Below are 57,671 nucleotides of genomic sequence, written 5' to 3'. Positions count from 1 at the left end.
CATCGGCGTCGGCCGCGATCAACCGTGGATCGTCATGCATCCTGGCGCCACCGCGCCATCCCGGCGTTATCCGCCGGCGCACTGGAAGGCGGCGGCGCTCGATCTGTCGGAGCGGCTCGGCTGTCCGCTGCTGTTCACCGGCAGCCGCGAAGAAGCCGCGCTGATCGATGAGATCCGCAATGGCTTGCCGCAAGCTTTCTCGCTGGCAGGCAAGCTCAGCCTGGGCGAACTTGCGGGCGTGATTTCCCTTGCGCCCCTGCTGATTTCCAACAATACCGGTCCGGCACACCTCGCGGCGGCGCTCGGCACGCCGGTGGTCGATCTGTATGCATTGACCAATCCCCAGCACACGCCGTGGCAGGTGGCAAGCCGGGTGCTCTACCATGACGTGCCCTGCCGCAACTGCTACAAGAGCATCTGCCCGCAAGGACATCATCACTGCCTGACCAAGGTGCAACCGCGTCAGGTAGTGGAAGCCGCGCTGGAATTGCTGCATGCCGCCCCGCCGCATTGCACCCGCATCGAGCCGGCGCGGGTCCTGCATGTCGCATAGGAAATTCCTCCCTGTACGTTTTACCAGCGATTGCAAAATTGGAGCCGCGTTTTCCCCGCCGAGCGGCACCTCCCGCCGGGCGGCTGCGGCCCCGGATCTTGGCATGGAGCTTGCGATAACGACAGCACGTAGCCAATCACAGGAGATCAACATGCCACGCAACGCAACTTCGAAAAGCACCTCCAAATCTTCGAAATCGGCCCAGCATGCCGCATCGAAATCGGCAAGCCTGGATGCCATCAAGCTGCTCATCGCCGATCACCGCATGGTGACCGAACTGTTCGACGAATTCGAGAAAATGAAGGACAAGGGCGACGAGGATGAGGAAGCCAAGCAACTGCTGGTGGAAACCGCCTGCGCCGCGCTGACCATCCATGCGCAGATCGAGGAGGAAATCTTCTATCCCGCGGCGCGCGATGCCATCGATGACATGGACCTGCTGGATGAGGCCGAGGTCGAGCATGCATCGGCCAAGCAGCTCATCAGCGAACTCTCCGCGATGCAGCCCGGCGATGACCTGTATGACGCGAAATTCACGGTGCTCGGCGAATACGTGAAGCATCACATCGAAGAGGAAGAAAAGGAACTGTTCGCCAAGGTCAAGAAGTCGGACCTCGATCTCGATGACCTGGGCGACGAACTGATGCAGCGCAAGCTGGCCTTGCACGAAGAGCTCGGTATTCCGCTCGAGGGAGAGGAAATCGAGGAGGAGGAAGCGGCCACGCGTGGCAAGTCGGCTTCCCGCAAGAACGTGCATTGAAGCGAAGCTGGCGCAGTTGTCGATGATGGAAAAACGCCGGAGCCGGCTCCGGCGTTGAAATACATGATGGGGGACGCCAAGCCTGCGCATGCAGGCGGTGCTGTCCCGACAGGCAAGGAAGATCAGGCAGCCGCCTTGTTTTCGATGCTGATGACATCCCGGAAGGAATATTGTGATTCTGCCTGACACGGAACGACAAAGCACATACGCAAGACCGACACATGCCGTCGACATCCTGGCATTCGTCGAAGCTCAGGAAATCCCCTTCGATTATTTTGAAAAACCGTATTACCTGCAGCCGGCGCCTGGCGGTGAACGGGCCTATGCACTGCTGCGCGAAACACTGCAGCAAAGCGGCAAGATCGGCATCGCCTATGTCGTGATCCAGGCGCGCCAGCATCTGGCGGCGTTGGTGCCGGAGGGCCAGTCGCTGGTCCTCAACACGCTGCGCTGGAGCAGCGAGAGCGGATCGCGGCCGCACTTCGGCGTGCCGGAGGAAGACCTGCTGGAAGCGCAGGAGCTGGCCATGATGGCGGCGCCGGTTTCCGTCGGCAGCGAGCTCAGCCGCATGCATGACGAACGCTATCTGTCGGACGATGTGATGGCGCTGGCGGAGCAGTCGCCCGGCTTTCGAAGCTCGCCTGAAATCGTGGTCGAGCAGCTGGATGATTTTTTCGACGACGCCGATGACGAACTCGTCGACGCCTACCTGGGCCAGATCCTCAGGCGCAGCATGCATCCGCGCGCAGCGGGCGTGCGCCGCGGCGGTGCCGCGCATCAGCTGAAGGGTGCGCGCCGGCGCAATGCATGGCGGCGATGAGATGCACGACATGCATGGACTCGCAGGAAGTGCGCGATGTGCGCGATGTGCGTGTCCTGCCTTGCGAGCAGCGCAAGCAATGGATTCTGATCATGATGCCGCGCGATAGCGAGAACGCAAAGCGGCGGCGCATGTCGAACAGATAGCAAGAACGCAGGATTGATGGTTTGTAGTACCGAGGCGAAGCTGTGTGATGTTCGGCTTTCAGGGCAATGCGAATTGCCCTGTTTTTTTGTCCGACGACATTCGGCGGGCAATCCGCATCCGGAATGTGCATCCAGTACGTGCACTCAGTATGTACATCCAGCGCTTTCAGCCAGTACCGGTACCCGCGCCGGGCGTCCATGCCTGGTCGCGACGCTTCGGCCGCCGCTCTTGGTTGCCGCTACTCTTCCCTCTCCGCCCCGCGATAATAATCATGGATCTGGGCGGTCCATGTCGGATCGGCCATGGAAGGCCAGTGCGCCTTGTCGAAGCCTGGGGCGCGGCGCAAACGTTCCTCGTCGATGTCCAGCACCAGGCAACGCCGCGCGGCATCGAGCGTGAAGGCATCCCACGGAATCGCGAACAGTTTGTCGCCGAGGCCCATGATGCCGCCGTGAGACAGGACGGCATAGGCAACGCGTCCGCTCGGCACGTCGATCATGACGGCTTCGATTTCGCCGAGGCGGTCGCCGCGTGGATTGACGACTTTTTCTCCCTGCAGCGATTCGGCCGAGATCACCTGCGGCCCCGGTCCCGTGAAATGCGGCTTGTCGCCGATGATGCGCACCCGGCGCGTGGAATGATGATTGGAATTGGTTTCGGAAGACGTCATGCGCTCTGTCCTGATCAGCGTCCGCTGCTTTGCATGTCGCTGCGCGGCCCGGTTCCCAAACCGCTGGACGGTGCGCCGCTGCCCGGCGCCGGCGCGCCCGATGTCAGCTTGTTGCCGCTCAACGGGCCTCGTCCCACCATGCGGGTCCAGTAGCGGTCGATTTCGCCGCTCCATGCCGGATCGGCCATATCGGGCCACCTGGCCATGTCGAAGCCTGGCGCCTGGCTGATGGTCTCGCGGTCGGCATGCAGGATGTAGTGCCGGCCATTGTCACTGGGTTCAAGCGCCTGCCAGGGGATTGCATGCAGCTTGCGCCCAACTCCGAGAACGCCGCCGAAGCTGACCACCGCATACGCGATCTCGCCGCGTTCGCGGTCGAGTACCAGGTCCTTGATGTTGCCGATCTTTTTTTCCCTGGCGTCGCGCAGCGTAGTACCGATGATCTTGCTGCTTCGATAGAGATGCGCCTGCGGCGGAGCCTTCGCCGAACGAGTGCTCGGGGCGGGGTTGGCGGCAGTAGTGGCAGGCGCTGCGGATTCGCGCCTTTGCTCCTGGGCATGGGCGGTGGCGAACGGCATCAGCATGGCCAGCAGCAGCGCGGCGGGAATGGGCTTCATGATGAGTCTCCGTGAGTCGGCCCAGGTTGGACCCTGCCTCCGGCATGCTGTTCCCGCCGGCAGCAATTGCCGGGACGGCGGCGGGATGATCCCATCGCCCCGCCTCCGTCCCGCCCTGGCATTGGCGTCGGCCGTGGCTCCAGACTTCAGTGCCGTCGCCGCATGTGCACTCCCGCAGATTCATTCGGCCGCGACGGCGCTCTTCCTCTCCACCCACTTGACCGCTTCAGCCGCCTTCTTGCCGGCGATGAATGCATGGTCGGAGTTGTAGTATTCCCATTCGCTGTAGCGGCCGGCCAGGATGATGTCATGCATCGCCAGCCAGGAGCGGATGGTATCGACGTTCCTCGCGCGCGCATGGTCGTAGATCACATAGGCATACGGCATGTCGGCCTCATTGGCGACGATGACCTTGTCATCCCCGCGGAAGATGCCGACCTTGATGCAATCCTCGATGCAGCGGTCGATCAGCGCCTGGCCGCTCAGCGGCAGCGGCTTGTAGTCAGGCGAATAGCTGATCTCGCAGGTGATGCCAAAACCGCCCGGCGCGTTGCATTCCGGGCTGGCGTTGCCCTGCACGAAAATGCGATGGAACAGCGTCGTGTCTTCCGGATAGTAGATCCAGTGCTTGTCGGTGATGTTTTCCCTTGCCACCGCCAGGTTCACGCAGCGCACCGAGATGTGCTTGAGGCCCGCGGCCGCCTGCTTCACTTCCTCCGGTGCCTCGTCGCCGATGATCCTCACCAGTTCCGGCAAGGGCATGGTGCTGATCAGGCTTTCATATTCATAGCGGCGGCCGTCGGCGAGCGTCAGCAGGTGCTGCTTCGGCGATACGGCGACGATATCGGCACTGAGTTCTATCGTGCCCTTGATATGCGGTACGAAGCCGGACACCAGCGCCTGGAAGCCGCCGCGCAGCGGGTAGCCGAAGCGGGCATTCGGCCCCATCGGCTTCGCCGCCGGTTCCAGCGCGCCGGTAATGATCTGCTCCAGGTCCGGCAGCGGCACCCTGCCGCCCAGCCAGGAGGTTTCCATCTCGGTCAGCGGCACGGCCCACAGCTTGCGGTTGTAGGGAATCGCGAAATGCCTGGCAATCCCCGCGCCCCAGACCTGGTGGATGAATTCCTCGAAATTGGCGGGTCCGCGCTTTTCCAGCGACGCGACGTTTGTGCCGGACAGCGCCACGCCGCCGTCAGCGCAGCAGTCTGCCGCCTTCGCCGTCGACGATACCGTCGCGCCCGGCTTGGCGGCGCCATAGCGGGCTTCCACCGCGCCCATGATGCATTCCTTCACCACCTCGGGCGGCAGGCCGTGCAGCGCGCCCTGGAACGGATAGCGGGTATGGACGTTCTTGCTGTAGATCCAGGCTTCCCGGTCCTGCCAATGCACGTTCGATCCTAGCAGGATGTCGTACAGCTCCAGCACATAGGGATCGTCGGAGAACATGATGTGTCCGGCGTGATCGAAGGTGAATCCCTTGTCGCGGATCGAGCGGCACCAGCCGCCCACCATGTCGTTCTTCTCGAACAGCACCGCGTCATGGCCGAGATGATAGGCCGCGGACAATCCGGTCGGCCCGGCGCCGATGATGGCCGTCTTGGCGAAGCGGCTGGCTTCGTCGCGGCGCAGCAGGTTGACGTTGGGCGCCTCGCTTTCATCGATCGCCACCGGTACGGCGGCCGGCTCGATGAGCGGAATGTCCTGGCGTCGCGGAGTGATGTCGATCAGCGCGCGCATCTGCTCGACGGTCGAGTCCCAGGAGGTGGCGGCCAGCACGCGGCGCATGCCCTCGACCTTGCGCGCATGCTCTTCGGGCGGCGCCAGCAGCGCCGCTTCGCAGGCGGCGATGAAGCTTTCGGCATCGCCGGCGATGGCAACGATGTCGCTGTAGCAGGACGCCACGTCGGTGACCGGCGTGCTGACGATGGGCAGCTCCGCCGCCATGTATTCGAGCGTTTTGGTCGGGCTGATGAAGCGCGTCGATTCATTCATCGCGAACGGCAGCAGGCAGACATCCCAGCCGGCGAGGAATTGCGGCAGCGCCTCGTAGGGCTGCTGTCCGAGGTAGTGGATGTTGGCACGCTGCGGCAGCGTGGCGGGATCGATCTTCACCACCGGACCCACCAGCACGATCTGCCACATTGGATGCGCATCGGCCAGGCTGCCGAGCAGGTCCACGTCGAAGCGCTCGTCGATCACGCCGTAGAAGCCCAGGCGCGGGCCGGGAATCTCGCGGTGCGCCGGGTGCGAGTTGGTGCGGTCCAGTGCCTGCACGAAGTGCGCGCGGTCGACGCTGCTTGGGAAGCAATGCACGTTCGGATGCCGGTCGCGCTTGGAGCGGTACAGGCTCTGTCCGCCGGTGAAGACGAGATCGGCCACCTTCAGCAAGGCGCTCTCCCTCTGGAGAAGTTGCTTGGGCGCGTTCTTGAAAGCAGCCAGCTCATCCATGCAGTCGTAGACCACCAGCCGCGGCTTGAGCTCCTGCAGCAGGGGCAGCGCCATCGGCGTGTAGAACCATGCGAGATGGTCATCGTAGTCGCGCACCAGCTCGCGCAGCAGCTTCTGCAGGTGCGGCAGCTGATCGTCATGAAAACCCGGCATGGCGACCGGCGTATGCGGCTGGCATACCAGGATGTTGGGGGCCGGCGAATAGGTCTTGAGGAAAGTCCGTTCCGTGTCATGCACCGGCTCTTCGACGATCACGATCGGATAGTGCCTGGCCAGGCGTGACAATAGATGCTGCGGACGCTGGAATACGAAATCCCAACGCAGGTGAGAGAAGACAATGATTGCAGAAGCCATGCTATCTCCTTGCCGTCAGGGCAGAAAAATGGTCAGGAAGGGATTTGCCGTGTCGGATGCGGCGTGGAAGACCATCCGCGGCGGCACCGGATGCCGCCCGCATCGCGTGAATGCGCACGCGGCTCCGGCGACGGAACCGTCATGCTGCAAGCTGTGTCGATGCGTGTAATCGGATAAGTCCATTTTCATTTCAGATGAGCCGGTGCGTAACCGTGTGTTCGTGCGTTCGTGTGTTCGTGTGTCGCTTGTGCGTTGTTCGTGCGTCGTTCGTGCATCTATCCGTTTTCGCACCTGTACCTGTATTTGCATGTACGGGCAGCGCCGGCCCAAATCGATTCGTGCCGGCGGCAGACATGCCTGCCGCAACCGACGGAAATGCGCTTGTCCGCAGCGGTCGTCTGGGGACCGCCGGAAGGCGTGCGATTGAACGTCATGCGACGTGCGTCCGCGCAATGAATACCCCGGGGTCAGTCCCGGAATATCAGGGAAAGCACAGGCAAACTCCATGCCGAAAAGTGCGACTTCGCGCCACATTGGCGGAGGCCGATGCCGCACGATGGCTGCAGCGTGGCAAGCCACGGCGCCCGATGCGCGACGCCGCCTTTCCCGGCATGCCATCGCAGACCGGCGATGGCATCGAGGCCAAGGGGAAGCGCACCGTCCGCATTTCGAATCGGTATTGTTTTTCGATATCGGCTTTGATGCGCATGAAATGCATTCGGAAAGGCATTCGAAAAAGCTCACACGTCGGCGCCCGCATGATCACGGAGCACTTGAGGGACCGTGTCGCATGCAGGGTGCAACCGGCCCTGCATACTATACGTATCGAGATAAGGTACGCGATGATCTTGCGCAAATTGCCACAGGTTGTGATTGCCTCGGCATGTTTCATGCTCTCAACGAGATAAATAATTTGCCACATCCTTCGCAGGCCTGTTCAGGCACTGAAGGATGCGGACGGGATGCGCAAAAGAAACCGGGCCGGTGCATGTAAAAAATGGTAGACGCTTGTAACGCTTACCTTCAGTCCGGGACAGCCCGGCGCCGCAATGTTCGCCTAGTCGGTGCGACGCAGTCGGACGAATCAGCGCTGGAAGCGGCGGCTGTTACCGCAGGCGCCTTCGGTATTGGCGTTGCATGCTTCGGCGGCATGATGAAGAGGCAGCGTTGGTCCATGCCTGCCGCACGAAGTCTTGCTGCGGCTCAAATGCATCGGCTAAGTGGACTGCGATTCCCCAGTGCAAGCGCAACCCCGCTTTCTAAAATGAAGACGGAAACGTCTTTACCAATATACGAATACAGCCGCGCGCTCTGAAGGAGCCGGCCCTTTTCCATGACGGGGAAGCGCCGCGCCGGGCTTGCGGACCAAGGAGCAGTTTTGATGAGGGATATGTCGAGCAATCATGTCGTACCGATTCACCGCAATGAACACTCGCCATCCTCGAGCCGCGTTGAAGGATCGCCCGGGAAGCAACCGGGCCGATCGGAACAGGATGCAATGCATGCACAAACACGCTTTCGCGACATGGTCGACCGCTGCGCGGAAAGCGTCTTCATTGTGCATCATGGCGTGATCGCGGGTTGCAATGCCGAAGCGCGGCGCGTTTTCGGCACGCCGGGCGGCGATGCGCTGGCAGGCCGCGCGCTGGGCGAAGTGCTGCATGACGCGGACGATGCCGACCTGCCGGTCTTGCCGGAGCGCTTGCAGGAGGAATCGGTGAGATGCAGGCTGCTGAGTTCCGGCGGCACGGTCATGGATGCCGAAATTTCGATCATGCCCTGCCATGACGCCGCCGGCAGCATCGAGGCCGGCATCGCCGGCGCGATGCTGGTCTGCATACGCGATGCCGGGGCGCACCAGAGTCTGTCCGCGGCCCTCTTCGAGCAGGACCAGTACCTCAAGCTGATCACCGATACCGCGCCGCTGCTGATTTCCTACGTGGGTCCCGACGAGCGCTATCGCTTCGTCAATCTCGCCTACCAGCAATGGTTCGGGCATGCGCGCGAAGACATCATCGGGCGCTCGGTGCGGGAAGTCGTGGGGGACGCCTACGACATGCTGCAGGGTCACGTGCAGCGCGCCCTGGCCGGCCACGCCGCGCGCTTCGAACTCGACCTCGCCACCCTCGCTGGCGAGCGGCATGTCATTGCCATCTATACGCCGGACCTGCGCGGCGACGGCAGCGTCGCCGGCTTTTCCGCGGTCATTACCGATATCACCGAACGCAGCAAGGGCGAAAAGGCATTGCGCGAGCGGGAACAGCAGCTGCGCCTGATCACCGATTCGCTGCCGGTCTTTATCGCCCAGTGCGATCGCGACTATTACCTGCACTTCGTCAACAAGACCTATGCCGACCGCTTCGGTTTCGATCCGGCCGACGTGATAGGCAAGCGCATACCCGACATCATCGGCGACGAAGCCTTCGCCAATCTGCGGCAGTACATGGACGCGACGCTGCGCGGCGAGCCGCAGGAGCACGAGCTCGGCATTCCGATGGCCGACGGCAGCGAACATTACATGCAGCTGATGTACGTTCCCGAGTACGACGCGGATGGCGAGGTGGTCGGCCTGGTGGCCGCCATCAGCGATATCTCGCGCCTGCGCGACACCGAGGAGAAGCTGCAGCGCCGCGAACTCGAATTCAAGACGCTGGTCGAGAATTCGCCGGACATCATTTCCAGGATCGACCGCGAGATGCGCCACCTGTATGTCAATCCGTCGATCGAAAAGCTGTTCACGCTGCCGCATCAGGCCTACATCGGCAAGACCAAGAGCGAGCTTGGCCTGCCCGAGGATATCGTGCACTGCTGGGACGATGCCGCGCGCAAGGCTTTTGACAGCGGCCAGGAGCAGCGCCTCGAATTCCAGCAGGCCGACGAGCTGCAAACCCGCTATTTCTCCGGCCGGGTGATTCCGGAAATCGATCGCTGGGGCCAGATCGAATCGGTGATCTGCATCGCCTACGACGTCACCGAACGCGCGCGCATGGAAAAGGAAAGGGATGAGCTGCTTGCGCGGGAACGCGCGGCGCGCATTCAGGCGGAAACGGCGGCGCGTGCGCGCGACGAGTTTCTCGCCATCATTTCCCACGAGCTGCGCGCGCCCCTGAACGGCATCCAGAGCTGGGCGCATGTACTCGAAAACTACGTCAAGGATGCCATCGAGATCCCGCTTGCCCAGCGCGCGCTGCAAGGCATCCGGACCGGCATCAACCAGCAGGTGCGCCTCATCGAAGACCTGCTCGACGTTACGCGGATGATGAGCGGCCGCCTGAGGCTGGTGAAGCAGCCGATGGCGCTGCTGCCCGCCCTGCGCTCCGCGGTGGAAAGCGTGGAAAGCGCGGCGGCGGCCAAGCGCATCCAGCTCAGCTGCAATTACCGGATCACCAGCGAACAGATCGAGGGTGACGAGGATCGCATCAAGCAGATCTTCTGGAACCTGCTGTCGAACGCCATCAAGTTCACGCCGGAAGGCGGGCGGGTCTGGCTGACCGCCACGCAGGCGGACAAGCAGATATGCGTGGCCGTCAGCGATAACGGCGCCGGCGTCTCGCCGGAATACCTGCCTAACCTGTTCAACCGCTTCAGCCAGAGGGATACGTCGAGCACCCGTGTTCACAATGGCCTCGGCCTGGGCCTTTTCCTTGTGCGCAACCTGGTCGAACTGCATGACGGCAGCGTCACTGCCGAGAGCGAAGGCGAAGGCAAGGGCACCACGTTCTCCGTGGTCTTCCCTGTGCGGGTGCGCAATGAAACCTACCTCACGGTCGGCCCGCACGACATGGGCGCGGGCCACCTGCCCCTGCCCTCGCTGGAAGGAAAGACCGTGCTTCTGATCGATGACCAGGAAGAAGCACGCGAATCACTGACGGTGGTGCTTGATGCCGCCGGCGCGGAAGTCTTTGCCGCGGCCACTTTCGGCCAGGCGGCGGAATGGCTGGCGTCGCGCGCGCCTGGCGAATATCCGAATGTGCTGATTTCCGATATCGCAATGCCCGGCGAGGACGGCTATGCGGTGCTCAGGCGAATCCGCGCATGGAGCGCCGCCGATGGCAGCCGTCCTTTGCAGCGCATTCCCGCGCTTGCGCTGACGGCATTCGCGCAGCGCGAGGACCGCATCCGTGCGCTGACCGCGGGCTTCCAGATGCATGTGACCAAGCCGGTCGCTCCGGAGGAACTGATCATCGTGATCGATACGCTGGCGTCGCGGGATTGACGGCTGGCTTCAGGTGAGAGCTATGCGGGACAGCGCACGGTGTGCGCTCCGCCCGCGCAAGCTGATCTGTTTCATGCCGAGGTGTTTCATGCCGAGCAGCCTGCAAGCTGCGAGGTGAAACGCCGGATGAACTATAAAGGACACTCCTCCCCTTTCAAGGGGGAGGTTGGGAGGGGGATGGGTTTCCTTGCGCCTATCGCCAGGTCTTAGTGATAAGAATCACTGCTGCCATGCATCGACGACGATTCGTCCTTCTTCTGCACGTTACCCTCGTAAGGCCCGTACTCTTCCAGCCGGTTGTACAAGGTCTTCAGGCTGATCCCGAGAATATCGGCGGCACGCTTCTTCACGCCGCCGCACAATTCCAGCGTCGCATAGATGAGCTTGCGGTCGACGTCGGCCAGTGAAGTGCCGACTGGGATCGCCAGCGTAAGTCCAACCGGCGATTGGGTGGTGATCACCGGCGCCAGCGCGGCCGCGTCGATGATGTGATCGGACAGGATGAAGGCGCGCTGCATGTAGTTGCGCAGCTCGCGCACGTTGCCCGGCCAATGGTAATTGCTCAGGCAGGCCAGTCCGTCCGGCGACAATACCTTGCTGGTGCCATGCGCGGTATTGAGCTCGTCGAGAAAGTGCTGCGCCAGCAATTCGATGTCGCCGCCGCGCTCGCGGAGCGGCGGAATCTTCAGCGGGAAGACATTGAGACGGTGGTACAGGTCCAGGCGCAGCTTGCCTTCGGCCACGGCGGCCTCTGGATCGCGGTTGCTTGCCGCGATCACCCGCACGTCGGTATCGATTTCCTGATTGCTGCCGATACGCATGAACGATCCGGTTTCCAGCACCCGCAGCAGCTTGACCTGCAGTTCGACCGGCATTTCGGTAATTTCATCGAGGAAGAGCGTGCCGCCGTTGGCGCGCTCGAAGTAACCCTTGTGCTGGCGATCGGCGCCGGTGAAGCTGCCCTTCTCATGGCCGAAGATTTCGCTTTCGATCAGCTGCGGCGAGATCGCGCCGCAGTTCACCGGCAGGAAGGGATGCTTCTGGCGCAGGCTGAGTTCATGGATGGTCTGCGCCGCCATTTCCTTGCCGGTACCGCTTTCGCCGAGCAGCAGCACGGTGGCCTCGGTCGGGGCCACGCGGCCGATATGGTTGTACAGCTTCTGCATGGAGGGCGCCGCGCCCAGCATCTGGCCGAAATGCCCGAGCCGACGCAATTCGCTGCGCAGCACGCCGATCTCTTCCTTCAGATCCACGGTGCGGGGTATGCGCGACAGCAGTCCCTTGAGGCGCTTGAAATTGATCGGCTTGGTCAGGTAGTCCGCAGCGCCAAGCCGCAAGGCTTCCACCGCCGTTTCCACGCTTGCGTGGCCGGTGATGAGGACGATCTCGGTGGTTGCGCGCGCCTCGATATCGTTGAACAGATCCATGCCGTTGCCATCCGGCAGTTTGAGATCGATCAGCACCACATCCGGGCGCTGCAGCATGATCTGGCTTTGCGCATCCCGGATGCTTCCCGCAGTCGCGGTGGTGAATCCCTCGGCGGTCGTGATGGCCGCCAGCGCTTCACGAGTGTTCAGGTCGTCATCGACGATGAGTACATGTGGCATATGTCAAATTTTCTCTCACGGTTGCACCGATGGGCACGCGCCCATACAGCAATTGACAGCAGCAGCCGCGCGAAGTGCACTCGGCTGATGTCCGTCATGGTCCGCATGCTGTCGCCCTGGGAAATCGAGGGGGTGCGGAACTGTTGAATTCTTGTTGGAAATCGTTAGAAGAAAGTCGATGGCCGGAAACGGCCGGCGCTGCTGAATACCGAGCTACCGAATCTTCAGCATACGCCGTTGAGCGGTATTGTCCAAGTACGCATATGTTTCATTATTGACCGAAAGCAGTAACCCGACGGTTTGCACGAGATGGTTTGACGAATCTCGTTCGCGCGGGAATTCGAGAACGCCCGTCGTCGGGGATTCATGACGGCATCGTTGGGATGCGACATGACCTAGTTCAATTCGTGGGAGATGGTCGATGGTCGATTGTGGAACCCGCGCGGAAGGCCGATGCGCAGGTGGCGCGAGGCCAGCCTGCGCATGCGGATGTCTTGCTGTAATGATGCGGAGTCCGGAAGGCTTACTTCGATCCTGTGCCGGAACCGGTGCCGCCTGTGCCTGTACCGCCGGCACCGCCTGCACCCGAGCCGGAGGAGCCCATGGAGCCTGCGCCGCTGGAACTGGTGCCCGATGCGCCGCTGCCGCCCGATGTGTCGCCGGCACGGCGATCGCAACCCACTGCAGCCATGCTCAGCGCAGCGACGACCAGCAGGATCTTCGATGTGGACTTGAGTGAATTCATGCTCGTTCCTTTCAAAAAAATTAACGTTGTTATGTCTCGTACTTGACCGTGCCTTTCAGGATAAGTTCGTCAAGGCTTCTTCGGTTCAGGACTTCCTGCCGAGGCATCTTTTATGCCAAAGGACAGGAATGCTTTTCATCATGCATCGAGCAAGTCTTCTCTTGGGACGTGTACCTACGATGTCGTCTGCGGTGGATATTCCCAGGCAGTCATTCGTAAAATTTTCTGGAGCGGTGTAAGCCTTACAGCAGGTGGAACCCTCAAATAATTACTTATGAGCGGCCGGGTCGATAGATAAATTTGTGAATGGTTTTTCGACGCAATGCATTAGAGTAGACAGACGGTTTTTGCATGTTCGTGTATTGTTAGCCTCCTCATGCCGCTGTGACGTCATGCCCTGTCCAGCCGGCAATAAAAAGAATCCGATTGCTTTGCGCAAAGTAACTGAATTAGCGCAAGTGTGCCTCCTAGCTTTGGTGTAAGAATCATGACGTTCAATACTCTACTCACGCTGGAACGCAGCGACCGCCCGCAGCCGCGGAGCGATACGGAAACGCAAATGGCCCTTGAAAAATCCCTCATGCACTTCGGCATCATGCACGGCACGTCTCCGGTGATGGAGCGGCTTTATCAGCAGGTGGACCGAGTCGCGACGACGGATGCAACCGTATTGCTCGTCGGCGAGAGCGGAACCGGCAAGGAAGTGATCGCCAATGCGATCCATCATGCAAGCAAACGCTCCGAACAGCCGTTCGTCGCGGTCAACTGCGGCGCGATCCCGGCGCACCTGATCGAAGCCGCATTGTTCGGCCATGAAAAAGGCAGCTTCACCGGCGCGGTCAAGCAGCATATCGGTTACTTCGAGCATGCATCGGGCGGCACCCTGTTCCTCGATGAAATCACCGAGATGCCGGTGGACATGCAGGTCAAGCTGCTGCGCGTGCTGGAGTGCGGCAAATTCCTGCGCGTAGGCGGCGACGAAGAGGTGAAGGTCGATGTGCGCCTGATCGCCGCGACCAACCGCGATCTCGATACCGCGGTGAAACAGGGCAATCTGCGCGAAGACCTGATGTACCGGCTCGCCGTCTTTCCGATCCGCATTCCGCCGCTGCGCGAGCGCGGCACCGATATCGAAGCGCTGGCCGGGCATTTCCTGAATGAACTCAACGAAAAGAGCCAGGCGCAAAAGAACTTTTCCCGCAGCTCGCTCGACGTCATCCGTTCCTACTCATGGCCCGGCAACGTGCGCGAACTGAAGAATGTCGTGCAGCGCGCCTACATCATCGGAACTGATACGCTCAACATCGAAGACTGCATTTCCGATCTGTCGACCAAGAAGCCCACGGTGCACGAAGGCTATCTCAACTTCTTCGTCGGTACGCCGCTGGCCGATGCGCAGAAGGAAATCATCCTCGCCACGCTCAAGCATTACAGCGGCAACAAGCGCCTCACCGCCGAGGCGCTCGGCATCAGCCTGAAGACGCTGTACAACCGTCTCAAGGAGTATTGACGACGCTTTCCGACACGACTTGCGGGCTTCATGCATATCCATGCAGCCCGCAGGTTCACGTCACCTACTTCAGGCGTTGACGATCTCGCCGCCGTTCGGATGCAGCACCTGACCCGTCATGTATGAAGAATCTTCGGAAGCCAGGAAGATGTAGGCCGGCGCTACCTCATCCGGCTGACCGGCCCTGCCCAGCGGTGCCTGCTGGCCGAACGATGCGACCTGCTTTTCATCGAAGCTTGCCGGTATCAGCGGCGTCCAGATCGGACCGGGCGCGACTGCATTCACGAGAATCCCCTTTTCCAGCAGCTGCTGCGACAGCGAGCGGGTGAAGGCGACGATGGCGCCCTTGGTGGATGAATAATCGAGCAGATGCGAACTGCCGCGGTAGGCGGTGACGGAGGTGGTGTTGATGATGCGCGACCCCGGCTTCAGATGCGGCATCGCCGCGCGCACGGTGTAGAACATCGAGAAAATGTTGATGCGGAAGGTTTTCAGCAATTGTTCGTCGCTGATGTCCTCGATGCTTTGCTGAGGAAACTGCTGGGCGGCATTGTTGACGACGATATCGAGACGGCCGAAGGAATTGACTGCGGTATCGACCATCTTCTTGCAAAAATCCGACTGGCCCACATCGCCGGCGATGGTCACGCATTCGCGGCCCTCGGCTTCGATGAGACGCTGCACTTCCTGCGCATCCTGGTGTTCATCGAGATAGGCGATCACGACATTGGCGCCTTCCTTGGCGAAGCCGATTGCGGCTGCGCGGCCGATGCCGCTGTCGCCGCCGGTGATCAGCGCCACCTTGCCTTTCAGCTTGCCGCTGCCCTTGTAGTTTTTCATTTCCGCTTGCGGCCGCGGCGTCATTTCCGCTTCCGATCCGGGCTGATGGTCCTGGTGCTGCGGCGGGAATGAAGCTTGATCCTGTGACATATCCGTCCTTTCGATTCTGGTCTGCTGGGTGAGATGACTGATGACTGATGACAGTGGCCGGCATGTGCCGCTGCAGGAAACGGCAAGGGCGAGGCAGCGGGGAACGATGCCGGCGAATCCGCAGGTGTTCAGCAGAATCCGTGCCATTGGCTCAACGGCACGGCGAAAGGGACAGCAACAAAAGGAGGAACAATTCGATTCTTTAGGCGACCAGTGCCCGAACCGGCTGCATGCGGGCCATGGCATCCAACAGCAATGCCGGATCGCCTTCTGCCAGGCGCCTGGAATCGGACAGGGTCTGGCGAAATGCGCGCGCACCGGGCAAGCCGGTCATCAGGCCGAGCATGTGGCGGGTAATGCTGTTGAGACGCAGACCGCCGCCATTTGCGGTCTTGCCGTGGCGCGCAAGCTGGTCGGCGATATACGGAATCATGGCTTGCAGCACCTCGGCGCGCGTCTTCGCGGGTGCTTCATCTTGGTAATACCGCGCATCGAAGGACGCCATCAGGTAAGGATTGTGATAAGCCTCGCGGCCGAGCATCACGCCATCCAGGTGCCGCAGATGCAGGTCGATTTCCTCGACGGTCTTGATGCCGCCGTTGATAATAATTTCAAGCTCTGGAAAATCTTTTTTCAGCCGGTAGGCATATTCGGGCTTGAGCGGTGGAATCTCGCGGTTTTCCTTCGGGCTCAAGCCTTTCAGAATGGCATTGCGGGCATGCACGATGAAGGTATTGCAACCGGCCTGCGCTATGGTGCCGACGAAATCGCGCACGAAATCATAGGAGTCGACATCATCGATGCCGATGCGATGCTTGACCGTGACCTCGATGGAAACCGCGTCGCGCATTGCCTTCACACAATCGGCAACGAGCGCCGGCTCGCCCATCAGGCATGCGCCGAATGCGCCCTTCTGCACCCGCTCCGACGGACAGCCGCAATTGAGATTGATTTCATCGTAACCCCATTGCTCGCCCAGCTTCGCGCTTTTCGCGAGGTCGTCGGGTTCGCTGCCGCCCAGCTGCAGCGCGACCGGATGCTCTTCGTCGTTGAAGTCGAGATGACGCTGCACGTCGCCGTGCAGCAAGGCGCCGGTGGTCACCATCTCGGTATACAGCCAGGCATGGCGGGTGATCTGCCGGTGAAACATGCGGCAGTGGCGGTCGGTCCAGTCCATCATCGGGGCCACCGAAATGGTGCGCTTGCGGGTCGTTGCTTGGGTCATGCGGGATTGAAAGTGGGTTGCTGATGCGGCGCCAAGGTCATGCGGCCAATGGCTTGGTGACATGCCGCCGGACTTACGCCGCGGCTTGCGGCCGTAAGTCTAGCATTTCTGAAGTATTTTCCCGCGTGAATCTGGCCTAACCTGCGTCGTTAGTCTCAAAAGCAGATGACCCACCCCGACCTGCAAGCGCAGGTTACTTGTATTGAAAGAGCCCAGCCGTCGTTTCGGGGAGTGGCACGGAAAAATCTCGCTTCGCCTTTTCCCCGGCCGCGAGCACGCTTTCCATCAATGTTAATTCGCGTGCGGTTTCGCCTGCAGCAGGTACAGGCACTTCGGCTGCTGGTCGGGATCCGGCAGCTATTGGCGCTTCAGCTTTACCTTTTCCTTTTTTGGAGCGGGCGTGCGGAGCGGTCGAAGCCTCGGCTGCGTTTTCTGATCCGCTTGTCACGGAGGGCTGAAGATTACCCTTGAGTGCGGCGATTTCCTTCTCCAAGCTGCGAAGCAACAAGTTTGTCTGAGAAACCGCCTTTATGATCTTAAGCCACACTTTTGGCGATAGCGCAAGATTGGGCTGCGTGCTAGTGGAGCCTTGCTCTTGCCCCGAATCACCATAAATGGCCGGGGATCCCAAGTCGTAAAATCGAATGGGACTAAGCTGATTTTCGGGATCTTGCTGTATAGGTCTGTAATAGATATCGTTGGCCCGTGCGGCTATCCGCTCAATGTTTTCGAGTGATAGCCCGGCTGTATCGATATTAATCAATTTAATCTGGTCAGCTATGCGTGCCATGCCTGACAGACCGGTCGCCATACGACGTAGCTGGCTGACGTTTTCGCTCAACAGACCTCTTTTCTCTTCGAAGTCCTTCATCCCATACGGTATGTTTTCGAACGTCGTCAACCCGGCCCGAATACCGTTAAGGTTTGCTTCCAACATCGTTACTAAATGTTCCAGCCCGATCCTTCTGAATGAAGTGGAGACAGCAACGTGAGAAGTCGACTGAACCGCAATGGATATAGTAGTTGGTTGACCTTGTTTACGAATGCTTGGCAAGAAAGCGGCGAAGAAATTCCGACGCCTGTTCCCTCGCCGGTCGATGTGCCCGGACTGTTCGGGAGTTTCTGCCGTAAGCTTAGGCTTCCTGCTTACTATTCCGCGTACCGGGTTGAACGAGAAATGTTTTGTGTCCGGGGAAGGCGCGGTTGTTTCGACTTCCCCTTCGCGGACCTGTGCGCTTCTTACATTCGATTCGCTTGGGACATGGGCTTTCGAGAAGGGTTTTTCTGGAAAGTATTTCCCTTTCATGCTCTGCACGTTGTGCTGTGCTATCGACATGCGCTTTTGAGCGGTCGTTTCCAGACTTGACACGACGGTGCCTGAAGTGCGTTTCGCATCGTTTAAAATTCTTTTCAGAAAGTTCGCGCGGCTACTTTCCACATTTGCTGAATGATGATGATGCGGCGCTTCCGTTTGCGGACGCGCAGGCGGCACTTGAGACGGTGTCGTGGGATTATCGGGAGGAACCTCAGGCCGAATTCCAGAAAGGCTTGTTCCTGGTGTTTGAAATGTCACGTGCTTCGACATAAGTTCTCCAATCAAGTGAGACATTGCAAGATGTGCATCATTGTCTGGATGAGTGTCATGTCGTGCGCAAGGGTTCCAGCCATGTCTTGGTCCCAATACTTTTTGAGAAACACCGGCCTGCAACTTGCCTTTTCCGTGAGCAGGCTCATAATGGCTTACCGCGCATTGACACCGAGCCGCAGTCCTGGACTTATCATTGATTATCATTGCGTATAGCAGCCGGCTCATCCCGTAAGAGGAAACCGGTCAGTTCCCGACAACTCCATCCGAAGAGACAACCGCTATGGCCCAACCCCTGGATACCTCGCATTTCTGGATGCCCTTCACCGCGAACCGGCAGTTCAAGACCAAGCCGCGGCTGCTTGCCGCCGCCTCCGGCATGCATTACACCAGCGACGACGGACGCAAGATCCTCGACGGCACCGCCGGACTGTGGTGCGTGAATGCCGGCCACTGCCATCCTAAAATCACGGCTGCCATCCAGCAGCAGGCGGCCGAGATGGATTTCGCGCCGACCTTCCAGATGGGCCATCCGAAAGTGTTCGAAGCCGCCACCGCGCTGGCATCGATCGCTCCCGAAGGCTTGAACCGAGTGTTCTTCTGCAACGACGGTTCCGAGTCGGTCGACACGGCCTTGAAGATTGCACTGGCTTATCACCGCATGCGCGGCGACGGCCTGCGTACCCGGCTGATCGGGCGCGAACGCGGCTATCACGGCGTGGGATTCGGCGGCATCGCGGTGGGCGGCATTGCCGGCAACCGCAAGCATTTCGGGCCGACGCTGCCCGGCATCGACCATTTGCGTCATCCGCTCGACATCTCCAGGAACGCCTTCTCGCGCGGCCTGCCGGAGCATGGCGCGGAAATGGCCGATGAACTCGAACAACGCATGCTCGCCCTCCACGATCCGGCGACGATTGCCGCCGTCATCGTGGAACCGGTGCAAGGCTCCACCGGCGTGATCCTGCCACCCAAGGGCTACCTGCAGAAGCTGCGTGCGATCTGCGACAAGTACGGCATCCTGCTGATTTTCGATGAAGTGATCACTGGCTTCGGACGGCTGGGCAGCGCCTTCGCCGCCGATTTCTTCGGCGTCGTGCCCGACATGATCACCTGCGCCAAGGGCTTGACCAATGCCGCCGTGCCGATGGGCGCGGTCATCGTGCGCCAGGACATCCACGATGCGTTCATGGATGCGGCGCCGGAGAACACCATCGAGTTCTTCCACGGCTACACCTACAGCGGACATCCGCTCGCAGCGGCCGCATGCGTTGCCGCCATTGACGTGTACAGGGAAGAAGGCCTGTTCGACCGGGCCGCGGCCATGGCACCCTATTTCGAACAGGCGGCGCACAGCCTGAAGGGCCTGCCGTACGTGAAGGATGTGCGCAACCTGGGACTGGTCTGCGGCATCGAACTGGAAGGCGTGCCCGGCAAGCCAACCGCGCGCGCCTTCGATGTATTCCAGAAATGTTTCTGGGACAAGAATGTGCTGATACGGACCACCGGCGACATCATCGCGCTGTCGCCGCCGCTGATCATCGACAGGCAGCAGGTCGACCAGCTGTTTGGCGCCATCGCCGACGTGCTCAAGACACAGCAGGCGGTGCCGCAGACGGATACCGTTGCCGCCTGAGCAGCCGGCAACGGTCGAAAGTTCGGGAAATCATCCAGCCGGGTCCGGGAGTGACCCGGTTTTTCTTTACTGGGCGCCCGCAGTCTGCGACCGAGTCTTCCTATCGAGTGACCGCAGGGCAGCGATTTCGTTGAGCACCAGCGCGGCCATCACGATGCTGCCGCCGTACAGGGTCTCGCGCGCTGGCACCTCGCCGGCGCCGAGCCAGGCCCACAATGGACCAAGCAGCACTTCCAGCAGCGAAAGCAGCGCCACCTCGGGCGCCGACAGGCTCTTGGCCGCCTTGACCAGCAGCAGGCAGGGAATGCCCAGCTGGAAGAAGCCGAGCACCGCCAGCAAGCCGATATCGTGCAGCGATGCCTGCAGCGGCCATGCGAAGGGCAGCATCAGCAGTACCGAAAAAACGCTGCCGAGCAGCACCGCCGGCATCAGGTCCAGGCCCTGGCCGCTGCGCTTTAGAATGATGAGATTGACGGCGGAGGCGACCGGCACGGCACCGGCGATCAGCATGCCGACCAGATGTCCGCCGCTGACATCGCTCATGCCGTGCACGAACATCCACAGGATGCCGGCGACCGCAGCGATGATCGCCAGCCAGGTCCTGCGCGGAATTTGCTGCTTCAGCACCAGCCAGGCAAGGAATGCGGTAAGCAGCGGCGCAATGCTCAAGACGATCAGCGTATTGGCCACCGTGGTCCGGGTCAGCGCGATCATGAAGGCGGTGAACATGGTGCACCACATCATGCCGCTCAGGACGCCCGTCATGCCGGCGGAGCGGATCGTAGCGGCAGCCTTGCGCGGGCCCAGCTGGATGGCGAGCACCAGCGCCACCGCGAGAGCGGAAAAGATGCTGCGCCAGAGCGTGACTTCGAAGCCTCGCGCAGCATCGAGATGGCGCGTTATGACGCCGGCGATGCTCCACATCGTCGGCGCGATAATCATGAGCACCAGGGCTCGTTGATGATTCGTCAAAAGCGGCATAAACAGTTGACAAGGAGGGGGTTGCAAAAAAATCAGCCCGGCTCCCCTGTCGGGGGCCGGGCGTTTCACATCTGACTGTCATTGTTGCACGATTCTTCCCGGACCGTGCAACGGCAGGTTCAATGCCTCATCAGTGGATCATGCGGCTTCGCGCGAGGCCTTCTTGCGCTCGTGTTCCTTCAGGAAGCGCTTGCGCAGGCGGATGCTCTTCGGCGTGATCTCGACCAGCTCATCGTCCTCGATGAATTCCACCGCGTATTCCAGCGTCAGCTGGATCGGCGGCACCAGGCGCACTGCTTCATCGGTGCCGGAAGCACGCACGTTGGTCAGCTGCTTGCCCTTGATCGGATTGACGATGAGATCGTTGTCGCGCGAATGGATTCCGATGATCATGCCTTCATAAACGGCATCGTTATGGCTGACGAACATGCGGCCGCGATCCTGCAGTTTCCACAGCGCATAGGCCACGGCGGCGCCGTCATCCTGGGAAATCAGCACGCCGTTGCGGCGACCGGCCAGTTCCGGCTTGTTGACATCGACAGGCGCGTAGTCGTCGAAGATATGGCTCATCAGGCCGGTGCCGCGGGTAAGCGTCATGAATTCGGACTGGAAGCCGATCAGGCCGCGCGCCGGAATGCGGTATTCGAGACGCACTCGGCCCTTGCCGTCCGGTTCCATGTTCTGCAGGTCGCCACGGCGGCGGCCGAGCTCTTCCATCACGCCGCCCTGGTGGGAATCCTCGACGTCGACGGTAAGCAATTCATACGGTTCGCACTTGACGCCGTCGATGTCCTTGAACACCACGCGCGGACGGGAAACCGCCAGTTCGTAGCCTTCGCGGCGCATGTTTTCGAGGAGAATGGTCAGGTGCAGTTCGCCGCGGCCCGAGACTTCGAAGGTGGTGTCGTCGCCGGTGTCGGTGACGCGCAGCGCCACGTTGGCCTTGAGTTCGCGATCGAGACGGTCGCGGATCTGGCGGCTTGTGACGAACTTGCCTTCGCGGCCGGCCAGCGGCGAGTTGTTGACCAGGAAATTCATGGTCAGCGTGGGCTCGTCGACCTTGAGCATCGGCAGCGCGTCCGGTGTGTCGGGCGCGCAGACGGTGGTGCCGATACCGAGTTCTTCGATGCCGTTGATCAGGACGATGTCGCCGGCCTGGGCTTCATCGACCAGCACGCGCTCCAGGCCCTTGAACTTGAGCACCTGGTTGATGCGCGCCTTCATCGGCGTGGAATCGGGGCCGTTCATGACGATCACGTCCTGCAGCGCTTTCACGCGGCCGCGCTTGATGCGGCCGATGCCGATCTTGCCGACGTAGGAAGAATAATCGAGCGAGGAAATCTGCAGCTGCAGCGGACCGTCCGGGTCATCGTCGCGCACCGGAACGTTTTCCAGCACGGAGTCGAACAGCGGCTTCATCGTGCCTTCGCGGACCTGCGGGTCGAGGCTGGCATAGCCGTTCAGCGCGGAAGCGTACACCACCGGGAAATCGAGCTGTTCTTCGGTCGCGCCCAGCTTGTCGAAAAGTTCGAAAGTCGCATTGATGACCCACTCGGGACGTGCGCCCGGACGGTCGATCTTGTTCACCACCACGATCGGCTTGAGCCCGAGAGCGAGCGCCTTGCGCGTCACGAAACGCGTCTGCGGCATCGGGCCTTCGACCGCATCCACCAGCAGCAGCACGGAATCGACCATCGACAGCACGCGCTCGACTTCACCGCCGAAGTCGGCGTGGCCGGGGGTATCGACGATGTTGATATGGGTGCCTTCGTACTCGACCGCGCAGTTCTTGGCCAGGATGGTAATGCCGCGCTCTTTTTCGAGGTCGTTGGAATCCATCACGCGGTTATCGATTTGCTGATTTTCGCGGAAGGTGCCCGACTGACGAAGCAGCTGATCGACCAGGGTGGTTTTGCCGTGGTCGACGTGAGCGATGATGGCGATGTTGCGCAGTGCGCGTTTTGTGTTTGACATGGTGGTTTAATGCGGACTCGAAGAACCAAAAATTATAGCATGCTGCGACGCATTAAATTACAAAAATACTTGTTTTTCAATGGCTTGCATCGCATCGGGAGCTGTATGGACAGGTGCGGACCGAAAAGATTCGCTTCATTCTGGCTTTTTTCAGGCTTGCGGCTGAGAAGCAATCAGCCGCTCGGGAGCGAGCACGCCATAAGGCATGAGCAGCGCCGTTCCCAATAAGCGGCCATTGTCCTTCTGATACACGCGAACCCTGCCTTCGGCATCGGGCAGGCGAACCTGTTCCTGGTCCTCCTTGCCCAGCGGCAGGCGCTGGCCATGCATAAACCGCAACGCCAGCGCGGGGGCCAGGCGCACTTCGGGAAATGTGGACAACAAGGCATCGACCGGCGCCAGCATGCCCGGCCTTTCGCTTTCCGCCGCAGCCTCCAGGTGCTGCAGCGTCGCCGCGTCGTCAAGGCTCAGCGCGCCCACGCCCGTGCGACGCAACTCCCGCAGATGGGCTCCGCATCCCAGGGCTTTGCCTATATCCTCGCCCAGCACCCGGATATAGGTTCCCTTGCTGCATGTGACACGCAGGCGAAGGAAAGGCGCCTCGTAGCCGAGCAATTCCAGCCGGTGAATCGTGACGCTGCGTGCGGCGCGCTCGAGCGTGATACCAGCGCGCGCGTATTCGTAGAGAGGCTTGCCGTCGCGCTTGAGCGCCGAATGCATGGGCGGCACCTGTTCGATGGAGCCTCGGAATCTGGCCAGCACCGTCTCGATCTGCGGCAACGTGACACTGACCTCGCCAGTCGCCAGGACCACGCCTTCGGTATCCCCCGTATCGGTCGTGATGCCGAGGTGCACCAGGGTTTCATAGGTTTTGTCGGCTTCCAGCAAATCCTGGGAAAACTTGGTAGCTTCGCCGAAGCAGAGCGGCAGCAGGCCGGTTGCAAAGGGATCGAGCGTGCCGGTATGGCCTGCCTTCTTGGCACTCAGCAGCCACTTAGCCTTCATCAAGGCGTCGTTGCTGGACATGCCGGCCGACTTGTCCAGCAGCAGCACGCCGTCGACAGGCACGCGAATTTTCTTGGGGCGTTGTTGCGCCATATCGGATTGCATTCATGCTGCGGCGCTTGGGCGCCGGATTGATAACTTTTACTCGGGATCGAAATCCGAGGCGCGCTGAGCATTGGCCTCGTCGATCAGTTTCGAGAGTGCCATTCCCCTGGCTGTGGAGCGGTCATGCACGAAATGCACTTCGGGAGTGGTATGAATGGTGAGCCTGCGTCCAAGCTGGCCACGAATGAAACCGGCCGCCTTTTGCAGGCCGGACAAGGTATTTTGAATCGCCTCGTCGTTGTCGATGAGCGTTGTGAAGAACACCTTTGCATGTGCATAGTCGGGCGTCACCTGCACCTCGGTAATCGTAATCATGCCGACACGCGGATCCTTCAGTTCGTATGCAATGATTTCCGCAAGATCGCGCTGAATCTGGTCAGCGACGCGAACACCGCGGCCTGGAATGGATTTGCTATGTTTGGCCATGCTTGACTTCCTTGCTTCTTGGCTATTGTTGTATGTGCCCGGAGTGGCTGCCGGATGCGGCAGTGACAGCGGCGGCGCTTCGCATTCGCCGATAGGCAATGGATTCGATTGATATTCCACGTTTGCGTTTCAGCTTCGGACTCCATGTCTACATCGTAGTGAGTCCGCGGTGGACCGCAATTGCAATTGCAATTGCAATCGCTTACATGCGATACCGGCAGCGGCAGAATCGCAGCGAGCCGGAAGGCTTCGACAAGCAGGCCTCGGCCTACAAACATCATGCGCCGCCGTATTTTCGATACGGCGGCGCATGTTTATTGAAGCATTTCATCGCTTGCCCGCCGAACCTGCGGCTTGCGGCTGCGACTGCGGCTTACAGCGTCCGCGCGACTTCCTGAACCTCGAACACTTCGAGCTGATCGCCTTCCTTGATGTCATTGAAGTTCTTCAGCGACAAGCCGCATTCAAAGCCGGCTTTCACTTCTTTCACATCGTCCTTGAAGCGCTTGAGCGAATCCAGTTCTCCGGTCCAGACCACGACGTTGTCGCGGAGCAGGCGTACGGAAGAGCCCCGCTTGACCAAACCGTCCAGCACATAGCAACCGGCGATCGAGCCGACCTTGCTGACGTGGAAGACCTGGCGAATCTCGACCAGTCCCAGGGACTGCTCACGCTTTTCGGGCGCCAGCATGCCGGACATCGCAGCCTTGATCTCGTCCACCGCATCGTAAATGATGTTGTAGTAGCGGATGTCGATGCCGCTCGTCTCGGCCAGCTTGCGCGCCGATGTATCGGCACGCGTGTTGAAGCCGATGATGACCGCTTTCGAGGCGACCGCAAGGTTGACGTCCGACTCGCTGATGCCGCCGACCGCGGCATGCACGACCTGCACGCGCACCTCGTTGGTCGACAGCTTCTGCATTGCATGCACGATGGCTTCCTGCGAGCCCTGAACGTCTGCCTTGATGATCAGGGGCAGGTTCTTCACTTCGCCTTCGGCCATCTGCTCGAACATGTTTTCCAGCTTCGCCGCCTGCTGCTTTGCCAGCTTGACATCACGGAACTTGCCTTGACGGAACAATGCGATCTCACGTGCCTTGCGTTCGTCAGCCATCACCATGACTTCTTCACCGGCCGCCGGAACTTCGGTCAGGCCCTGAATTTCGACCGGGATCGACGGTCCCGCTTCCGCAACGTTCTTGCCGTTCTCGTCGACCATGGCGCGTACGCGGCCGTATGACGAACCTGCCAGCACGATGTCGCCGCGCTTGAGCGTGCCGGACTGAACCAGCACCGTCGCCACGGGACCACGGCCCTTGTCGAGCTTGGCTTCGATGACCAGCCCCTTGGCATGCGCATCGATCGGAGCCTTGAGTTCCAGCACTTCCGCCTGCAGCAGCACGTTTTCCAGCAGGTCGTCGATACCCTGACCGGTCTTTGCCGACACCGAGATGAACGGTGCGTCGCCGCCGTAGGCTTCGGGCACCACTTGCTCGGCGACCAGCTCCTGCGTCACGCGCTCGGGGTTTGCCCCCTGCTTGTCGATCTTGTTGATGGCAACAACTATCGGCACGCCCGCAGCTTTGGCGTGAGCAATCGCTTCCTTCGTCTGCGGCATCACGCCGTCGTCGGCCGCCACCACCAGGATGACGATATCAGTCGCCTTGGCGCCGCGTGCACGCATCGCGGTAAACGCTTCGTGACCCGGCGTATCGAGGAAGGTGATGATGCCGCGCGGCGTTTCAACGTGGTAAGCACCGATGTGCTGGGTGATGCCGCCGGCTTCACCGGCAGCCACCTTGGCACGACGGATCGAATCCAGCAGCGAAGTCTTGCCGTGGTCGACGTGTCCCATGACGGTGACGACCGGCGCGCGCGGCACTGCCTCGGCGTCGTTATGCTCGCCGGGCTGCTCCAGCAGCGCTTCCGGATCGTCCAGTTTGGCTGCATATGCCTTGTGGCCCATTTCCTCCACCAGGATCATCGCGGTTTCCTGGTCGAGTACCTGATTGATGGTGACCATCTGTCCGAGCTTCATCAAGTGCTTGATGACTTCGGACGCTTTCACGGCCATCTTGTGCGCCAGTTCGGCGACAGTGATCGTCTCTGGTACATGCACGTCCTTGACGACAGCTTCCGTCGGGACCTGGAAATTGGACTCGTGACGATCGTCGCCATGGGAGGAGCGACGACCTTTCGGTCCGCCGCGCCAGCCATCCCGACCACCCGGGCTCGGCGTCGCCGGGCCGCCGCGGGTTTTGATGCCGCGTTTCTTCGCGGCGTCATCTTGCCAGGTCGACGACACATTGGCCGACTTGATGGATTTCTTGTCGGCAGTGCCGGTGGCCGGCTTCTTGTCGTCCTTTTTCTCTCCGGGCTTTTTATCCGCCGGCTTGTGCAGGGTACCTTCGGCGGCCTTGGCCACAGGAGCCGGTGCAGGAGCCGGTTCCGGCGCCTTGATCACACGGCGCGGCTGGCTCATCATGGCCTTGATCTGCGCCACTTCGTCCGCAACCGCCTTGCGCGCGCGCTCGGTCGCCGCAGCCCGCTCGGCGGCGGCCTTCGTTTCCTGTTCAGCAGCTTTCTTCTTCGCCTCGTCGTCGGTGGCGCGCTTGCGTTCCTCGGCCGCCGTCACGTCGGCTTTGGCGGCGGTCTGATCGGCCTTGGCAGCCTGGGCTGCACGTTCGGCCGCAGCACGCGCCTCCTCGGCGCGCTTTGCCTCTTCCGCTTCGCGCTGTGCCTTGGCTTGCGCTTCCTTTTCCGCCTCCAGACGGGCCAGGCGCTCCTGCTTTTCGCGAAGCTCCTCTTCCTGGCGCGCAATCAACTCGGCCTGGCGGCGATCTTCTTCCGCACGACGATCGATTTCCGCCTGATCGATAACCGGAGCCGCAACTTCCTTCGGCGCGGATTCCTCGGCGGTGGGTTCGTCGCGCTTGATGAAGGTGCGCTTCTTCCGCACTTCGACCTGAATGGTGCGTGACTTGCCGGTGGCGTCGGCCTGCCGGATTTCCGTCGTTTCCTTGCGGGTCAGCGTGATTTTCTTTTTCTCGGCTTCCGGCGCGGCGCCATGCGAACGGCGCAGATGATTCAACAACTTATCCTTGTCTTCTTTGGACAAGGTATCGGACGCCGAACTCTTCTCGACGCCTGCAGCGCGCAGTTGCGTCAACAGCAAGTCTGCGGGCATCTTCAGTTCGGTGGCAAATTGGGCTACGTTGTTACTCGCCATTCAGTCCTCTTTTCTATGTAGCACGACAGATAATATTGGAGCTTTCTTCATCATTTAGATTCGGCCAGCTCCCGTGCCTTGGATTGCAATGCCCGGGCACGATCATCGTACTTGGCGTCGATCAGACGCATTTCATCATCAGTTACGTCTTCAAATTGGTTGTCGATCAGCTGACGCGCACGCTCGACCGGCAAAGCGAGAATCGAGCCAAACTCGTCGTAGGCGAGGTTCGCAAACGCGCCTAGCGTCTTGATTCCCGCAAGTCCGAGCTTGCCGGCCGTCACCCTGTCAATACCGTCGAGGTTGACGAGGGATTCATCCATGCCCTCCAGCCCTTCCTCGGAAGCAATGGCTTCGGTAACGAGCGCATCGCGGGCGCGATTGCGCAGTTCATTGACCGTGTCCTCATCGAATGCTTCGATATCCAGCATTTCCGAAATGGGGACGTATGCAATTTCTTCCAGACTTGAAAAACCTTCTTCAACGAGGATGTCAGCGACTTCCTGGTCGACGTCGAGCTTTTCCATGAACAACGAGCGGATCACCGCGGTTTCGGCAGCCGATTTGTCGGCTGATTCCTCCGCCGTCATGATATTGATCTGCCAGCCGGTCAGTTCGGAGGCGAGACGTACATTCTGGCCGCCGCGTCCGATGGCGATCGCCAGATTTTCCTCGTCGACGACGACATCCATCGCGTGCTTCTCTTCATCGACCACGATCGACGACACGTTCGCCGGCGCCAGCGCACCGATGACGAACTGGGCCGGGTCTTCCGACCAGAGGACGATATCGACGCGCTCCCCCCCCAGCTCGCCTGTCACCGCCTGTACGCGAGAGCCGCGCATGCCGACGCAGGTGCCGATCGGGTCGATCCGCTTGTCGCTGGTGAATACCGCAATCTTGGCGCGGACGCCTGCATCGCGGGCCGCCGACTTGATCTCGAGCAGACCCTGCTCGATCTCCGGCACTTCCAGTTCGAACAGCTTCATAATGAATTCCGGGGCTGTACGCGACAGAATGACCTGCGGTCCGCGCGCATTGCGATCGATACGCAGGATGTATGCCCGGACCCGGTCGCCGATGCGCAGGTTTTCCTTTGGAATCATCTGGTCCCGCGGCAGGCGGGCCTCGATCTTGCCCGACTCGACGATCGCATCGCCGCGCTCCATGCGCTTGATGGTGCCGGTGACGAGTGAGTCGCCGCGCTCGAGGAAGTCCGTCAGGATCTGCTCGCGTTCCGCATCGCGGATACGCTGGAGCACTACCTGCTTGGTATCCTGCGCGAAGCGGCGGCCGAATTCGACCGACTCGATGGGCTCCTCGATGTAATCGTCGATTTCAATGTCGGGAATCTGTTCCTTGGCTTCGAAATGCAGTACTTCCTGATCCGGCAGTTGAAGGCCGGCCTCGTCAGGAACGACATGCCAGCGACGAAAGGACTCGAATTCCCCGTTTTCGCGGTCGATGGAAACGCGGACGTCGACTTCGCCGACATAGCGTTTCTTTGTCGCTTGAGCAAGTGCATGCTCGAGGGCTCCGAAGACGATTTCCTTATCGACATTTTTTTCTCGTGCCAGAGCATCAACCAACAGCAATATTTCGCGACTCATCCTTTGCGACTCCTAAAATCCACTTTCGGCACCAGACGTGCCTTGTCCACATCGGCGAGGGTGAACTCCAACATCGCCGGTCCATCTTTTCCTTCAAACTCCAGCTTCAGCATGTCGCCGTCCGGTTCGTGCAGCACTCCCTGGAAGGATTTGCGATTGGCTGCCGAAGGCATCGGCATGCGCAGCTTGATCGTCGCTTCCTGACCCGCGAAACGGACGTAATCCGATAGCTTCTTCAATGGCCGGTCCAGCCCGGGAGAGGAAATTTCCAGGCGTTCGTAACTGGCATTTTCCACCGTCAACACATGGGAAAGCTGGTGACTGACCTTTTCGCAGTCTTCCACCGTAATGTTTCCCTTGTCCGCCGCTTCAGGCGGAAAGTCGATATAAACGCGCAGCAAGCCATGGGCCGCCTGTTCGAGCTCGACCAGCTCGTAACCCATGCCTGTCACGGTTTTTTCAACCAAATCCAGCAACCGCAAGCCATTCTCCAAAACGTGTGCATCGACTGCAAAAATGATGACGCCAAACTGTTTAACAAAAAAAAAATGGGCAAGTGCCCATCCTTTTTATCATCTGGCCAACTTCAGCCACCATCCCCGACAGAACTTGCCTTTGCAGGCGCAATTCTGTTAACTCACTAATTATAAACAATTAGTTTGAGCATCGCAATCGAGAAGACAATCGACCTGCCGCCGACGGAGGCTTGCTCGCTTCCATCGCAAGGCAGAAAAATTCCCCGCGCAACGCCTGCCCATGCGTTTATCCGCGCGAACGGCGCCGCGTCATGTTACCCATGGGCATGCCGCGTCCTTGTCCTGCCGAATGGCGGCGCGACTTCCCTGCATCAGGAAAACCGAGCGCTGTCTGCAGCGGATCCGGCTGCCGGCTGCGCGACTGTCCCTGCTCGCCACGCTGCTGATTGCCTCGCGCCGGATAGGCCGGGCCGCGCTTGGCGGCCTGAGCCCTGTCGTTGCCGTTGACGTTTCCATTGCCGCGGTCATTGCGCTGCTTGGCGCCCGCAGGCTGGCTAGCCGGTTTTTCCAGTCCGCTCAGGCTCATCAGATCCCGTACGGCATGCTCGTCGAGCTCTTCCCAGCGGCCGCGTCTGAGACCGCTCGGCAGGGTCAGCACACCGTAACGGGTACGAATCAGCCGGGACACGGTCAAGCCGATCGCCTCGAACATGCGCCGGACTTCACGGTTGCGTCCTTCGCCGATGGTCACGCGGTACCAGCGGTTCACGCCCTCGCCGCCGCCGTCGGCAATCCGGGAAAACTGTGCGACACCGTCGTCAAGCTCGACGCCGGCAAGCAGACGCTGCCGCATGCCCTCTTCCAGCTCGCCGAGCGTACGCACCGCATACTCCCGCTCGATATTGTATCGGGGGTGCATGAGACGGTTGGCAAGATCGCCGGATGTCGTAAACAGCAGCAAGCCTTCGGTGTTGAAATCCAGGCGACCCACCGCGAGCCACTTCCCGATCTTCATTGTCGGCAGATTGGCAAAGACCGACGGGCGGCCTTCAGGATCGTCGTGACTGACGATTTCTCCAGCCGGCTTGTGATAGATGAGAACCCGCGGCGGACGCTTGGTGACCTTGCGCTGTACCAGCTTGCCGTTGATCCGGACCTGATCCGTCGGCAGGATGCGCTGACCAATATGCGCGGGTTCGCCGTTCACGGATACGCGGCCCGCGATGATGAGCTCTTCCATGTCGCGGCGCGAGCCGAGGCCCACTTCGGCGAGCACCTTGTGCAACTTGGGCGCATCGTCGTCAGCGGTCAGATCGCGACGAACCGGCTTGGCCGAACGCGCATCGCGCCGGGCCGCGTTGCCTTCGGCATCCGCATCGAAGGCGCCGGAGGTGACAAGCGTGAAAATGTCATCCGCATTGCCGGCCTTCGGTCGGAACGGGGTTCGCTTGCCCGAAGACGCGGCCTTCTTGCCCGGCTGACGGGTGCGCGGTGACGCGGCACCGTCCTTCTGCACGCTTTCATTGCGCGGCTCGCCGGTACGCTGCCGCGGCGGGCGTGCCCGCCTGGAGTCGCTTGCCCTCCCATCGCCAGCAAGCCCTGCTTCTGCGGCTGGCGTGTCCGCCGCGCGCACCTGCTCGCCCGATGCGCCGTCCGCCGACAATTCAGCCTCGGCATTTCGCGGCGCGCGCGTGCGGCGCAGACTGCGAGGCCCCCTCACGCCGCGCTTGGCCGCCTTGTTCTTGCCGTCGCCATCCGGGGAAGGCGAAGCCGCATCTTTCTGCGTCTGCTCGCCCTTTTCGCCGGAAGCCATTCTCGGCTCAAGTTCAGCGGGCATCGCCGCGACTTCATTTTGGGAGGGAGGATTCATCGTTGGATTCTTTTTGTTGCGGGCTATGCGTTGCGTCATCCTGGGTTTCCGTGACAGGTGCGACATCTGATGGCGAGATATCCGCTACCGCGGCGGAAACGATCTCTGGAGATAGGGCTGGCGGCTCAAGGACCTTCAGGGACTCAAGGGCCGGCTCTGCGTTTGAGGAGTCGGGTGTTTCAGGAACCGGCACTTCGGCAGACGCCGCGCCCTGATCCAGTCCGGCCTGCATTTCGGATTGAAGAGCCTGAAACTCAGGCAAGCTTCCGCCTTGCATGTCGTCTTTGCTTACCTGCTGCAACGGCGGCAATTGATCCAGCGATGTCAAACCGAGGTCATCGAGAAACTGCCTCGTGGTGGCAAAAAGCGCCGGACGCCCGGGGACATCGCGATGTCCGATCGCCTCGATCCAGCCACGATCTTCGAGCATCTTGATGGTTTGAGAGTTCACCGTTACACCGCGAATTTCTTCGATGTCGCCACGTGTCACGGGCTGTCGATAGGCGATGATTGCAAGGGTTTCAAGCGTTGCGCGCGTATATTTGGGCGGCTTCTCGGGATTGAGCCGCTCAAGATACTTCTTCATCTCCGGGCGGCTTTGAAAGCGCCAGCCGGTAGAGAGGCTGACAATTTCGATACCCTTGTCGACCCAGTCCCTGCGCAATTCTTCAAGCATTGCCTTGATGGTGTCGGCACCGACTTCTTCATGAGCTTCGCCGCTTTCCGCAAACAGTTTCCGCATGTCGCTGATCGACAATGGCTCATGTGCGCAAAGCAATGCTGTTTCGAGGACTTTCTTAGCCTCAATAGTATTCATGTTATTGCGTTATTCTGTACTAGCTGCTGAAGTTATCGTCAACGACGGCATTTCGCAATGCTGCCCGGTCAGAGAAACCTGTTGATGCTTTTCCGGCGCCCGATTTATTGGAGGAGTAATGAGGGCGGGAATTGAAAGACTATGAGACTTGGTTGCGGGGGCAGGATTTGAACCTGCGACCTTCGGGTTATGAGCCCGACGAGCTGCCAGACTGCTCCACCCCGCGTCTGAAGAATGAAAGTATAGCCTGTATTGACAGTCGGCGCAATTGCAACTTCATCGGTGGTGATACACTTGCCATGCGCGATCCGTCATTGTCCGGTTCAACACGTGTACCGAAAGCGCATGAAGTCTGAAGCTTCCCGGTTGGCACAATCACTATCTGTCTCCCTTCTATGAAATTCTGCTCTGAGTGCGCACATCCTGTTTCGCTGCTGATCCCTCCCGATGACAACCGCCCTCGCTTCGTCTGCGAGCAATGCGGCACCATTCATTACCAGAACCCGAAGATGGTGATCGGTTCGATCCCGGTATGGGAAGAGGACGGCAAGATTCGGGTCCTGCTGTGCAAGCGCGCGATCGAACCGCGCTACGGATACTGGACCCTGCCCGCAGGCTTCATGGAGAACAACGAGACGACCACCGAAGCGGCCTTGCGCGAAACCTTCGAGGAAGCAGGCGCGCGCATCCAGCTGCACGGGCTCTTCTCCATGCTCAATGTCCCGCATGTCCACCAGGTGCATCTGTTCTATCGGGCCACCTTGCTCGACCTGGACTACCAGGCCGGCATCGAGAGTCTCGAAGTCGAGCTGTTTGCCGAGCACGAAATCCCATGGAGCGACATCGCCTTTCCCACAGTCGGCCATACACTGAAGGCATTCTTCGCCGATATGGCGCGCATTCGCGCCGAAGGCGGACAATACGGCCTGCATACGGAAGACATCCGCAAGCCGATGCGACAGACCGATTGAATCGAAAAGCAGGAACGGTCCGCACATTCCATTTCCGCAACGGCCCCTGTGCCGGCTGCGACATCACCGCAGCCACGCGTAGAGAGCCGTACCACGGGTCCTTTACCAGTTCGTTTCGCGTTCCGGCGTCGCGCTGATCTTGTGAATCGACAGATCGGCGCCATCGAATTCCTGCTCCGGATCGAGGCGTATCCCGACTGTCGCCTTCAACACGCCGTAGATGATTGCTCCACCCGCCGTCGCAATGGCGACACCCAGGACGGTGCCCACCAGCTGGGACATGAACGAAACGCCGCCCATTCCGCCCAGAGCGGATTGACCGAAGATGCCAGCGGCGATTCCTCCCCATGCGCCGCACAAACCATGCAACGGCCACACGCCGAGCACATCGTCGATCTTCCATTTATTCTGCGTCAGTGTGAACATCCAGACAAACATGGCGCCCGCTAGTCCGCCGGTGGCAAGGGCGCCGAGAGGATGCATCAGATCGGATCCGGCGCAGACCGCGACGAGTCCCGCCAGGGGGCCGTTATAGGCAAAGCCGGGATCGTTCTTGCCAAGAATGACCGAGGCCAGCGTGCCGCCCACCATCGCCATCAATGAATTGAGGGCCACCAGTCCATTGATCTTGTCCAGCGTCTGCGCGCTCATCACGTTGAAACCGAACCAGCCGACCGCAAGAATCCAGGCGCCGAGCGCCAGGAAGGGAATATTGGATGGCGGATGCGCGGCAATGGCGCCATCCTTCCCATAACGGCCCCGGCGCGCGCCGAGGAGCAGAATGGCCGGCAGCGCGGCCCACCCTCCGACCGCATGCACGACGACCGAGCCGGCGAAATCATGGAATTCGGCAGAGAACATGGCTTTCAGCCAGGCTTGGATACCGAATCGCTGATTCCATGCGATTCCCTCGAACAAGGGGTAGACGAAACCAACCAGCAATGCAGTGGCCACCAGCTGGGGATGGAATTTCGCCCGCTCCGCGATGCCGCCCGAGATGATGGCCGGGATGGCGGCTGCGAAAGTCAGAAGAAAGAAGAACTTCACCAGTTCGAAGCCGTTGCCGGCCGATAGCGTCGATGCATCGGCGAAAAAATTGACGCCGTAGGAAATGCCGTAGCCGATGAAGAAATACGCAATGGTCGATACGGCGAAATCGACTAATATTTTGACCAGCGCATTGACCTGGTTCTTCTTGCGGACCGTACCAAGCTCAAGAAAGGCGAAGCCCGCATGCATTGCCAGAATCATGATGGCGCCCAGCAAAATGAATAGGGCATCGGCGCCGCTTTTTAATCCGTCCATGCAAAAACTCCCTGTAAAAGTGCACGATATTCTATTGGCGCCAATTTCTAGCAAGAATTATTCCATTTTGGTGCAAATATGCAACTTACTGTTTATATTGAATAAAATGCTTTTGCGAAATCCTTCGATGCATCGTTCCGCACTGCTTGCGTGCGTCATGGCATTCCATCGCGTTCCATTTTGGGGAGGGGCATGATTCCTTGGCTCGAATCGACCACGCCTTTTCCGGATGTTTCGACCGCACTGACCGAGCGGGACGGTGCGGCCGGGTTGCTGGCAGCCGGAGGCGATCTTTCGCCGCGGCGTTTGCTGGAAGCCTATCGAAACGGGATATTTCCCTGGTTTTCGGACGGCCAGCCCGTTCTCTGGTGGAGTACCGATCCGCGCATGGTGCTTTACACCGAGCGCTTTGCCGTCTCTCACAGCCTGAAGAAGACGTTGAAAAAGGTGCAGAAAAGCATGCAGGGCGACGGGCGCTGGCAGATCCGCTTCGACACTGCGTTCGAGCAGGTGATGCGCGCTTGCGCCGCACCCCGCAAAGATGGTGCGGGCACCTGGATATCAACAGATATCCTGCGCGGATACTGCGCACTGCATCGGCAGGGCCATGCTCACTCTTCCGAAGTTTGGCTCGACGGCGAACTGGTGGGGGGCGCTTACGGCGTTTGCATTGGCCGCATGTTCTACGGCGAGTCGATGTTCGCGCGCGTATCCGATGCTTCCAAGATTGCACTGGCATATCTTGTGCACTTCCTAAGGTGCAACGGCGTGGAAATGATCGACTGTCAGCAGGAGACTTCCCATCTGGCGTCACTGGGAGCCGTGCCGATCTCGCGGAAGGATTTCCTGTCGCATCTCAGGACGGCAATAGAAAAAGAACCAATCACGAACTGGCAACCGCTTGCGCTGTCATGACAGGAAGCGGTAAAAAACTTCAATGCCAGTTTCCCAGCCGGTGTAAATTACAGAATGACCATTAGCGCCACCTTCAGCCAGTTTCGCCAGTATCGCAGTCAGTCACCACGCATATGACGCATCTAAAAGACCTGCCATTCGCAACACTCCAGTTCTACGCGACGGCACCCTATCCCTGCAGCTACCTCGATAACCGCCAGGCGCGTTCCCAGGTTGCCACGCCGTCGCATCTGATCAACGCGGACGTATATTCGGAACTGGTCAAGAACGGTTTCCGCCGCAGCGGCATTTTCACCTACCGTCCCTATTGCGACGGTTGCCAGGCATGCATTCCGGTGCGGGTCAGGGCAGCCGATTTCGCCGGCAACCGCAGCCAGCGAAGAGCCTGGAATAGACATGGCGACTTGACCACATGGGTTACGACACTGACTTACGTGCCGGAACACTATGAACTCTACCTGCGCTACCAGGCGGCCCGCCACGCCGGCGGCGGCATGGACCAGGACAGCCGTGACCAGTATGCGCAGTTTCTTCTGCAGAGCAAGGTCAATACGAGGCTGGTCGAATTCCGCGATCCCGACGGCATACTGCGCATGGTCAGCATCATCGATGTGCTCAATGACGGCTTGTCGTCGGTCTACACCTTCTATGATCCGGACGTGAGCGGCGCCTCGTTCGGCACTTACAACATCATGTGGCAGATCGAGCAGGCCAGGCGGCTGGAAATGCCCTATGTCTATCTCGGCTACTGGATACGCGACAGCCAGAAGATGGCCTACAAGGTAAATTTTCAACCGATGGAAGCGCTGGTGCAAGGAAAATGGCAAGCCTGGCATGCCGATATCTGAACGCAGGCTGGGTTATACCAATTCCGAGCGCAGGGTTAAAATAGCGTCTTTTCAAAAAGCAACCGGGCAGCAGGCAGTCGCTGTACTGCCCTTGCCGCTATCGACTTCCGACCGCCATGCCCGACAAGCTTCTCTACGCACTAGCGCGCCCCCTTCTGTTTTCCCTCGACCCCGAAGCTGCACACAACCTCACCCTGCCCTGGCTGAGAAGAGCATCCGGTTTCGGATTGACCAGGATCATCAGCCGCCCGCAGCCGGATCCCCGCACAGTCATGGGAATCACCTTTCCCAATCCGGTCGGCCTTGCCGCGGGACTCGATAAGGATGGCGCCTACATCGACGGACTAGCCTCGCTCGGATTCGGCTCAATCGAGGTGGGCACGGTCACACCGCGTCCACAGCCGGGAAACCCTCTCCCACGCATGTTTCGCCTGCCGCAGGCAAATGCGATCATCAACCGCATGGGCTTCAACAACGGCGGCGTGGATGCATTCGTGGCCAACGTCCAGGCATCCAGATTCTTCCAGAACAAGGAAGGCATACTCGGGCTCAACATCGGCAAGAACGCAGATACGCCGATCGAACGCGCGGCGGACGACTATCTTCACTGCCTGGAAAAGGTCTACCCGTACGCAAGTTACGTGACCGTCAACATTTCTTCCCCGAACACCAAGAACCTGCGCCAGCTGCAGGGCGGTTCGGAACTTGACTCCCTGCTGTCGGCCCTGAAGGACGCACAGCAGCGGCTGGCGGACAGACACAAGCGCTACGTGCCCATCGCGCTGAAAATTGCTCCCGACATCGACACAGAACAAGTCAAGACCATTGCGGCAACCTTGCTGCAACATCGGATGGATGCCGTCATTGCCACCAACACCACGATCACCCGGGATGCGGTCAAGGGCCTGGCCCATGCGGAAGAAACAGGCGGATTGTCCGGGGCGCCGGTGTTCGAATTGTCCAATTCCGTCATCAGGGCATTGAAGTCCGAGCTGGGCGACGGCTTGCCCATCATTGGTGTCGGTGGCATTCTTTCCGCAGATAACGCCAGGGCCAAGATCGATGCGGGCGCATCGCTGGTACAGTTGTACACGGGCCTCATTTACTGCGGCCCGACGCTTATCAGGGAATGCGCGGCCGCGCTGCGCAAGACGCGATAGGAGTGTGGCCGCTCGTGCCGCCATGCAACCATCATCGATAAACCGATTTTCAATTCCTGCACAGAGACATGGATCGACTCACACTAGGCACCAGCGATTTGAATGTATCCCGCATCTGCCTGGGTACGATGACCTTTGGCGAACAGAACACCGAAGCCGAGGCGCATGCCCAGCTTGATTATGCAGTGGAGCGCGGTATCAATTTCATTGATACCGCGGAGATGTATCCAGTCATGCCGCGGGCAGAAACGCAGGGCCGGACCGAAAGCCATATTGGCAGCTGGCTGAAAAAGTCAGGGCGCCGGGCCGACGTCATTATTGCCACCAAGGCGGCGGGTCCGTCGCGCGGCATTTCCTGGATCCGCAACGGCGGCACCGATTTCGATGCGGTCAACCTGCGCGCTGCCGTCGAGGAAAGCCTGCGCAGACTGCAAACGGATTACATCGATTTGTACCAATTACACTGGCCGAGCCGCAATGTGCCGATGTTCGGCCAGAACTCTTTTGATCCGGCAAAAGAAAGACAACATGTCGCGATCGAAGAAACCCTTGCCGCGCTCGGCGAACTGGTCAGGCAAGGAAAAATCCGGCATGTCGGCGTCTCCAACGAAACGCCATGGGGTGTCTGCGAATTCATCAGGCAATCCGAGCAGCATGGCTTGCCGCGCATCGCATCTATCCAGAATGCGTACAGCCTGGTCAACCGCAGTTTCGAACAGGCGCTCGACGAGACCTGCTTCCGCACCGGAGTTAGCCTTCTTGCATATAGCCCGTTGGCTTTCGGCCAGTTGTCGGCAAAGTATGCGGACGATCCGAAGGCAAGCGGCCGGCTGACGATATTCCCGCCGAACTGGAGCCCTCGCTACCTGCGTCCGTCGGTCATCGAAGCCTGTGGACGATATGCGAAGCTGGCGCGGGAAAACGGAATGACGCCGACCCAGCTGGCGCTTGCCTGGTGTTACAGCCGCTGGTTCGTGGCCTCGACCATCGTCGGCGCGACATCGCTCGCCCAGTTGAAGGAAAACATTGATGCCTGGGACACGAAACTGACGGATGAGGTCGTTCGAGCCGTCAATGCCATTCATTCGGACATGCCCAATCCTGCGCAATAGCGACAGGCAATGCCCTGGCTGGCGTCTGCACTAGTGACAACCGCCGCTGAGCCGCGGCATGCCAGCCTGTCCTTCCATCACATATAAAAAACCCGGACCGCTCGCGCGTATCCGGGTTTTTTCAAGCCCTTGCGGGCCAATGTCGATTTACTCGACTTCCAGCGTTTCTTCCGGCGCCGACGGCGGAGGCACATCTCCCTCGGCAAAGTCGAGCTTGATCTGCTCCTTGTCGTCCATGTCCACTGTCACACGGCCACCGGAAACCAGGCGTCCGAACAGCAGCTCGTCTGCAAGCGCCTTGCGGATCATGTCCTGGATAAGTCGGGACATGGGCCGCGCGCCCATGAGCGGATCGAAGCCCTTCTTCGCCAGGAACTTGCGCAGGCTTTCGGTGAACACCGCTTCGACCTTCTTCTCGTGCAACTGCTCTTCCAGCTGCATGAGGAACTTGTCGACCACGCGCAGGATGATTTCCTCATCGAGCGGCTTGAAGCTGATGATCGCATCAAGACGGTTGCGGAATTCCGGCGTGAACATCCGTTTGATATCGGCCATCTCATCACCGGCTTCCTTCTTGTCGGTGAAGCCGATCGAACGCTTCTGCAGGCTTTCCGCGCCGGCATTCGTCGTCATGACGATGATGACGTTGCGGAAGTCAGCCTTGCGGCCGTTGTTGTCGGTCAGCGTGCCATGGTCCATGACCTGCAGCAGGATGTTGAAGATATCCGGATGCGCCTTCTCGATTTCGTCGAGCAGCAATACCGCATGCGGCTTCTTCGTGATCGCCTCGGTCAGCAGACCGCCCTGGTCGAATCCGACATAACCCGGAGGCGCGCCGATCAGCCGGCTCACCGCATGCCGCTCCATGTACTCCGACATGTCGAAGCGGATCAGCTCGATGCCCATGATGAACGCCAGCTGCTTCGCCACTTCCGTCTTGCCCACGCCGGTGGGACCGGAGAACAGGAAGGCGCCGATAGGCTTGTCGGTCTTGCCGAGGCCTGCGCGCGCCATCTTGATGGCGGAACCCAGAGCCTCGATGGCCGGATCCTGGCCGAACACGACATTTTTCAGGTCGCGATCGATGGTCTGCAGCTTGGTGCGGTCATCCTGGTTGACCGACTGCGGAGGAATGCGCGCAATCTTGGAAATGATTTCCTCGATTTCCGACTTGCCGATGGTCTTCTTCTGCTTCGACTTCGGCAGGATGCGTTGAGCCGCGCCCGCCTCGTCGATCACATCGATGGCCTTGTCCGGAAGATGCCGGTCATTGATGAAGCGCGCGGCAAGCTCCGCCGCCGAGGTCAGCGCGGAAGACGAGTACTTCACGCCGTGATGCTCTTCGAAACGCGACTTGAGGCCACGCAGGATCTGCACGGTCTGTTCGACCGTCGGCTCGTTGACGTCGATTTTCTGGAAGCGGCGTGACAGCGCGTGATCCTTTTCGAACACGCCACGGAATTCCGTGTACGTCGTCGCGCCGATGCATTTCAGCTGTCCGCTGGACAGGGCCGGCTTGAGCAGGTTGGAGGCATCCAGCGTGCCGCCCGACGCGGAACCCGCTCCGATGATGGTGTGGATCTCATCGATGAACAGGATGCCATTCGGGTTTTCACGCAGCTGCTTGAGCACTGCCTTCAGGCGCTGTTCGAAATCGCCGCGGTACTTGGTGCCCGCGAGCAAGGCACCCATGTCGAGCGAGTACACCACGGCGTTCTGGAGCACTTCCGGAACATCGCCCTGGGTCACCCGCCATGCCAGGCCCTCGGCAATCGCGGTTTTCCCGACGCCAGCTTCGCCGACCAGCAGCGGGTTGTTCTTGCGGCGGCGGCAGAGCGTCTGGATAACCCGCTCCACTTCGGACTCGCGGCCGATGAGGGGATCGATCTTGCCGTCGGCAGCCATCTTGTTCAGGTTCTGTGTGAACTGATCAAGCGGGCTTTCCTTCTGCTGCCCTTCGGCCTGAGCCTCTTCGGAGCCTTCAGGAGCCTTCTGGGAATCGACCTGCTGGTCCTTGCGCACGCCATGGGAAATGAAATTCACCACGTCGAGACGTGTGACTCCCTGCTGGTGCAGATAGTACACGGCGTGGGAATCTTTTTCACCGAAGATCGCCACCAGCACATTGGCGCCCGTCACTTCCTTCTTGCCATTGGAAGCGGACTGGACATGCATGATGGCGCGCTGGATCACGCGCTGGAAGCCCAGTGTTGGCTGGGTATCCACTTCGCTCGTGCCCGGCACGGTCGGCGTATTGTCGCTGATGAAATTCGTCAGCGTCTTCCGCAGATCCTCGATATTGACTGCGCATGCGCGCAGCACTTCAGCTGCCGACGGGTTGTCGAGCAGCGCGAGCAGCAAGTGCTCGACCGTAATGAACTCGTGCCGCGCCTGACGGGCTTCGACAAAAGCCATGTGCAAACTAACTTCAAGTTCCTGCGCAATCATGCTTCCTCCATCACGCATTGCAGGGGATGTCCTGCTTTTCTCGCGTGGGTTAAAACCAATTCCACTTTAGTGGACGCTATGTCTTTCGGATAGACGCCGCACATTCCTTTTCCGTCTCGATGAACCTTGAGCATGATCTGCGTCGCGGTTTCCCGGTCCTTGTTGAAATACTCCTGGATGATCGCGACTACAAATTCCATTGGCGTGTAGTCGTCATTCAAGAGCAGAACCTGATACATCGGCGGAGGCTTGAGCTTCTGCTCTTGCCTAGCAATTACCGTACCGTTGTCATGCTGAGTTGCCATGCGTTTAATCTAAGACTTTCCACGGGTGACATGCGCCCTGGTAAAAGATATTCCATACGTATACCGATCTTACGCCCTTTCTGCGTATTGCGCAGATAATGCCCGATCGCCCAATTTCAAGAATTCTATTCTGCATTACGCTTGCAAAAACTCAAAAAGTCCAGCGGAACTGCCTTGACTTTTATATTTTTTGCAGGAACAATGGTATCAGTTGACAAACAGAGCATTGTCGTATTGTCAATATGAAGTGAGCAAGTTATAAGAGGGGGCAGCGTGTCGCGAGGCTTCTTGCTTTTACGGCTCGTGTGATTAGTTATTATTTGAAAGACGCTTTTATGGCAACAGGTACCGTCAAGTGGTTCAACGATTCCAAAGGCTTCGGATTCATTACTCCGGATGACGGCGGTGAGGATTTGTTTGCCCACTTCTCCGCAATCCAGATGAATGGCTTCAAGACTCTCAAAGAAGGTCAGAAGGTTCAATTTGAAGTCACGCAAGGCCCGAAAGGCAAGCAAGCTTCAAATATTCAAGCCCCCTAATCACATCGATTAGCAAGAGCACCGAAAAGCCCCGCCAAGCGGGGTTTTTTTTCGCCTCGCGTTTTTTGCCTCGCGTTCGGGAAGCGCTTGTTGCAAGATGGGCTTGGTACCAGCATCCATGTTGCGCGACATGCCGCTCCTGCATTCCGTAACTGCAGACTTTTTACGTGCTTTACAGAAATAGCGGTAAAGTTATGCGCCATGAAGCTTCGCCAAAAAATCCTTCTCGTCGCCATCACGCCGCTCATTGTTGCATTGCTTGCAATCGCGGTCGCGGTGAGGCACCAGGCCAACCTGCTCGCGCAGCAGCAGCGGGCGTCGGTCGAGACTGCCTATGTGGCAAGCAAGGAAACCGAATTGAGCCATTACGTGGCACTGGCCACGCGCTCGATCGCCCATCTGTACGAATCTGGCCAGAACGACGACGAAACGAAGGCGAAAGCCATCAACATCCTTGCATCCCTCGACTACGGGGATGATGGCTACTTTTTTCTGTATGACTTGTCAGGCAAGAGCCTCATGCATCCGCGCCTGCCGGACCTGGTCGGCAAGAATCTGTGGGAGCTGCGTGACCCGGAAGGAAATCCCACAATCCAGAGGCTGATTTCAAAAGCCAGGTCCGGCGGCGGCCTGGTCCGCTATCTGTGGGAAAAACCGTCCACACGGAAAATGGCGCCGAAGCTAGGCTATGTGGTCATGCTAGAACGATGGGGCTGGATGCTGGGCACCGGAATTTACCTTGACGATGTCGATAACGCCCTTGCAAAAATCGATGCACAAAATTCCGTCAACATCCGGAGCACGATGCTATGGATTGCCGTCATTGCCATCGCAAGCGCCCTCACGGTCGCACTATCGGGGCTGGCATTGAATATCAGCGAGCATCGGGTGGCGGATGCCAAGCTGCGCGTCCTTGCGCAGCGCGTCGTCCGGTCCCAGGAGGAAGAACGGGCGAGGCTTTCCCGTGATCTGCATGACGGCATCAGCCAATGGCTGGTTTCCATCAAGCTGCAGGTGGAATCCGGCATCGCCAAGCTGGCCACCAATGCCTCGCGGCCGGATAGCGCGCGCGTGTCCTTCGACCGCGCCGCAAACCAGTTGAACGACGTGCTCGGCGAAGTGCGCAGGATATCGCATGACCTTCGTCCCGCCCTGCTTGACGATCTTGGACTGGCTGCGGCACTCGATCACTTGGCGAGCGAATTCCGCGAACATACCTCCATCGAGGTCGACTTCCTGTCGGAAGGGAACACAGAAGGCTTGTCCGATGTTGCGAACACGGTCATGTTCAGGATCGCTCAGGAAACCCTGACCAACATCAAGCGCCACGCCGCCGCAAGCTCGGTGCGCATCCGGCTTACCGGCGGCAAGCAGGAAATCAGCCTTCGCATTGCCGACAATGGCATCGGATTCGATGTGGCCGGCGTGTCGCAACATCCCAAACGCGGGATTGGCTTGCGCAACATGCACGAGCGCGTCAATACTGTAGGCGGCAGGCTGGAACTGAGTTCGTCCGGCGAAGGCACCACCGTCATTGCCATCCTGCCTCGCGCGTAACCAACGTGTAACCTAACCATGCAGACTCCGCCTTTTGTCCATATCCTGCTCGTCGATGATCATCCTCTGGTGCGTGACGGCCTGCGCGCCCGGCTTGAAACCATTCCGCATTTCGAAGTGGTGGCCGAGGCCGGCAACGCCGCCGAAGCCCTGGGGCATGCTGCCAGGCAGTCGATTGACCTCGTACTGATGGACATCAACCTGTCCGGAATGAACGGCATCGAATTGACAGGCCGATTCAATGCGCTCTATCCGGAGATCGCGGTGCTGATGCTCAGCATGCATGACAAGGCAGAGTACGTGATGCAGGCCATCCAGGCCGGCGCACGGGGCTATGTTCTCAAGGATGCTCCTGCCATGGATATCATCACGGCGATTGATACCGTCATGTCGGGAGGCATCTACTACAGCGCAGGGCTGACCAAACAGCTGGCGCGGCCGATGCCGCCGGCGCTGCTTCTGACTCCCCGCGAACGGGAAGTCCTGCAATGCATTGCCACCGGCAAGTCGAACAAGCACATTGCGCGGGACATGAGCCTCAGCGTGAGAACGATAGAAACGCATCGACTGAACATCAAGCGCAAGCTCGGCATAGAAGGCCAGGCGGACCTGATTCGCTTCGCACTCGAACAGACGCAGATCAGGTAGCGAGCGGCGCACGCAACGAGGCGCAGCAATGGAAAAGGCCGGAATAATCCGGCCTTTTCCATTGCTGCGCCGTCGGGCGCGTGTCGGCGCGTAGGCAGGTCGGCGCGTTGGTGCACAGCCCATGCAATCGGGCCTGGCCAACACGCCGATCGAATCACATGTTCGAAATCATGACGTCACCGAACCCCGAGCACGACACCTGCGTGGCTCCATCCATCAGGCGCGCGAAGTCATAGGTGACCTTCTTGGACGTGATCGATTTTTCCATCGAGGCGATGATCAGATCCGCTGCCTCGACCCAGCCCATGTGGCGCAGCATCATTTCCGCAGACAGGATCACCGAACCCGGGTTGACGTAATCCTTGCCGGCGTATTTCGGCGCGGTACCGTGAGTCGCTTCGAACATCGCGACGGAATCGGACATGTTTGCACCGGGTGCAATGCCGATTCCGCCCACCTGCGCCGCAAGTGCGTCGGAGATGTAGTCGCCGTTCAGGTTCAGTGTGGCAATGACACTGTATTCATTCGGACGCAGCAGAATCTGCTGCAGGAATGCATCGGCGATCGAATCCTTGATGGTGATTTCCTTGCCGGTCTTCGGATTCTTGAACTTGCACCACGGGCCGCCGTCGATCAGCTCGGCGCCGAATTCCTTCTGCGCCAGCGCGTATCCCCAGTCACGGAAGCCACCTTCCGTGTACTTCATGATGTTGCCCTTGTGAACCAGCGTCACCGAAGGCTTGTCGTTGTCGATGGCGTACTGGATCGCCTTGCGGACCAGGCGCTCGGTGCCTTCGCGCGACACGGGCTTGACGCCGATGCCCGAGGTATCGGGGAAACGGATCTTCTTGACGCCCATTTCCTTCACTAGGAACTCGATGACCTTCTTGGCGCCTTCGGAACCCTCCGCCCATTCGATGCCGGCATAGATATCTTCGGAATTCTCGCGGAAGATCACCATGTCAGTCTTTTCCGGTTCGCGCACAGGTGACGGAACGCCCTTGAAATACCGCACCGGCCGCAGGCAGACATACAAGTCGAGTTCCTGGCGCAGCGCGACGTTGAGCGAACGGATGCCGCCGCCCACCGGTGTCGTCAGCGGCCCCTTGATCGACACCACATAGTCTTTCAGGACCTGGAGAGTTTCCTCCGGCAGCCATACGTCCGGGCCGTACACCGTGGTGGATTTTTCACCTGCGAAGATTTCCATCCAGCTGATCTTGCGCTTGCCGCCATAGGCCTTGGCCACTGCTGCGTCAACAACCTTGATCATGACCGGGCTGATGTCCACGCCGGTACCGTCGCCTTCGATATAGGGAATGATCGGATTGTCCGGCACGTTCAGGGAAAAATCGGCATTGACGGTGATTTTCTGGCCGTCGGCAGGCACTTTGATATGTTGATACATCGTAGGCTCCGTGGGTTGGGAGTAAGGGAAAGGCCGTCTCTTACTTTGAAATTTTGTCTTCAAAGGATGCCCGGTCTTACACAGGACACAAGACCGATATCATATTAATGCTCCACTATTTTACTGGATGCCATCGCTTTTGCTTTGAGCGCCGCCACGGGGTTTCGCACCGCGCGGATCTCTTCTGCATTCGCCTGCGCGCCTACGGCCCCCGGAGACAGGGATAGCGTCGCGCCCTGCCGCATTCGTTTGCAGGCCCTGAGCAATCAACGCGTAAAATGCCGCCTTATGCATGCTGCATTACGCGCCCAACCGATCATTACCGAACCCTCGTGCCCCTGATTCTGTTCAACAAGCCATTCGACGTCATGTGCCAGTTTTCCGCCCATGAACGACGGAAAACCCTGGCCGACTATCTCGATATTCCCGGCATCTACCCTGCCGGCCGCCTCGACGCCGATAGTGAAGGCCTGGTGCTTCTTACGGACGATGGAAAGTTGCAGCACCGGATCAGCCATCCCGATAGCAAGCAGGCCAAGACCTATGTGGTGCAGGTTGAGGGTTCGCCCGATGACGATGCCCTCGCGCGCTTGAACGGCCCGCTCGATCTCGGCGATTTCGTGACCAGACCTTGCCATGCGAGACGAATCGAAGAACCGGAATGGCTGTGGGAGCGTCATCCTCCCGTTCGTTATCGCAACGCCATTCCCACAAGCTGGATCGCCTTGACGCTCTCGGAAGGAAAGAACCGGCAGGTGCGCCGCATGACGGCGGCCGTAGGACTGCCGACCCTGCGCCTGATCAGAATTTCGATCGGCCCGTTCGCACTGGCCACCCATCCCCTCTGGCCAGGCGATTGGCGGGAAGTTTCTCCGGCTGAACTCGATCGTGGCTAGGACATATTCCTTGTCGATCAGCCAGTACCGATCCCGGCTTGGGATTGGTATAAGCTCTCGACAGCTGACAACGGCTGACAACGGCCAGCAATAATCCGACAATACCCCGATAACAACCGCAAATCATTCCCGACGATGAAGGCTCAATTCCTACCCCACCTGATCATTGGCGCCGTCATGGCAACTCTCGGCGCAACCGCATGGAGCCAGCAACCTGCAAAATTTCCAACGATTTCCCTGAATGCCGGCATGCATGTCATCAAGGCCGAAGTAGCGGCAAAGGATGCGGAGCGGCAACAGGGACTAATGTACCGGGAGCGGATGGGGCCGAATGAAGGCATGGTATTCGTGTTCGATGGGCCGGCGGGTGTCTGCATGTGGATGAAGAACACCTACATTCCGCTATCGGTTGCCTTCATTGATGAAAGCGGGAAGATTATCAATATCGAAGACATGCAGCCGCAAACAACCGATTCGCATTGCGCGAAACGGCCGGCGAGATATGCGCTGGAGATGAACCAGGGATGGTTCAGGCAAAAGAATATCAAGCCCGGGACCGCGATCCAGGGCTTGCCGAACTAGCCGGAATCAGCGGAAGTCCTGGCAACGCAAGGATGCATGAGGGATGCGTTAGTTAGTCAGGCCGCCTTGCCGCTGCAGCGACAGTGAAAGCAGCAGTAGCAAGGTGGCATCAGCAATAACGAGCAAAACCCGCGTGGCACAGGCCAAGCGGGTTTTGCTGGATTCTACTAATTCGTCTCGCGATCTGCTATCGCGTCGGGGCACTACGCAATACAGCGCAGGTCCGCCTTGCGACAGTATCAGGCCAGCGCTTTCAGAGCGGCTGCCAGACGGCTCTTGTGGCGAGCTGCCTTGTTCTTGTGGATGATCTTCTTGTCGGCGATACGGTCGATCGTCGAAACGGAAGACTGGAATACTTGCGATGCAGCGGCCTTGTCGCCTGCTTCGATCGCCTTGCGGACAGCCTTGATCGCCGTACGCAGTGTCGAGCGCTGGCTGGAGTTGTGTGCGTTTTGCTTGACTGCTTGACGAGCACGCTTGCGCGCCTGTGCGGTATTTGCCATTTATTATTTCCTAAATCGAAATCGGACTGCGTTCGCAGATTGCGAGACAGAATTCTGTAAAGCTGCGGATTATAACGCAGTTTTTAGGGATAGATCAATCGTGACCTGCTCCTATTTCCGCGAGGGTCATCTGCGGCGAAAATTCCGGCCGAATGCTGCGGCTATAATTGCGCCCCATGAATCTTCTCAAAACGCTTGCCACCGTTTCCGGCATGACTATGCTGTCCCGCGTCACGGGGCTGTTGCGCGAACTGCTTATCGCGCGGGCTTTTGGCGCATCCGCCTACACGGATGCTTTCAATGTCGCTTTCCGTATTCCCAATCTCCTGCGCCGCCTGTTTGCCGAAGGTGCCTTCTCGCAGGCTTTCGTACCCATTCTTGCCGAATACAAGAATCAGAAAGGCGAGGCGGCGACCAAGGAACTGGCCGATCATGTCGCGACTGTCCTGATCTGGGCGTTGGTACTTACTTGCATTCTCGGCATCGTGGCGGCGCCGGTCGTGGTCTATCTCATTGCCACCGGACTCGCGGACGACCCGTCCGCCTACTCGTCCGCCGTACTGATGACGCGCATCATGTTTCCCTATATCGGATTCATGGCATTCGTTGCACTTGCCGGCGGCATACTCAATACCTGGCGCCAGTTCCGCATTCCCGCAGTGACGCCGGTCCTGCTGAATCTGTCCTTCATTGCCGCTTCGCTGTTCGTCGCTCCCCATATGGAGCAACCGGTCTATGCGCTGGCCTTTGCCGTGGTGGTTGGGGGCCTGCTGCAAGTCGCCATACAGATTCCGGCTTTGCTCAAGATCGGCATGCTGCCCCGGATCGGCTTCGGGTTGAAAGCAGCACTGCGGGATCAGGGCGTTCGGCGCGTATTGCGTCAGATGGTGCCGGCCATCGCCGCGGTGTCCGTCGCCCAGATCAGCATCATCATCAACACCAATATCGCGTCGCGCCTTGCCGCCGGCAGCGTATCGTGGCTGACCTATGCCGACCGCCTGATGGAGTTCCCGACAGCGCTGCTCGGCGTGGCGCTGGGCACGATTCTGCTGCCCAGTCTTTCAAAAGCGCATGCCGACAAGGATGCCGAGGAATACTCGTCCCTGCTGGACTGGGGACTGCGGCTGACTTTTCTGCTTGCACTGCCTTCGGCGGTCGGGCTTGCCACCCTGTCGGAACCGTTGACGACCACCTTGTTCCATTATGGAAAGTTCGATGAACTCGCTGTCAGCATGACGGGACAGGCACTGATTGCCTACGGCGTCGGCCTGATCGGTTTGATCGTCGTAAAAATACTCGCGCCTGGGTTTTATGCGAAGCAGGATATCCGGACCCCCGTGAAGATCGCGATTGTCGTCCTGATTACGACGCAATTGCTGAATCTGGTTTTCGTTCCTTACTTCAAGCATGCCGGACTCGCGCTGTCCGTCGGCGTCGGTGCATGCCTGAATGCCAGCCTGCTTTACTTCGGGTTGAGGCGCCGCAAAATCTACACCCCGCACAAGGGATGGGGCATATTCTTCATCCGCATCTGTGCAGCCTTGAGCCTGCTGGCCGGGGTCGCGTTATGGACAGCCGGCAATTTCGACTGGATAGGCCTGCAATCCCGCCCATGGCATCGCGTCGGGGCACTTTCGCTGGTGATGCTGGCCTGTGCGGTAACTTACTTTGGATCGCTTCTGGCGATGGGTTTCCGCTTCCGCGACTTCAAGCGCATGGGTCGCTGACGCCGTCCGATTGCCATGCTGCCCTTTCAATGGCGGCGGCATGGGTTATGATGGACATGTATGGTAATCCAATCTCTAGAATACTTTGCCTCGCTAGTACAGCAAGACGACACCATCCCGCTGTTCGAAGCCGCGCTGGCGATCGCTCAGGATGCAGAACCGCAACTCGATCTTGCCGCGACGCAGGTGGAGGTCGACATTCTCGCGGCCCGGCTGCAACGCCGGCTTGCGCCGGATGCCTCCAGCGTGCAAAAGCTCAGGCTGCTCAACCACTTCTTCTACCGGGAGCTTGGTTTCGCAGGCAACGTGAACGACTACTACGATCCGGACAACAGTTACCTGCACAAGGTCATCCGCACGCGCAGGGGCATTCCGATTTCATTGGCGGTGCTGTACATGGAGCTTGCCCAGCAGATCGGATTGAATGTGAAGGGCATCTCCTTTCCCGGTCATTTCCTGATGAAGCTGTCGGTGCAATCCGGCGATATCGTGCTCGATCCGTTCAACGGCGCCAGCCTGTCGCGCGAGGAACTCGAAGAACGGCTGGAACCCTATTTCGAGCACCAGAGCTATCCCGGCGCAATCCCGCTGTCCTACTACCTGCATGCCGCACATCCGCGCGAAATCCTGGTGCGGATGCTACGCAACCTGAAGTCGCTGTTTTTCGAGCACATGCACTGGCAGCGCCTGCTGGGCGTGCAGCAGCGCCTGCTCATTCTTCTTCCGGAGGAGATCACGGAACGCCGTGATCGTGGCCTGGCCTATGCCAACCTGGAATGCCCGCAGGCCGCGCTGGACGATATCGAAGCCTACCTGGCCGAACGTCCGTATGCGCCCGATGCCGAAACCCTGCGCGGCAAGCTGCCGCAGCTGCGCGAGGCCTGCCGGCGCCTGAACTAGCGCCGGCTGTGAACCGGCGGAGGCTTAGTTCTTGGTCTTCGCCTCGATGGCTTCCCATTTTTCCAGGCTCTCGAGCAGTTGCTCGTCGATTTCCGAGAAACGCTGATTGAGCCGCTGCACTTCGTCGGGACGCTGGCGATACAGCTCGGGGTCTGCCAGCTGCTCCGAGATCACCTTCTGCTCCGCCTCAAGCGAGGCGATCAATGCCGGCAAGGCTTCCAGTTCGCGCTGCTCCTTGAAGCTCAGCTTCTTCGGCTTGCTGCCGACACCCGCGGAGACCGCGCCACTATCCCGGCTTTCCGTCTTGCTGTCGGGCCTGGCCGCAGGCTTGGCTGCCGGTTTGGCGCCGGCAGCCGCGCGCACCCTTTCCCAGTCGGTATAACCGCCAACGTATTCGCGCCAGAACCCGCCGCCTTCGGCGACAATCACCTGCGTGACCACATTGTCGAGAAACATGCGATCGTGGCTAACCAGGAACACGGTTCCGCTGTATTCCTCGAGAAGTTCTTCCAGAAGTTCGAGCGTGTCGATGTCGAGGTCGTTGGTGGGCTCGTCCAGCACCAGCACATTGGCCGGCTTGGCGAACAGCCGCGCAAGAAGCAGGCGGTTGCGCTCGCCACCGGACAGGGATTTCACCGGCGAACGGGCACGCTCGGGTGCGAACAGGAAATCGCTCAGGTAAGTCATCACGTGCTTGCGCTGGCCATTGATTTCCACCCAATCGCTTCCGGGCGAGATCGTATCCGCCAGGCTGGCTTCTTCGTTCAGCTGCGCCCGCATCTGGTCGAAATAGGCAACCTGCAAGCGCGCGCCCTGCTTGACCGAGCCGCTGTCGGGCTGCTCCTCACCCAGGATCAGCTTGAGCATCGTGGTCTTGCCGGCACCGTTCGGCCCGATCAGGCCCACCTTGTCGCCGCGCATGATGATCGCGCTGAAATCCTGCACGATGGATTTGTCGCCATAGTGCTTGGAGATATCGGTCAGCTCCGCGACGATCTTGCCGGAGCGCTCCCCCGACGACACGTCCAGCTTCACCTGTCCCTGCTGGTCGCGGCGGGCGCTGCGGGTGCGGCGCAATTCCTCCAGGCGCTTGACCCGGCCTTCGTTCCGTGTGCGGCGCGCTTCCACGCCCTTGCGGATCCAGACTTCCTCCTGCGCAAGAAATTTGTCGAACTTGGCATTCTCGATGGCCTCGATTTCAAGCTGTTCCGCCTTACGGGTCTGGTAAGCGCTGAAATTGCCCGGAAAGGACAACAGCCTTCCCCGGTCGAGTTCGATGATGCGGGTCGCGACATGATCCAGGAAGGAGCGGTCGTGGGTAATGAAGAGAATGCTGCCCTTGAAATCCCGCAGCAGGGACTCGAGCCAGAGGATGGAAGTGAAGTCCAGGTGGTTGGTCGGCTCATCGAGCAACAGCACATCCGGCGCACCGACCAGTGCCTGGGCCAGGGCGACGCGTTTCTGCGTGCCGCCAGACAGCGTGCCCATGATCGCATCCTTGTTCAGGTTCAGCCGGGCCAGGGTCGTCTCCACCCGGTTGCCGATGCTCCATGCGTCCGCGGCATCCAGTTTTGACTGGATGGCGTGCATGCGGTCCATCAGCGCATCATCGTTGCCGCCGCCAAGCTGGGCGGCAAGCTCGTTGTATTCGTTGAGCAGCCCCGGCAGTTCGCCGAGACCGGAGGCTACCGCGTCGAAAACGCTCATCTCCTCCACGAACTGCGGCTCCTGCTGCACATAAGCGATCTTGATTCCCTGCTGCATGACGAGCAGCCCGTCGTCCAGCTTGGACATGCCGGCGATGATCTTCAGAAGCGAGGATTTGCCGGTGCCGTTGCGGCCGATGAGCCCGACCCGTTCACCGCCTTCCAGGGAAAATTCAGCGTGATCGAGCAGGGCGACATGCCCAAAAGCCAGTTGAGCATCGGTAAGTGAAATGACTGCCATAGGAAAATGCGTATGCGGTGAATCCGGTCGCGTCGACGGGAAAGGAGGAATGAAGCCTGCATTGTACCCATTGCAAAACAATGAGAGGATTTTCTGTCCCGGTCTCGGCTATAATTCCGGGCGTGACGCGGATTCAGTGCGTCAACATCCCGCGTGTCTCGCCGTAGTTCAATGGATAGAACGAGTGCCTCCTAAGCGCTAGATACAGGTTCGATTCCTGTCGGCGGGACCAATCCCCTCTGGTTTCCCTTGAAATCAGCGCCTTGGTTTCCTCTTGCGGCAACTTGCAATGCAGAGCGTGACAGACAATCCCGTGCGCGGTCGCTGTTTGTCTTTTGCCTGCGGCCCATGTCGGGCCCAATGATCCAATGATGGGCTTCGGCTTACTGCCGCATTGCGCCTCGGCCGCCATGCCCTTCCATTGCAGGGGGCCGACCTCCCGGAACGCCGGGACCCGATGCAGCACCGCGCCCGCGCCTCGGATGCGCTTCGCCTTGAGGGGGTGGATGACGATCGGAATGCGCACCTGAATGCGGGCCGGGATGCAGAGACCGGGTCTCCGGCCGTGGGGCGGAATGATGGTGCGAATACGGTCCGTTGCCCCGGTGCCGATAGCCGGGATGCCGCTCATGGTCACGCTCGCGATAACGATATCCTGGACCATAAACCGGCGGACGCACATAGACCGGCGGCCCGTAAATCGGGCGCGGTGCTTCATACACCTGATAGACCGGATAAGCCTGGCTGTAGACGTGCACCGAAGACTGGACCGGATAGGGCTCGTCGATCGGAACGGCAACACATCCGGCCAACAGCACAGCAAGCAAGATGGGGACGACCGTGAGCTTCATGATGAGCCTTATGATGATCCTGTACACAGCATACGAGCCGGCCGAAGACCAGCCTGCCCTACTGTATGCGACCACTCGTGGTTCTCCCCACCGAAGTTACGCAATGTAACAATGTGAATGAAAGCCGCCGCACACATCTCGTTCCGCATGGTTATCTTGAAATGTCCCGCAGGCACGGGTTGCTGACAAAATCGCGCGGGCTTGATCTGGGCGAATGTACCGCGAGACAGGTTTACGCTTTAATACGATATTAAAAAAATTGAAACTTTCCCATGCCGAAAACCACCTGCCCGGATTGCAAGAAGAGGACGGATTCCATGAAATCATCCTGTCCTCGATGCGGTTTTCCCCTGACGCCACCACAAATTCCACGCCGTCGCGTGTTATCGGACACACCCGTGCAAACGGGCGGATTCACCAAAATTCTTCTCGGCGTCAGCGGAGTCTGCGCCGCGGTTCTTCTTCTCCAGGATTGATCCCGAACGGAATCCGCCAAGCCTGATCACCGATAGCCATCGGCATCAGCCATGACCCTCCCGGCAATGCGTCATCCGGTTTGACGCGGCAGCGAATGGAATGGGTGGAATGGGCGCAATAAGTGCGTCGAGTGTTATCGGGCCATCCATCGGGCATCGATGCCGCTCCTTCCATTGCATCGACATCTCCTTAACTCAACAATCCTCATCGGGCTTCAACAGCGCTGCGTTTTGGCGAGAGAATCAATACGCCCTCCAGGTGCAAACGCATCTGTCGGGTGTTCCCGTCTCCTCCCTGTTATGGGGATTGGCCCGCGATCGACCAGTGTAGTGCGTTCGCGGGATTTTTTTATTGGGGGATTGAATTCGATGTACAGGATTTTCGCTCAAGAATGAGCTATTGCATGCCTGCATAGCAGCACACGGGATCGAATGCCAGTCTGCGAGGGGATTGGGACACCACGCAAGCACTATGCGGTATCCCGCCTTTGAGAGCGCGGAGATGAGGTCTGCATCCCGGTTTCACCGAGCGCGTGGCCTATCGCTGCCGCATGCGCGGCAGAAACCAGCCAACTCGATTCGTGGCGGCATCAAGCAACCAGAGCATCGCTCTGACATTACTTCGATTGCTGTCGCTTTTCCATTTGCGCATTCAGGCGCAGCACCAGCAGGTCATATTCCACACTGGCCTGATACTCGTTCTTGGCCTTGTGATACGAAGCCGCGGCAATCTCCACCAGCTTTTCCATTTCCTGAGGATTCAGCCGGTCGGATACGGAGGCAAGACACTTGGCATGCTCGCGCACCATGGTCGTCCATGAGGTATCGCTGCTGGCCTCGTAGGTCCTGATGATTTTCATGATGTCGGCCGGGGTCATGATGTCCTCTGATGTGATTAGATTATCAACATTAAGCCCCACGCCGACGGTTTCCGGCTTGTGTCGCCTCAAGGAATTTCCGTGCCTGGCTTGATCATGCTCGGGTGCATGCCCCCGGCACCGCTTCAGCCCCAAGCTCAGGGCCAAGGCGCCGGCGTGACATCGCGGAACTGGCCCGCCTCGGAATTTCCGGGCGGATCCGAAGGATCTTCGCCGTTGCTGAGCTTTGGGCCCAGTATCTCGCTCAGTTCGCGGCGCGATTCGGTGAAGTCGGAAGCCAGCAGCGGAAATTCCTTGTTAGGCCAGTGCTCGATTGCCCAACGGCTATATTCCTCGAAACGCTGGGCAAGTTGCGCCGCAAATTTGTCGCACTCCGCCTTGCTTGCCATCTGCTTCTCCTTTGCCGCCGTTCGTGGCAGCAGCTCCCGCTGCTGCCTGGTTGTCATTCCAATGCCGCACATCACCAACTGATACGGCTTGCCGTCCTTGTTGCAGTTACTGTTTCTGCTGTGTTTTTGCCGGGTCGGGCCGGACGTCATCCAGTTTGGTGACTTCATCAGGCTGGATGCCAGCAGGTAATCCGATGTCATCTATGCCGATGGGATTTTCCTTGGTGCGAACAACTTCGCGGTCACCCTTGCCGACTTCCACCGTGCTCTGCTTTTCATTGTTCATATCGCCTCCAAAACAAATTAGACGATGGCCTTTCATGATGGTTCGTCGCGTGGTTCGTAACGCCCTGGCATTGCACCCGCGCACCAGAACTATCCGGAAGCACGGCCATCATACAAAGCGACCGGGACGCATCCATATTTGCGTCGACCCTGACATGAAACACATCTTGCGCCGCTGGCGCGGATGCAATCGCAAAGGAGAAATGCAATGCCACCCGAAACCCGACACTTGATGGATGAAGCGGACATTGGCAGCGGAGAGAAATCTCCCGGACAGCAGGATGTGGAGCGCGACGAGCTTGCGCTGGGAGGCGAAGACGCTTCGCAACCAGCCGGACGCATGCTGCAAAGCGGAACGCACCTGGCACGCATCATTGCTGTCAAGCAGCCGGATGATACCTTCGAGGCCCAGGTCTACGTGCGGCTCACGCGCGAGCCGGAAATCGCCGAAACCTATATTCCCGCCGGCATGTTTCCCACCGAGGAGGAAGCCTGGAAGGCCGCGCAGGAACGCGCCGAGCGGGCATTCAGGGAAAACGAATTCTGAAACTGCGATCTCGCAGGACTGCTCCATGTTCTCCCGTTCGCCGCATTGCCTGATTCGGTCCATCCGGTGATTGAGGCGAACGGAACGGCACACGGGCCGTCTTCGGTCCTGTCTTACCGCTCCTTTTGCGATCATTCACGATCCGGGTTCGCAAGCATGAACTAGCATGCGCAGGCCCATGTGCGCTTATCATTCCACGTTCGAAAAACCTTGATCTGCCGAATGGAGTGTCATGAAGTTGCGTGCCTTGCGTCCGAACACGTTCCGAATCTTTCCCCTTGCGATCACCACACTGCTCATCACGAGCTTGAGCGGCTGCATCAGCGACAGGCCCGCGCGTGAAGAAGCGGAGAAACAAGCCAGCCTCAGCGACAAGGGCGTGACAGTCTATGCCGCCGGCGACATTGCCGACTGCAAGCAATACCGTCCGCAGGACAGCGGCGCCGCGAAGACCGCCGCCCTGGTTTCCGCAGGGCTCATGGCCGACCGGGAAGCGGCGGTGCTGACACTCGGGGATCACACCTATCCGGTGGGCCTGCTGGAAGAGTTCACCGGCTGCTACGACGCCACTTGGGGGAAATTCAAGGACCGCACCCATCCTTCTCCGGGCAACCATGAATACTATACGCCGCAAGCGACCGGCTATTACCGGTACTTCGGAAACGCTGCCGGCCCGCATCAATCCGGGTACTACAGCTTCAGGATCGGAAGCTGGCATGTAATCTCCCTCAACAGCTATCTCAAGCCGGAGGAACACAGCAGGCAGCTCGCATGGCTGCGCAGGGACCTTGCCGCCAATCCTTCCTCCTGCACGCTCGCTTACTGGCACCATCCGCTGTACAGCTCCGGCGGCCACGGCAGCAGCAAGCGCATGCAGGAAGCATGGCGCATCCTTCACGCGGCCGGCGCGGAACTTGTCCTTGCGGCGCATGATCATGGTTATGAACGCTTTGCGCCGCAGGATGCTGACGGCCAGCGCGATGACCGGCGAGGCGTAAGGCAATTCGTGGTGGGTACCGGCGGTGCGCAGCTGACGCCCTTCCGCTTCCGCAAATCGCACAGCCAGGTCAGCGACAACACGACGCTGGGCGTGCTCAAGCTGAATCTGAAGGAGAAAGGCTATGAATGGGAATTCCTGCCGGTGGAGAAGGACGGCTTCAGCGACCGCGGCGCCACGCTATGCCATTAGAGCGCTTTCGGTTTGACCGGACCAGACCCGACTTGATTCAACGCAGGCAACCCAACCCATGATAGCGGGAGTCAAATGAGCATCAACCCCAACGATAAGCTGCGCCTCTTTTTTGCGCTCTGGCCCGATGACGCAGTCAAGACCGCGCTGATGCAATTGCAGGCGCCTATGCAGGGCCGCTGGATACCTTACGGAAATCTGCATCTGACGCTGGCATTTCTCGGCATGCAGCCCGCTTCGGTCGTCACGACGGCGAAAGAGATACTCGCGCAATTGCAGCCGAGAGACGAAACCCTCGTCATCGACAAGGTCGGCTACTTTCCGCGCAACCGCGTAGCTTGGGCCGGCACGCATCAGGTACCGGACGGACTGGCCTCGCTTGAGCAGGAGCTGCATTCGGCACTGAGCGCGCGCGGCATTGCCTATGACCGCCACGGCACGTTCAAGCCGCATATCACGCTTGCCCGCGACGCCTCACTTCCGGCCGACATAGTTTTCGATCCGATCGTCTGGCGCGCGCACCATGTCGTCCTGGTGCAGTCGGTCACCGGCAGCGACGGCTCGGTGTACGAAGTCGTCGCCTCGCGCTCATTGCATGACCCGGCACAGGGCGGGAATGCATCCTCGTAGGAGGCTGCGCCGGACGGCGTTCGACGAACGAATCGGCAATGAAAAAGAGCGGCAGCGCCGTAATGCCGTTCAGTTAAGGTTTTTCTTGAGGACCCGAACGGTGTAACGATGTGGCAAGGCCTTCACGGCCCGTTCGATTTTTCGGCCGGGCCGTTGTTCATTCAAGAGCATGACCAGGCGCTGACGAAGGCGCTGTAGTAAAGCGGGCAGTTTGCCCTGGGCTCGGGTCACGGCAGCCCAGTGCAACTCGTATTGGATGGCATGGAAGGCGCGGATGAAGCTGATCTCGGTCGGCTCGCACTTGACCTCCAGCGCTGCCTTGGCCATTTCCAGTCGTAT

General features: G+C 59.6%; 50 protein-coding genes, 2 tRNA genes and 1 pseudogene (1 of these 53 running past the window's edge). 24 read left to right on the top strand and 29 right to left on the bottom strand.

Annotated elements, in window-relative coordinates; translation table 11 throughout:
- The 4 genes from waaF to RY831_RS10330 form a co-directional block, all read left to right on the top strand.
- On the top strand, positions 1-553 hold the final stretch of the coding sequence (waaF, locus tag RY831_RS10345; RefSeq protein ID WP_326506260.1) for a lipopolysaccharide heptosyltransferase II. 557 nt of this gene lie to the left of the window's left edge; 553 of the gene's 1,110 nt are visible here — the last part of the coding sequence; the start codon falls outside the window, past its left edge; its stop codon occupies positions 551-553.
- A gap of 151 nt (positions 554-704) precedes the next feature.
- Positions 705-1,313, top strand: a complete 609-nt coding sequence (locus tag RY831_RS10340; RefSeq protein WP_326506259.1) for a hemerythrin domain-containing protein — start codon at positions 705-707, stop codon at positions 1,311-1,313.
- Between the two features lie 172 nt (positions 1,314-1,485).
- Entirely contained in the window at positions 1,486-2,133 is a 648-nt protein-coding gene (locus tag RY831_RS10335) for a Ku protein (protein ID WP_326506258.1), read from the top strand.
- 14 nt (positions 2,134-2,147) lie between these two features.
- Positions 2,148-2,279: a hypothetical protein gene (locus RY831_RS10330; protein ID WP_326506257.1), complete on the top strand. Its 132-nt coding sequence runs from the start codon at positions 2,148-2,150 to the stop codon at positions 2,277-2,279.
- A 239-nt stretch (positions 2,280-2,518) separates the two neighbouring features.
- On the opposite strand, the gene RY831_RS10325 is transcribed toward RY831_RS10330, so the two are convergent.
- From RY831_RS10325 to RY831_RS10315, 3 genes are all read right to left on the bottom strand, one after another.
- Positions 2,519-2,950 (bottom strand): PRC-barrel domain-containing protein, encoded by a 432-nt coding sequence (locus RY831_RS10325; RefSeq protein WP_326506256.1) that lies wholly within the window; start codon positions 2,948-2,950, stop codon positions 2,519-2,521.
- Between the two features lie 14 nt (positions 2,951-2,964).
- Positions 2,965-3,567, bottom strand: a complete 603-nt coding sequence (locus RY831_RS10320) for a PRC-barrel domain-containing protein (RefSeq protein ID WP_326506255.1) — start codon at positions 3,565-3,567, stop codon at positions 2,965-2,967.
- A 180-nt stretch (positions 3,568-3,747) separates the two neighbouring features.
- The gene (locus RY831_RS10315) at positions 3,748-6,369 is read right to left on the bottom strand and encodes an FAD-dependent oxidoreductase (RefSeq protein WP_326506254.1); all 2,622 of its coding nucleotides are present in this window, start codon (positions 6,367-6,369) and stop codon (positions 3,748-3,750) included.
- A 1,498-nt stretch (positions 6,370-7,867) separates the two neighbouring features.
- Between RY831_RS10315 and RY831_RS10310 the strand changes: the two genes are divergently transcribed.
- Positions 7,868-10,585, top strand: coding sequence for a hybrid sensor histidine kinase/response regulator (locus RY831_RS10310; RefSeq protein ID WP_326506253.1), 2,718 nt, complete (start codon positions 7,868-7,870; stop codon positions 10,583-10,585).
- A gap of 206 nt (positions 10,586-10,791) precedes the next feature.
- On the opposite strand, the gene RY831_RS10305 is transcribed toward RY831_RS10310, so the two are convergent.
- Both RY831_RS10305 and RY831_RS10300 read right to left on the bottom strand, forming a co-directional pair.
- Positions 10,792-12,192 (bottom strand): sigma-54-dependent transcriptional regulator, encoded by a 1,401-nt coding sequence (locus RY831_RS10305; protein ID WP_326506252.1) that lies wholly within the window; start codon positions 12,190-12,192, stop codon positions 10,792-10,794.
- Positions 12,193-12,715: 523 nt separating this feature from the next.
- Complete coding sequence (locus RY831_RS10300; protein ID WP_326506251.1) at positions 12,716-12,937, bottom strand: hypothetical protein; 222 nt, start codon at positions 12,935-12,937, stop codon at positions 12,716-12,718.
- Between the two features lie 487 nt (positions 12,938-13,424).
- Between RY831_RS10300 and RY831_RS10295 the strand changes: the two genes are divergently transcribed.
- Positions 13,425-14,447, top strand: a complete 1,023-nt coding sequence (locus RY831_RS10295) for a sigma-54 interaction domain-containing protein (protein ID WP_326506250.1) — start codon at positions 13,425-13,427, stop codon at positions 14,445-14,447.
- A 69-nt stretch (positions 14,448-14,516) separates the two neighbouring features.
- Here RY831_RS10295 and RY831_RS10290 read toward each other — a convergent pair whose 3' ends face one another.
- From RY831_RS10290 to RY831_RS10280, 3 genes are all read right to left on the bottom strand, one after another.
- A complete protein-coding gene (locus RY831_RS10290) occupies positions 14,517-15,377 on the bottom strand; it encodes an SDR family oxidoreductase (protein ID WP_326506249.1) in 861 nt (286 codons plus the stop codon).
- A gap of 202 nt (positions 15,378-15,579) precedes the next feature.
- Complete coding sequence (gene dusA, locus RY831_RS10285; RefSeq protein WP_326506248.1) at positions 15,580-16,602, bottom strand: tRNA dihydrouridine(20/20a) synthase DusA; 1,023 nt, start codon at positions 16,600-16,602, stop codon at positions 15,580-15,582.
- A gap of 193 nt (positions 16,603-16,795) precedes the next feature.
- On the bottom strand, positions 16,796-18,187 hold the full coding sequence (locus tag RY831_RS10280; RefSeq protein WP_326506247.1) for a hypothetical protein: 1,392 nt from the start codon (positions 18,185-18,187) through the stop codon (positions 16,796-16,798).
- 283 nt (positions 18,188-18,470) lie between these two features.
- Between RY831_RS10280 and aptA the strand changes: the two genes are divergently transcribed.
- Entirely contained in the window at positions 18,471-19,823 is a 1,353-nt protein-coding gene (gene aptA / locus RY831_RS10275) for an omega-aminotransferase AptA (RefSeq protein ID WP_326506246.1), read from the top strand.
- Positions 19,824-19,889: 66 nt separating this feature from the next.
- On the opposite strand, the gene RY831_RS10270 is transcribed toward aptA, so the two are convergent.
- From RY831_RS10270 to RY831_RS10225, 10 genes are all read right to left on the bottom strand, one after another.
- A complete protein-coding gene (locus tag RY831_RS10270; protein ID WP_326506429.1) occupies positions 19,890-20,765 on the bottom strand; it encodes a DMT family transporter in 876 nt (291 codons plus the stop codon).
- Positions 20,766-20,942: 177 nt separating this feature from the next.
- Positions 20,943-22,778 (bottom strand): translational GTPase TypA, encoded by a 1,836-nt coding sequence (typA, locus tag RY831_RS10265; protein WP_326506245.1) that lies wholly within the window; start codon positions 22,776-22,778, stop codon positions 20,943-20,945.
- A 150-nt stretch (positions 22,779-22,928) separates the two neighbouring features.
- Positions 22,929-23,876: a tRNA pseudouridine(55) synthase TruB gene (gene truB, locus RY831_RS10260; RefSeq protein ID WP_326506244.1), complete on the bottom strand. Its 948-nt coding sequence runs from the start codon at positions 23,874-23,876 to the stop codon at positions 22,929-22,931.
- Between the two features lie 48 nt (positions 23,877-23,924).
- On the bottom strand, positions 23,925-24,314 hold the full coding sequence (rbfA, locus tag RY831_RS10255; RefSeq protein WP_326506243.1) for a 30S ribosome-binding factor RbfA: 390 nt from the start codon (positions 24,312-24,314) through the stop codon (positions 23,925-23,927).
- A gap of 373 nt (positions 24,315-24,687) precedes the next feature.
- On the bottom strand, positions 24,688-27,543 hold the full coding sequence (gene infB, locus RY831_RS10250; RefSeq protein WP_326506242.1) for a translation initiation factor IF-2: 2,856 nt from the start codon (positions 27,541-27,543) through the stop codon (positions 24,688-24,690).
- A 50-nt stretch (positions 27,544-27,593) separates the two neighbouring features.
- The gene (gene nusA, locus RY831_RS10245) at positions 27,594-29,153 is read right to left on the bottom strand and encodes a transcription termination factor NusA (protein ID WP_326506241.1); all 1,560 of its coding nucleotides are present in this window, start codon (positions 29,151-29,153) and stop codon (positions 27,594-27,596) included.
- Positions 29,150-29,635, bottom strand: a complete 486-nt coding sequence (gene rimP, locus RY831_RS10240; RefSeq protein WP_326506240.1) for a ribosome maturation factor RimP — start codon at positions 29,633-29,635, stop codon at positions 29,150-29,152. The genes nusA and rimP overlap by 4 nt, the downstream gene beginning before the upstream one ends.
- A 280-nt stretch (positions 29,636-29,915) precedes the next feature.
- The gene (gene rluB / locus RY831_RS10235; RefSeq protein ID WP_326506239.1) at positions 29,916-31,499 is read right to left on the bottom strand and encodes a 23S rRNA pseudouridine(2605) synthase RluB; all 1,584 of its coding nucleotides are present in this window, start codon (positions 31,497-31,499) and stop codon (positions 29,916-29,918) included.
- Entirely contained in the window at positions 31,477-32,316 is an 840-nt protein-coding gene (gene scpB, locus RY831_RS10230; RefSeq protein ID WP_326506238.1) for an SMC-Scp complex subunit ScpB, read from the bottom strand. The genes rluB and scpB overlap by 23 nt, the downstream gene beginning before the upstream one ends.
- A 149-nt stretch (positions 32,317-32,465) precedes the next feature.
- A tRNA-Met gene (locus RY831_RS10225) sits at positions 32,466-32,542 on the bottom strand.
- Between the two features lie 169 nt (positions 32,543-32,711).
- On the opposite strand from RY831_RS10225, the gene RY831_RS10220 reads away from it, so the two are divergent.
- On the top strand, positions 32,712-33,287 hold the full coding sequence (locus RY831_RS10220; RefSeq protein WP_326506237.1) for an NUDIX hydrolase: 576 nt from the start codon (positions 32,712-32,714) through the stop codon (positions 33,285-33,287).
- 102 nt (positions 33,288-33,389) lie between these two features.
- On the opposite strand, the gene RY831_RS10215 is transcribed toward RY831_RS10220, so the two are convergent.
- Positions 33,390-34,592 carry an ammonium transporter gene (locus tag RY831_RS10215; RefSeq protein ID WP_326506236.1) on the bottom strand — a complete coding sequence of 401 codons (1,203 nt, stop codon included), beginning with the start codon at positions 34,590-34,592 and terminating at the stop codon, positions 33,390-33,392.
- A gap of 192 nt (positions 34,593-34,784) precedes the next feature.
- Here RY831_RS10215 and aat point away from each other — a divergent pair, with 192 nt between their 5' ends.
- The 4 genes from aat to RY831_RS10195 all read left to right on the top strand — a co-directional run bounded on the left by aat (position 34,785) and on the right by RY831_RS10195 (position 38,627).
- A complete protein-coding gene (gene aat, locus RY831_RS10210; RefSeq protein ID WP_326506235.1) occupies positions 34,785-35,507 on the top strand; it encodes a leucyl/phenylalanyl-tRNA--protein transferase in 723 nt (240 codons plus the stop codon).
- 113 nt (positions 35,508-35,620) lie between these two features.
- Complete coding sequence (locus RY831_RS10205; protein WP_326506234.1) at positions 35,621-36,355, top strand: arginyltransferase; 735 nt, start codon at positions 35,621-35,623, stop codon at positions 36,353-36,355.
- A gap of 116 nt (positions 36,356-36,471) precedes the next feature.
- Entirely contained in the window at positions 36,472-37,515 is a 1,044-nt protein-coding gene (locus tag RY831_RS10200) for a quinone-dependent dihydroorotate dehydrogenase (protein ID WP_326506233.1), read from the top strand.
- Between the two features lie 68 nt (positions 37,516-37,583).
- Entirely contained in the window at positions 37,584-38,627 is a 1,044-nt protein-coding gene (locus tag RY831_RS10195) for an aldo/keto reductase (protein WP_326506232.1), read from the top strand.
- A gap of 147 nt (positions 38,628-38,774) precedes the next feature.
- On the opposite strand, the gene clpA is transcribed toward RY831_RS10195, so the two are convergent.
- Both clpA and clpS read right to left on the bottom strand, forming a co-directional pair.
- Positions 38,775-41,075: an ATP-dependent Clp protease ATP-binding subunit ClpA gene (gene clpA, locus RY831_RS10190; RefSeq protein ID WP_326506231.1), complete on the bottom strand. Its 2,301-nt coding sequence runs from the start codon at positions 41,073-41,075 to the stop codon at positions 38,775-38,777.
- Positions 41,072-41,380 (bottom strand): ATP-dependent Clp protease adapter ClpS, encoded by a 309-nt coding sequence (gene clpS, locus RY831_RS10185; protein WP_151636641.1) that lies wholly within the window; start codon positions 41,378-41,380, stop codon positions 41,072-41,074. Before clpS ends, clpA begins: the two co-directional genes overlap by 4 nt.
- Before the next feature lie 335 nt (positions 41,381-41,715).
- Here clpS and cspE point away from each other — a divergent pair, with 335 nt between their 5' ends.
- From cspE to RY831_RS10170, 3 genes are all read left to right on the top strand, one after another.
- Positions 41,716-41,919, top strand: a complete 204-nt coding sequence (cspE, locus tag RY831_RS10180) for a transcription antiterminator/RNA stability regulator CspE (RefSeq protein ID WP_009665919.1) — start codon at positions 41,716-41,718, stop codon at positions 41,917-41,919.
- Positions 41,920-42,120: 201 nt separating this feature from the next.
- On the top strand, positions 42,121-43,476 hold the full coding sequence (locus tag RY831_RS10175; RefSeq protein ID WP_326506230.1) for a cache domain-containing protein: 1,356 nt from the start codon (positions 42,121-42,123) through the stop codon (positions 43,474-43,476).
- An 18-nt stretch (positions 43,477-43,494) separates the two neighbouring features.
- Positions 43,495-44,124, top strand: coding sequence for a response regulator transcription factor (locus tag RY831_RS10170; RefSeq protein ID WP_326506229.1), 630 nt, complete (start codon positions 43,495-43,497; stop codon positions 44,122-44,124).
- A gap of 154 nt (positions 44,125-44,278) precedes the next feature.
- On the opposite strand, the gene icd is transcribed toward RY831_RS10170, so the two are convergent.
- On the bottom strand, positions 44,279-45,532 hold the full coding sequence (icd, locus tag RY831_RS10165; RefSeq protein ID WP_326506228.1) for an NADP-dependent isocitrate dehydrogenase: 1,254 nt from the start codon (positions 45,530-45,532) through the stop codon (positions 44,279-44,281).
- A 332-nt stretch (positions 45,533-45,864) separates the two neighbouring features.
- Between icd and RY831_RS10160 the strand changes: the two genes are divergently transcribed.
- Positions 45,865-46,428 (top strand): pseudouridine synthase, encoded by a 564-nt coding sequence (locus tag RY831_RS10160; RefSeq protein WP_326506227.1) that lies wholly within the window; start codon positions 45,865-45,867, stop codon positions 46,426-46,428.
- Positions 46,429-46,605: 177 nt separating this feature from the next.
- Positions 46,606-47,010 carry a DUF192 domain-containing protein gene (locus RY831_RS10155; protein ID WP_326506428.1) on the top strand — a complete coding sequence of 135 codons (405 nt, stop codon included), beginning with the start codon at positions 46,606-46,608 and terminating at the stop codon, positions 47,008-47,010.
- A gap of 239 nt (positions 47,011-47,249) precedes the next feature.
- On the opposite strand, the gene rpsT is transcribed toward RY831_RS10155, so the two are convergent.
- Positions 47,250-47,513: a 30S ribosomal protein S20 gene (gene rpsT / locus RY831_RS10150; protein WP_194720929.1), complete on the bottom strand. Its 264-nt coding sequence runs from the start codon at positions 47,511-47,513 to the stop codon at positions 47,250-47,252.
- A 176-nt stretch (positions 47,514-47,689) separates the two neighbouring features.
- On the opposite strand from rpsT, the gene murJ reads away from it, so the two are divergent.
- Positions 47,690-49,240, top strand: a complete 1,551-nt coding sequence (gene murJ / locus RY831_RS10145; protein ID WP_326506226.1) for a murein biosynthesis integral membrane protein MurJ — start codon at positions 47,690-47,692, stop codon at positions 49,238-49,240.
- 60 nt (positions 49,241-49,300) lie between these two features.
- Positions 49,301-50,140: a SirB1 family protein gene (locus RY831_RS10140; protein ID WP_326506225.1), complete on the top strand. Its 840-nt coding sequence runs from the start codon at positions 49,301-49,303 to the stop codon at positions 50,138-50,140.
- Between the two features lie 24 nt (positions 50,141-50,164).
- Here the strand turns inward: RY831_RS10140 and RY831_RS10135 are convergent, their stop codons facing one another.
- Positions 50,165-52,087: an ATP-binding cassette domain-containing protein gene (locus RY831_RS10135; RefSeq protein WP_326506224.1), complete on the bottom strand. Its 1,923-nt coding sequence runs from the start codon at positions 52,085-52,087 to the stop codon at positions 50,165-50,167.
- A 157-nt stretch (positions 52,088-52,244) separates the two neighbouring features.
- Here RY831_RS10135 and RY831_RS10130 point away from each other — a divergent pair.
- Positions 52,245-52,319: transfer RNA gene (locus RY831_RS10130), tRNA-Arg, on the top strand.
- 151 nt (positions 52,320-52,470) lie between these two features.
- Here the strand turns inward: RY831_RS10130 and RY831_RS10125 are convergent.
- A complete protein-coding gene (locus RY831_RS10125; RefSeq protein ID WP_326506223.1) occupies positions 52,471-52,938 on the bottom strand; it encodes a hypothetical protein in 468 nt (155 codons plus the stop codon).
- Between the two features lie 214 nt (positions 52,939-53,152).
- Here RY831_RS10125 and RY831_RS10120 point away from each other — a divergent pair, with 214 nt between their 5' ends.
- Positions 53,153-53,440, top strand: a complete 288-nt coding sequence (locus tag RY831_RS10120) for a hypothetical protein (RefSeq protein WP_326506222.1) — start codon at positions 53,153-53,155, stop codon at positions 53,438-53,440.
- Between the two features lie 591 nt (positions 53,441-54,031).
- On the opposite strand, the gene RY831_RS10115 is transcribed toward RY831_RS10120, so the two are convergent.
- The 3 genes from RY831_RS10115 to RY831_RS10105 form a co-directional block, all read right to left on the bottom strand.
- Positions 54,032-54,292: a hypothetical protein gene (locus RY831_RS10115; RefSeq protein WP_326506221.1), complete on the bottom strand. Its 261-nt coding sequence runs from the start codon at positions 54,290-54,292 to the stop codon at positions 54,032-54,034.
- 137 nt (positions 54,293-54,429) lie between these two features.
- Complete coding sequence (locus RY831_RS10110) at positions 54,430-54,738, bottom strand: hypothetical protein (protein ID WP_326506220.1); 309 nt, start codon at positions 54,736-54,738, stop codon at positions 54,430-54,432.
- A gap of 49 nt (positions 54,739-54,787) precedes the next feature.
- On the bottom strand, positions 54,788-54,967 hold the full coding sequence (locus RY831_RS10105; RefSeq protein ID WP_326506219.1) for a hypothetical protein: 180 nt from the start codon (positions 54,965-54,967) through the stop codon (positions 54,788-54,790).
- A gap of 207 nt (positions 54,968-55,174) precedes the next feature.
- Between RY831_RS10105 and RY831_RS10100 the strand changes: the two genes are divergently transcribed.
- From RY831_RS10100 to thpR, 3 genes are all read left to right on the top strand, one after another.
- Positions 55,175-55,513 (top strand): hypothetical protein, encoded by a 339-nt coding sequence (locus tag RY831_RS10100; RefSeq protein ID WP_326506218.1) that lies wholly within the window; start codon positions 55,175-55,177, stop codon positions 55,511-55,513.
- A 232-nt stretch (positions 55,514-55,745) separates the two neighbouring features.
- Positions 55,746-56,702 carry a metallophosphoesterase family protein gene (locus RY831_RS10095; RefSeq protein WP_326506217.1) on the top strand — a complete coding sequence of 319 codons (957 nt, stop codon included), beginning with the start codon at positions 55,746-55,748 and terminating at the stop codon, positions 56,700-56,702.
- A gap of 75 nt (positions 56,703-56,777) precedes the next feature.
- Positions 56,778-57,332, top strand: a complete 555-nt coding sequence (gene thpR / locus RY831_RS10090; RefSeq protein WP_326506216.1) for an RNA 2',3'-cyclic phosphodiesterase — start codon at positions 56,778-56,780, stop codon at positions 57,330-57,332.
- Positions 57,333-57,401: 69 nt separating this feature from the next.
- On the opposite strand, the pseudogene RY831_RS10085 reads toward thpR, so the two are convergent.
- A pseudogene (locus tag RY831_RS10085) lies at positions 57,402-57,671 on the bottom strand (IS4 family transposase); the annotation flags it as partial.

It is taken from the genome of Noviherbaspirillum album (genome assembly GCF_035916955.1).
GTDB classification, from domain to species: domain Bacteria; phylum Pseudomonadota; class Gammaproteobacteria; order Burkholderiales; family Burkholderiaceae_D; genus Noviherbaspirillum; species Noviherbaspirillum album.
The sequence above is the reverse complement of the archived record's forward strand: the minus strand, read 5'-3'. Positions and strand labels throughout refer to the sequence as shown.

Bases quoted from the DNA above. Each gene is read 5' to 3' on its own strand.
- RY831_RS10340 (WP_326506259.1), top strand. From the start codon at position 705: ATGCCACGCAACGCAACTTCGAAAAGCACCTCCAAATCTTCGAAATCG.
- RY831_RS10330 (WP_326506257.1), top strand. From the start codon at position 2,148: ATGGACTCGCAGGAAGTGCGCGATGTGCGCGATGTGCGTGTCCTGCCT.
- RY831_RS10325 (WP_326506256.1), bottom strand. From the start codon at position 2,950: ATGACGTCTTCCGAAACCAATTCCAATCATCATTCCACGCGCCGGGTG.
- RY831_RS10320 (WP_326506255.1), bottom strand. From the start codon at position 3,567: ATGAAGCCCATTCCCGCCGCGCTGCTGCTGGCCATGCTGATGCCGTTC.
- RY831_RS10315 (WP_326506254.1), bottom strand. From the start codon at position 6,369: ATGGCTTCTGCAATCATTGTCTTCTCTCACCTGCGTTGGGATTTCGTA.
- RY831_RS10310 (WP_326506253.1), top strand. From the start codon at position 7,868: ATGCATGCACAAACACGCTTTCGCGACATGGTCGACCGCTGCGCGGAA.
- RY831_RS10305 (WP_326506252.1), bottom strand. From the start codon at position 12,192: ATGCCACATGTACTCATCGTCGATGACGACCTGAACACTCGTGAAGCG.
- RY831_RS10300 (WP_326506251.1), bottom strand. From the start codon at position 12,937: ATGAATTCACTCAAGTCCACATCGAAGATCCTGCTGGTCGTCGCTGCG.
- RY831_RS10295 (WP_326506250.1), top strand. From the start codon at position 13,425: ATGACGTTCAATACTCTACTCACGCTGGAACGCAGCGACCGCCCGCAG.
- RY831_RS10290 (WP_326506249.1), bottom strand. From the start codon at position 15,377: ATGTCACAGGATCAAGCTTCATTCCCGCCGCAGCACCAGGACCATCAG.
- dusA (WP_326506248.1), bottom strand. From the start codon at position 16,602: ATGACCCAAGCAACGACCCGCAAGCGCACCATTTCGGTGGCCCCGATG.
- RY831_RS10280 (WP_326506247.1), bottom strand. From the start codon at position 18,187: ATGTCGAAGCACGTGACATTTCAAACACCAGGAACAAGCCTTTCTGGA.
- aptA (WP_326506246.1), top strand. From the start codon at position 18,471: ATGGCCCAACCCCTGGATACCTCGCATTTCTGGATGCCCTTCACCGCG.
- RY831_RS10270 (WP_326506429.1), bottom strand. From the start codon at position 20,765: ATGATTATCGCGCCGACGATGTGGAGCATCGCCGGCGTCATAACGCGC.
- typA (WP_326506245.1), bottom strand. From the start codon at position 22,778: ATGTCAAACACAAAACGCGCACTGCGCAACATCGCCATCATCGCTCAC.
- truB (WP_326506244.1), bottom strand. From the start codon at position 23,876: ATGGCGCAACAACGCCCCAAGAAAATTCGCGTGCCTGTCGACGGCGTG.
- rbfA (WP_326506243.1), bottom strand. From the start codon at position 24,314: ATGGCCAAACATAGCAAATCCATTCCAGGCCGCGGTGTTCGCGTCGCT.
- infB (WP_326506242.1), bottom strand. From the start codon at position 27,543: ATGGCGAGTAACAACGTAGCCCAATTTGCCACCGAACTGAAGATGCCC.
- nusA (WP_326506241.1), bottom strand. From the start codon at position 29,153: ATGAGTCGCGAAATATTGCTGTTGGTTGATGCTCTGGCACGAGAAAAA.
- rluB (WP_326506239.1), bottom strand. From the start codon at position 31,499: ATGAATCCTCCCTCCCAAAATGAAGTCGCGGCGATGCCCGCTGAACTT.
- scpB (WP_326506238.1), bottom strand. From the start codon at position 32,316: ATGAATACTATTGAGGCTAAGAAAGTCCTCGAAACAGCATTGCTTTGC.
- RY831_RS10220 (WP_326506237.1), top strand. From the start codon at position 32,712: ATGAAATTCTGCTCTGAGTGCGCACATCCTGTTTCGCTGCTGATCCCT.
- RY831_RS10215 (WP_326506236.1), bottom strand. From the start codon at position 34,592: ATGGACGGATTAAAAAGCGGCGCCGATGCCCTATTCATTTTGCTGGGC.
- aat (WP_326506235.1), top strand. From the start codon at position 34,785: ATGATTCCTTGGCTCGAATCGACCACGCCTTTTCCGGATGTTTCGACC.
- RY831_RS10205 (WP_326506234.1), top strand. From the start codon at position 35,621: ATGACGCATCTAAAAGACCTGCCATTCGCAACACTCCAGTTCTACGCG.
- RY831_RS10200 (WP_326506233.1), top strand. From the start codon at position 36,472: ATGCCCGACAAGCTTCTCTACGCACTAGCGCGCCCCCTTCTGTTTTCC.
- RY831_RS10195 (WP_326506232.1), top strand. From the start codon at position 37,584: ATGGATCGACTCACACTAGGCACCAGCGATTTGAATGTATCCCGCATC.
- clpA (WP_326506231.1), bottom strand. From the start codon at position 41,075: ATGATTGCGCAGGAACTTGAAGTTAGTTTGCACATGGCTTTTGTCGAA.
- clpS (WP_151636641.1), bottom strand. From the start codon at position 41,380: ATGGCAACTCAGCATGACAACGGTACGGTAATTGCTAGGCAAGAGCAG.
- cspE (WP_009665919.1), top strand. From the start codon at position 41,716: ATGGCAACAGGTACCGTCAAGTGGTTCAACGATTCCAAAGGCTTCGGA.
- RY831_RS10175 (WP_326506230.1), top strand. From the start codon at position 42,121: ATGAAGCTTCGCCAAAAAATCCTTCTCGTCGCCATCACGCCGCTCATT.
- RY831_RS10170 (WP_326506229.1), top strand. From the start codon at position 43,495: ATGCAGACTCCGCCTTTTGTCCATATCCTGCTCGTCGATGATCATCCT.
- icd (WP_326506228.1), bottom strand. From the start codon at position 45,532: ATGTATCAACATATCAAAGTGCCTGCCGACGGCCAGAAAATCACCGTC.
- RY831_RS10155 (WP_326506428.1), top strand. From the start codon at position 46,606: ATGGCAACTCTCGGCGCAACCGCATGGAGCCAGCAACCTGCAAAATTT.
- rpsT (WP_194720929.1), bottom strand. From the start codon at position 47,513: ATGGCAAATACCGCACAGGCGCGCAAGCGTGCTCGTCAAGCAGTCAAG.
- murJ (WP_326506226.1), top strand. From the start codon at position 47,690: ATGAATCTTCTCAAAACGCTTGCCACCGTTTCCGGCATGACTATGCTG.
- RY831_RS10140 (WP_326506225.1), top strand. From the start codon at position 49,301: ATGGTAATCCAATCTCTAGAATACTTTGCCTCGCTAGTACAGCAAGAC.
- RY831_RS10135 (WP_326506224.1), bottom strand. From the start codon at position 52,087: ATGGCAGTCATTTCACTTACCGATGCTCAACTGGCTTTTGGGCATGTC.
- RY831_RS10125 (WP_326506223.1), bottom strand. From the start codon at position 52,938: ATGAAGCTCACGGTCGTCCCCATCTTGCTTGCTGTGCTGTTGGCCGGA.
- RY831_RS10120 (WP_326506222.1), top strand. From the start codon at position 53,153: ATGTACCGCGAGACAGGTTTACGCTTTAATACGATATTAAAAAAATTG.
- RY831_RS10115 (WP_326506221.1), bottom strand. From the start codon at position 54,292: ATGACCCCGGCCGACATCATGAAAATCATCAGGACCTACGAGGCCAGC.
- RY831_RS10110 (WP_326506220.1), bottom strand. From the start codon at position 54,738: ATGACAACCAGGCAGCAGCGGGAGCTGCTGCCACGAACGGCGGCAAAG.
- RY831_RS10105 (WP_326506219.1), bottom strand. From the start codon at position 54,967: ATGAACAATGAAAAGCAGAGCACGGTGGAAGTCGGCAAGGGTGACCGC.
- RY831_RS10100 (WP_326506218.1), top strand. From the start codon at position 55,175: ATGCCACCCGAAACCCGACACTTGATGGATGAAGCGGACATTGGCAGC.
- RY831_RS10095 (WP_326506217.1), top strand. From the start codon at position 55,746: ATGAAGTTGCGTGCCTTGCGTCCGAACACGTTCCGAATCTTTCCCCTT.
- thpR (WP_326506216.1), top strand. From the start codon at position 56,778: ATGAGCATCAACCCCAACGATAAGCTGCGCCTCTTTTTTGCGCTCTGG.